Origin of the sequence: Chryseobacterium sp. OV279 (genome assembly GCF_900128945.1) — a bacterium.
Taxonomy (GTDB): Bacteria; Bacteroidota; Bacteroidia; order Flavobacteriales; family Weeksellaceae; genus Chryseobacterium.
The window spans coordinates 230,686-288,356 of record NZ_FQUD01000001.1 but is presented as its reverse complement, the minus strand read 5'-3'; the positions used below and the strand labels follow the sequence as shown (position 1 = coordinate 288,356).

Here is a 57,671-nt window from a genome sequence, read left to right as displayed (position 1 = left end):
TCCAGCTTCCCACTCTTACTCAAGTTCTCTTTTCATCTCAAACTGTGAAACCCAGTTTTTAAGGCCTATCGTATTTCCGAGAAAAGCAGCGGTGTTTTCTGAAGTATCATCTACGTTGTTAACCGATATAGCCTGTCCATCAGTCATTTCTCCTATCGCTCTGAAAAGCTGTGTTCCGATGCCTTGATTTCTGTAATTCTTATCAACAGCTATCTGATAGATTTTTCTCACGGCCGGGTTGTAAATGGCATACCCAACAAGTTGATCGTCTTTAAAGGCTCCGAGAAGCGTGCAATCCTGAAGAATACCGTCCAATACTGGTATCGAGCTCTGCCACGACGGTTCTATATCCCAGAAAGAACGGATTACTTCCCATTGAAAGGGTTCTATTTCCTTTATTAGTATTTCCGGATGCTTTTCTTTATGATTAATAATTCCGTTAAAACAAAGGAGCTTCCGAACGATTTTAAAGCCTAAATTTTCATAAGCTCTGATGGCAGGATCATTTCCCTCGATCACTTCAAGAGTCATTACATCCACTTTTCTATCCTGGAATACCGGAATTATTTGTTCGTACATTTTTCTTACCAGTCCTTGTCCTCTGAATTCCTTAATAACACCAGTTCCGGCGTTGTATACGATGCGTTTTCCGCCTTCCTCTTTTTCAGCATGAAGCATAAACGCTACCGGCTTTCCGGATTCGAAAACTCCTACAGAAAGATGTTTATCTATTTTATCTGCTGTAATTTTTAATTCAAGCTGTTCTAATGACAGGTGAAAAGGAACGATATAATCTGAAAACGAGGTATTAAATACAGATAAAAGTTCTTCTGTCGTAGTATTTTCTAAGCTTCTGATTTCCATACATTAATTTTAAATCATTCAATATTAACCGAATGAGAAATTCGATAGTGGTTTTGTTCAGTAACAAAGATATAAAAACCGTTTAATCCCTTTACCCATCAGCATTGTTAAATGTTACAATAAAAATACCTCCGGATATCAGAGGCATTTATATGAATGTTTTATACTTTAGTGTATTTATTCTTTGATCAGTTTTTCATAAGACAGGCTTCCGTCTTTTAATGTGATCTCAAAGTAATAGATTCCAGGTTTCAGATCTCTGACATCTATCTTTTCACCGTCCGGTTGTACCGTTCTGACCTTTCTACCTGCAGTTTCATAAATATCGATAGATTTTATTTTATCTGCATTTTTAAAGCTCACTGTTTCTCTGGCAGGATTTGGATAAAGCCCCACTTTCTTGCTTTCTGCAACAGCCTCACTTGTACCCAATACGCTTCTCGTAAGGGCAGCATATCCTCTGGTTGCGTTATGGTACCCTAATAACTGGTTCCCCGCTCTTCGGGCATAGAATACATTGATAGTGGAAGTATCATTGGTAAACGCGTGATCTCCTGTTCCTCCGCTAAGACTTCTGGTTGCCACAAGGGTTCTTGTAGTTCCTGAAATATTGTCCGTTGTAACGGTCCAGTCCTGTGAAGGATCTACCTGAGGAGTAGTCATTCCAATAAAATTAAAATCCCTGCTGGCAGAATTTGAATTATAGATAAATCCGTCTGATCCGCTGGCCATTCCGCCAGTATCTACTCCGTTTCCTCCGAACCCTATTCCCAGCATTGAGTTGCTGTCACCGGTTAGCGTAAGAGTCACCTGAGTAGCGGTCGTTACAATCTTTACGGTCATGCCGGCAGCAGGAAGACTGACCGTTCCTGTGGAAAACTGTGCCCATACCAGATTGGCAAGAGCTAAACTGAATGTTAGTAAAACTTTTTTCATTTTAATTTTTTAGTAGGTTGATGATTTCTTTGTTGTTGGTCTGTAATGCATATTCAAAAGGAGTCATTCCCATTGAATCTTTCTTGGATTTATCTGCTTTATGTTTAAGCAGTAACTCGATCAGCTCTTTGTTCCCGAACTTTACGGCCCAGAACAAAGGCGTTGCTCCGGTAGAATCTGCAATGTTGGGATCAGCATTTTTACTTAGCAGGTAAGTGGTCAGCTCTTTATTATATTTTACAGAAAGTCCTGCCAAAGCAGTTCCTTCCTGGCTTTTATAATTGACATCTTTTACATTGTCCATCAAAAATTTAGCCACTTCCGTATTTCCTCTGTAGCATGCGAGGATCAGAGGAGAAAAGCCATTTTCATTGGTTTTGTTGATAATATCCGGATCCTGTTTCATGAGATCTTTTACTTCAGCTAATGTTCCGGTTCTGGCAATATCAAATATAGATTTTGCTTTTTCCTGGGCTGATGCAACAGATAAACTCAGGAAAATACCGATGATAAGGAGTACGTTTTTCATTGTTTTGCCATTACATAATTATACTCCACCTTTACATTTTCTGCTACTTTCTTGGTTACCATTTTCGGAATGGTCACGTTGTGGTCTACAGGTCTTGCCATAAAGCTTCCCTGCATATATATTTTCCCGTCTTTGGCATAAACCGTAGCTGCAGAAGTAACTGCTTTATCTACGCCATGAAAATTCAAGGTTCCCTGAACGGTGTATTTCTGTGGGGAAGCACTCAATTTCGTTTTATCAAAATTCGCGATCTTTCCTTTAAAGGTTGCTTTAGCATATTTTGCGGTTTCCGCATAGCTTTCGTTGAAGTGTTCTTCCATTAATTTGGTTTTAAAATGGAAATTTTTCACAACTGAAACGGAAGCCATTTCACCGTTATCTGCATTCAGGATCACTACATTATTATCATCCTTGGCGTACACATCTTCGAACAGCGGAACGGATGCCTCAAAGGTCACATTCCCTGTTTTGGTGCTGTATTTCTGGGCAGAAGCAAATCCAGTAAAAAACAGCACGGCACTCATTAATACTAATCTTTTCATATCAAATATTTTTTAATTTTCAGCAAGCCCGTCGGCTTTCCATTTTATGAAGACATTGATTTGGGTCTGTGATAGGGATCCGCCCTGTGGCATTTTTCCGGCGTCACCATTGGGTCTTTGTATTCTGTTGAGAATCCCGTCTATATTATTCTTTACATCGCTGTACGTAACCAGAGGTTTAAAACTTCCTCCACCGTGGCAGCTGATGCAGTTGTTGTCCACAATGGTTTTCACCTCAGCATTGTATTTTACGGTTACCGTAATGGGTGTATTATCCGAAATCTCTTCATAGGTCCTGCTGTCACAAGCCATGAACAAAGCGGCTGATGACAATATGTATAGTATCTTTTTCATCTTAAAAAACTCTATAAAGGTTAAACCCAAAGAATATCTGCCCTTTTCCCCACTTGCCTGCTGCATTGGAAAGGTAACCGATATCTGAATTGATCTGGGAATTCGAGAATAAAAGCTGGAACACGTGTCCCCCGGTTTCTATATCCATCCCTAATGAAAGAGGATTTTTATAGTAACTGTGATTGTCGAAATTCACAAAATATTCTGCGTTGAGAGAAATTCTTTTGGAAATTTTATAACGGCCTCCCAATCCGGCAAGAAACTGATTCTTATCCTCAAGGGCTGGATCGTAAAGGTTTTTATGAATGTATGAAGGGGTCAGCTGCAGAGAAAACTTTTCGTTGAATCTTCTTGAAATCAGCGCCTGGGTTAGATAAGCAAGCCGGTCACCGAATTTGAGGTAAGGATAGTTATCTTTATCCAGATCTGTATTTACGGCCATCACGTTGTACCCTACAATATCTACAGGACTTTTTTCAGTCTGCTTTACCAGCTTATACTTTACCGCTCCTTCGAATGTTTTCATATTCGTTTCTCTGGAAAGACTGACTGAAATTCCGTCTGTAACCCCATAGATCACCCCTAATTTGGTGGAGGCATCATCGAGGCCGAAAAAGTTTTTAAATCCTGTACTTATGTCCCCGAAACGGTGAGCTACCACAATATACCATTCTTTTTTGGCGGAAAGTTTGGTGGATTGTCCGGTGACTATCTGTAAGGCTTTAAAGGCAGGCTGGGATACTTCTGCATTGGTTTTGAGTGTGTCAATATCTTTCAGCAAGTCTTCCTGCGCGGAGGCAAGACCTGATATCAATACCGACAAAAATAAGAGAGTTTTTGTCATATACTATTTGAATTAAATTATGATATGGCAAACTTATCGAGTTATAAAGTCAAAAGTATGTGATAAAAGTCACCAGAGAAATTGTTTTTATCAATGATAAAGATAAAATCATTAAAACATCATACATTAGAGTGATCTAACATTTTCATTTACAGGAATTTTGATGCCTTCTTTGGTCTGAATAATTTCACCTTCATTTTCAATCTTTTTTAAAACTCTGCTCACCACTTCTCTGGAAGTTCCCAAATTACTGGCAATTTCACGGTGCGTAATCTTCAGAGGATTGTTTCCGGTGGCTGAAATCTGCTGACGGATGTAGTTCAGGACTCTTTTGTCCAGTCTGTGAAATACGGCATCATTCACCATATTCATGACATCGGAGAAACGCTTGTCATACTCATGATAAAATACCCTGTTGATTTCCGGAAACCGGATGAGCCATTCGTGGACTACCGAAACAGGGATAAGAATTACTTCAGATTCTTCTTCAGCAACGGCATATATTCTGCTGGTGTAATCTGTAAAGATAGATGAGAACGTCATCAGACAGCTGTCGTTTGGTTTTATGTAGTAATAGATGAGTTCTCTGCCGTCGTTAAGAGTAAAAACTTTTATAGACCCTTTGATCAGAAACGGGACATACTTGTTTTTCTGCCCTTCTCTGATAATCTCGGTTTTTGCTTTGATGTCTGTGACTATGGCATTTGCATGCAGTTCGTTTAAAAAATCTCCGCCTAGAAACCCGAATTTATTAAGAATAAATTGATTATTTATCATATCCGCTGTATCATTTTCATAGCAAATATATAAAATTGGACTATTGAAATAGCAGAAAAACAACATTCTTTAATTATCTCTGCCAAAAACTTAACAATCCATTAATTAATAGGTAAATTTTAAATCAAAACTCATAGTTTACTTGAAATACATACTATATGAAATCAATAAGTTCAGTCGTTTCTTATTAATTTATCTAATAAATGAAATATAATATATAACAAAAATGCCCCGGTAAAAACCGGGGCATCCTTATGTATTGTAAGAAAAATCTTATGCTTGTACGTTGTTACCTCCTAATACGAAAGGCTCAACTTCTTTGATTTCTCCGAACTGCTGCTCGTAGTTAGCAATGTTCTGTTGAAGAGCAGATAATACTCTTTTAGCGTGAAGTGGAGCAAGAATGATTCTTGATCTTACTTTAGCCTGTTGAACACCCGGCATTAACTGGATGAAATCTACTACGAACTCAGATGGAGAGTGGTTTACCAATGCTAAGTTAGCATATACTCCAGCAGCTACCATTTCGTTCAATTCGATGTTGATGTTTCCGTCTTGTGGATTTTGATTGTTGTCCATTGTTATAAAATATGTTTTTAAAATTCGAAATTTGAGATTGTGAAAATATAAAAATAAATCCAAACCTCAAATTTCAAATCATTAATTTTAGTTAAGGTCTTCGAATTCTTTCTTAGAACCCACAATTACATTCTGATATTCTTTAAGACCTGTACCTGCAGGGATTCTGTGTCCTACAATTACATTTTCTTTAAGACCACTTAAGAAGTCAACTTTACCAGCTACTGCTGCTTCGTTAAGAACTTTCGTAGTTTCCTGGAATGATGCTGCAGACATGAATGACTTAGTCTGAAGAGCTGCTCTTGTAATACCTTGCAATACAGGCGTTGCTGTAGCAGGTAAAGCTTCTCTTACTTCAACTAAGGCATGGTCTTCACGCTTCAGTTTAGAGTTTTCGTCTCTTAATTCTCTGGCTGTAATCATCTGACCTGGCTTGAATTCTTTAGAATCACCAGCTTCTACTACAACCTTAAGACCGAACACTCTGTTGTTTTCTTCCAAGAAGTCAAACTTATGCTCAAGAGCTCCTTCCAGGAACTGAGTATCACCTCCATCTACGATAGATACTTTCGTCATCATCTGTCTTACGATGATCTCGAAGTGCTTATCGTCGATTTTTACCCCCTGAAGACGGTAAACTTCCTGAATCTCATTTACCAGATATTCCTGAACCGCCGTTGGACCTTTGATTCTTAAGATATCATCCGGTGTAATAGAACCGTCAGAAAGTGGTGCTCCTGCTCTTACGAAGTCATTCTCCTGAACAAGGATCTGGTTAGAAAGTTTTACCAAGTAAATTTTTCTTTCACCAGTTTTAGCCTCTACGATCAATTCTCGGTTACCTCTCTTAATTTTTCCGTAAGAAACTACCCCGTCGATTTCAGTAACAACCGCTGGGTTTGAAGGGTTTCTTGCTTCGAATAGTTCGGTAACTCTCGGAAGACCTCCGGTGATATCCCCTGCTTTTGCAGATTTTCTTGGGATCTTGATCAAGACTTTACCAGCCTTAATTTTTTCACCATCGTTTACCATTAAGTGGGCTCCTACCGGTAAGTTGTATGCTTTCTGCTCAACTCCTTTAGAATCTACCACCTTCAGTGTAGGTACGGCTTTCTTATTTCTAGATTCAGAGATTACTTTCTCTTCGAATCCTGTTTGTTCGTCAATTTCAAGCTGGAATGAGATACCCTGGATAATGTCTTCGTATTCAACCTTACCTGCAGTTTCTGCAATGATTACCGCGTTATACGGATCCCACTTACAGATTACATCTCCTTTCTTCACTTTATCACCAGGCTTCACTGCTAATTCAGAACCGTAAGGTACGTTAGCAATCATCAATGGTGTTCTGGTTTCGTTATCCGCTACCAATCTGAATTCCGTTGAACGTGAAACAACTACCTCAGCAGTTTTACCGTTTTCATCTTCAGAAGTAATTGTTCTTACTTCATCCATTTCAACGATACCGTCTCTTCTTGCAACGATAGATGGGTTTTCTGAAACGTTACCTGCAGTACCCCCTTGGTGGAAGGTTCTCAACGTAAGCTGAGTACCTGGTTCCCCAATTGACTGTGCACCGATAACCCCTACAGCTTCACCCATGTGGATCATCTTACCAGTCGCAAGGTTTCTACCGTAACACTTCGCACAGATTCCTTTTTTGGTTTCACAAGTAAGTGGAGAACGAACTTCAACAGCTTCTAATCCTGCTGCTTCAATTCTCTTCGCCAATACTTCATTAATTACCTGATCTGCTTCAGCGATTAGTTCGTCTGATTCCGGATCATAGATGTTATGAAGAGAAACTCTACCTAAGATTCTTTCAGAGATCTTTTCAACGATCTCGTCATTTTTCTTAAGTGCAGTAACTTCAGTACCTCTAAGCGTTCCACAGTCGTCCTCAGTAACGATAACGTCCTGAGCAACGTCTACCAATCTTCTTGTAAGGTAACCAGCATCGGCAGTCTTAAGTGCGGTATCCGCAAGACCCTTACGGGCACCGTGGGTAGAGATAAAGTACTCTAGAATCGAAAGACCTTCCTTAAAGTTCGCAAGGATCGGGTTTTCAATGATCTCCGCACCGGTAGAACCAGCTTTTTGCGGTTTTGCCATCAATCCTCTCATCCCTGATAACTGACGGATCTGTTCTTTAGAACCCCTCGCCCCGGAATCAAGCATCATATATACAGAGTTGAATCCACCTTGGTCAGATTTCATTCTGCTCATGATCATTTCAGTTAATCCTGCGTTGGTGTTTGTCCAAACGTCGATTACCTGGTTATAACGTTCTGTATCGGTGATAAGACCCATGTTATAGTTGGCTCTAATCTCGTCTACCGTTTCAATAGATGTAGCAATCATCTTTTTCTTCTCAACAGGAACTACAATATCCCCAAGTGAGAATGAAAGACCTCCTTTGAATGCATTAGAATAACCTAAATCTTTCATTGCATCAAGGAACTTCACTGTTGTAGGGAAATCAGTATCAGCTAAAACTCTACCGATAATATTTCTCAGTGATTTTTTCGTCAATAGTTCATTAACGTATCCTGACTGTTTTGGTACAATCTGGTTGAATAGAATTCTACCTAAAGAAGTTTCGATTAATTTTGTTGAAATCTCTCCGTTTTCTTTAACAGGTAGTCTACATCTTACTTTAGCATTTAATGAAACTCTTCCTTCAGCATAAGCGATTTCCGCTTCTTCCGGAGAATAGAATGCAAGACCTTCACCTAAAACTTTCATATCTTCTGTAGAGCTCAATTCTTTAGTCATGAAATAAAGACCAAGAACCATGTCCTGAGAAGGTACCGTAATAGGAGAACCGTTTGCCGGGTTCAAGATGTTCTGAGAACCTAGCATCAATAACTGAGCTTCAAGGATCGCCTCTGGGCCTAACGGTAAGTGTACCGCCATCTGGTCACCATCGAAATCGGCGTTGAATGCTGTTGTTACCAACGGGTGAAGCTGAATCGCTTTACCTTCGATCATCTTCGGCTGGAATGCCTGAATACCCAGTCTGTGAAGGGTAGGTGCTCTGTTCAATAGAACCGGGTGACCTTTCATCACGTTTTCAAGGATATCATATACTACAGGCTCTTTTCTGTCGATGATTCTCTTTGCAGATTTCACAGTTTTTACAATTCCTCTCTCGATCAGTTTTCTGATGATGAACGGTTTGTAAAGTTCTGCTGCCATATCTTTAGGAATACCACATTCGTGAAGCTGTAAGTTTGGACCTACAACAATTACGGAACGCGCAGAGTAGTCAACCCTTTTCCCTAGTAAGTTCTGACGGAAACGACCTTGTTTACCTTTCAATGAATCAGAAAGTGATTTCAATGGTCTGTTTGATTCAGATTTTACAGCAGAAGATTTTCTTGTATTATCGAATAATGAATCTACTGATTCCTGAAGCATACGCTTCTCGTTTCTCAAGATTACTTCAGGAGCTTTGATCTCCAATAGTCTTTTCAGACGGTTGTTTCTGATAATAACTCTTCTGTAAAGGTCATTTAAGTCAGAAGTTGCGAAACGTCCTCCATCCAATGGAACCAATGGTCTTAGTTCTGGTGGTATTACAGGAAGCACACGCATAATCATCCACTCTGGTCTGTTGATCATTCTTGTATTAGCACCTCTTAGTGCTTCTACAACGTTCAATCTTTTAAGAGCTTCAGTTCTTCTTTGCTTAGAACCTTCGTTGTGAGCTTTGTGTCTTAAATCGAAAGACAATGCATCAAGATCGATTCTTTTTAACAGATCTTCCACAGCTTCAGCACCCATTCTGGCGATGAATTTGTTTGGATCAGAATCATCAAGATACTGGTTTTCCACAGGAAGAGTTTCCATGATATCAAGGTACTCTTCTTCTGTGAGGAACTCCATGTTATCGAAGTCAGAACCGTCTAATTTTTTAGCAATACCCTGCTGAATCACTACATATCTTTCGTAGTAGATGATCATGTCTAATTTCTTAGAAGGAATTCCTAAAAGGTAACCGATTTTGTTTGGTAGAGAACGGAAATACCAGATGTGTGCGATAGGCACTACAAGGTTGATGTGTCCGATTCTTTCTCTTCTTACTTTTTTCTCAGTAACTTCTACCCCACAACGGTCACAAACGATCCCTTTGTAACGAATTCTCTTGTATTTACCACAAGCACATTCGTAATCCTTTACCGGACCGAAGATTTTTTCACAGAACAACCCGTCTCTTTCAGGTTTGTGCGTTCTGTAGTTAATAGTTTCCGGTTTTAAAACTTCCCCTCTTGATTCCTGAAGAATCGATTCCGGTGAAGCTAAACCGATGGTTATTTTATTAAATCTACTTGATTTATTTTTATTTGACATTGTTTTGTTTTTAGATTAAAAGATTAAGAGATTTGAGATTTGAGACTTTTTTAAGTCCCGTGTCTCGTGTCTTAAAGTCTCTCGTCAATTATTCTTCAAGTCTTACATCAAGTCCAAGACCTTGTAGCTCGTGAAGTAATACATTGAATGATTCCGGAATACCTGGTTCAGGCATAGATTCACCTTTTGCAATAGCTTCATAAGTTTTCGCTCTACCAATCACGTCATCAGACTTCACGGTCAGGATCTCTCTCAGGATGTTAGAAGCTCCAAATGCCTCAAGAGCCCAAACCTCCATCTCTCCGAATCTCTGACCTCCGAACTGAGCTTTACCTCCTAACGGCTGCTGAGTAATCAGTGAGTAAGGTCCGATAGAACGTGCGTGCATCTTATCATCTACCATGTGTCCCAGTTTCAGCATGTAGATTATCCCTACCGTAGCCGGCTGAGTAAATCTTTCCCCGGTACCACCATCATAAAGGTGAGTGTTACCAAATTTAGGAAGACCTGCTTTTTCTGTGTACTCAGTAATCTGATCAAGCGTTGCTCCATCGAAGATTGGCGTAGCGAACGTCATTCCCAGTTTCTGACCAGCCCATCCAAGAACTGTTTCATAGATCTGTCCGATGTTCATACGAGAAGGTACCCCAAGTGGATTCAATACGATATCTACTGGTGTTCCGTCTTCAAGGAATGGCATATCTTCTTCACGAACGATTCTTGAAACGATACCTTTGTTACCGTGACGTCCTGCCATTTTATCCCCTACGTTCAACTTACGTTTCTTAGCGATATATACTTTAGCCAATTTCATGATACCAGCCGGAAGCTCATCTCCGATAGAAATTGCGAATTTCTCACGGTTTTTAACTCCCTGGATGTCATTGAACTTGATTTTATAATTGTGAATCAACTGTTTGATCAATTCATTCTTATCGTTATCTACCGTCCAGTCTGCACCGCTTACGTTAACGTAATCTTCAACTGAAGTCAATAATTTGTGAGTGAATTTCACACCTTTACCGATGATTTCTTCATCAAGGTCATTGGTAACTCCCTGAGAAGTTTTACCGCTTACCAGTGTGTTTAATTTTTCAATTAAAGTATTTCTCAACTCATCAAACTTAGCCTTGTAAGTGTTTTCAATCTCTTCAAGTTTAAGTTTTTCTTCAGTTCTCTTCTTTTTATCTTTAATGTTTCTAGAGAACAATTTTTTGTTGATAACAACCCCTCTTAGTGATGAATCTGCTTTCAATGAAGCATCTTTCACATCACCGGCTTTGTCACCGAAAATCGCTCTAAGAAGTTTTTCTTCAGGAGTTGGGTCAGATTCACCTTTTGGAGTGATCTTACCGATCATAATATCTCCAGGCTTCACTTCAGCACCAATTCTGATCATACCGTTCTCGTCAAGATCTTTGGTAGCTTCTTCAGAAACGTTTGGAATATCTGCTGTAAGCTCTTCCATACCTAATTTGGTATCACGAACTTCAAGAGAATATTCATCTACGTGGATTGAAGTAAACCAGTCTTCACGTACAACTTTTTCATTGATTACGATTGCATCCTCAAAGTTGTATCCTTTCCAAGGCATGAACGCTACTACTAAGTTTCTACCAAGAGCCAGCTCTCCGTTTTCTGTAGCATAACCGTCGCAAAGTACCTGACCTTTCTGTACCGTCTCACCTACTCTTACGTTTGGTCTTAGGGTAATCGTCGTACTCTGGTTGGTTTTTCTAAACTTAGTAAGGTTGTATGTTTTAGTAGCAGACTCGAATTGTACTAAATCTTCGTCGTCGCTTCTTTCGTATTTAATAGTGATTCTATCAGCATCTACATATTCTACAAGACCTGTACCTTCAGCATTGATCAAGATTCTTGAATCTTTAGCAACCTGCTGTTCCAGACCAGTACCTACGATTGGAGCTTGTGGCTTCAACAATGGAACGGCCTGACGCATCATGTTGGATCCCATCAATGCACGGTTCGCATCATCATGCTCCAGGAATGGAATTAATGAAGCTGAAATACCAGAGATCTGGTTTGGTGCAACGTCGATAAGATTAACCTGAGATGGCTCAACTACCGGGTAGTCACCATCAAGTCTTGCGATAATTCTGTCTGTTAAGAATTCACCGCTGTCAGTCAATTCTACGTTCGCCTGAGCAATTACTTTATCTTCTTCGTCTTCTGCATTCAGATAGATAGGGTCAGCAGTAAGATCGATCTTACTGTTTTCTACTTTTCTGTATGGAGTTTCGATGAAACCAAGGTTATTGATCTTAGCATAAATACCTAGAGATGAAATCAAACCGATGTTTGGTCCTTCCGGAGTTTCAATCGGACAAATTCTTCCGTAGTGGGTATGGTGAACGTCACGAACCTCGAAACCTGCTCTTTCTCTTGATAAACCACCAGGCCCTAGTGCAGAAAGTCTACGCTTGTGCGTGATCTCTGATAGCGGGTTGGTCTGGTCCATGAACTGAGAAAGCTGGTTGGTACCGAAGAACGAGTTAATTACTGATGTTAATGTCTTAGCATTTACAAGGTCAAGTGGAGTAAAGATTTCGTTATCTCTAACGTTCATTCTTTCCTTGATTGTTCTTGCAATTCTTGAAAGACCTACACCGAACTGTCCTGCTAACTGCTCTCCAACGGTCTTGATTCTTCTGTTTGATAAGTGGTCAATATCATCCACATCAGTTTTTGAGTTTACTAACTCAATTAAGTGTCTTACAATCGCAATGATATCTTCTTTTGTAAGAACTTCAGTTGTAGTTGGAATGTTTAGGCTTAACTTTTTGTTTAGTCTGTAACGTCCTACTTCACCTAATGAATATCTCTGCTCAGAGAAGAATAATTTCTCAATGATTCCTCTTGCTGTTTCCTCATCTGGTGGATCTGCATTTCTTAACTGACGGTAGATGTACTCTACTGCCTCTTTTTCAGAGTTCGTAGGGTCTTTCTGTAATGTATTCTGGATGATAGAGAATTCATTGCTGTTTTCTTTGTGAATCAGGATAGATTTCACACCAGCATCAAGAATAAGATCTAAATGTTCTTTTTCAAGAATAGTTTCTCTGTCTAAGATGATCTCGTTTCTTTCGATAGAAACTACTTCACCTGTATCTTCGTCTACGAAATCCTCGAACCAAGTGTTCAATACTCTCGCAGCCAATGTTCTTCCTTCCACTTTTTTAAGGGCAGCTTTAGAAACTTTCACTTCTTCAGCAAGGTCGAAGATCTGAAGGATATCCTTATCAGACTCATAACCGATCGCTCTTAATAGAGTAGTTAATGGTAACTTTTTCTTACGGTCGATATAAGCGTACATTACGCTGTTGATATCTGTCGTAAATTCCATCCAAGATCCTTTAAAAGGGATAATTCTTGAATAGTACAGTTTAGTTCCGTTAGCGTGGTAAGTCTGTCCGAAGAATACACCAGGTGAACGGTGAAGCTGCGTAACGATAACTCTCTCAGCACCGTTGATGATGAAAGATCCACTAGGCGTCATATAAGGAACCGGGCCTAAATACACATCCTGAACCACCGTTTGGAAATCCTCGTGCTCAGGGTCTGTACAATACAATTTAAGTCTTGCTTTAAGAGGAACGGAATACGTCAATCCTCTTTCCACACACTCGTTAATTGAATAACGTGGAGAATCTACCAGATAATCAAGGAATTCCAATACAAACTGATTTCTAGAATCGGTAATTGGGAAGTTTTCCTGGAAGGTTCTGTATAAACCTTCGTCTGTTCTGTCTTCTGGAAGGGTATCAAGCTGGAAAAAATCTCTGAAAGACTCTAACTGGATGTCCAGGAAGTCAGGAGTGATAATTTTTCCTTTTGCTGATGAGAAGTTAATTCTCTGATTCCCCCTTGTTGTTGCTGTTGTTTTACTCATAAAACTTTTAAGAAAGGGTTAAAAAATATTTTGATTCATTCAAAAATATCAGAAGAAGACAAAAAGATAAAAGAGGAAAGAGAAAAGAATAAGTGGGAAAATTTTGGCGCAATTATCGGTCTTTATTCTTTGTTCTTTATTCTAGAAAGTCTTTGATCTAACTTCTAACTGCAACGCTGGTATATCTTTTCACAGCGTAATGCAAAATATTTTTATTACTTTTGAGGCGGAATGAGCCGCAGTATCTATATACGAGAAATCCCTTTCATTATTTTCCATGAAAGAGCTGATTTCCAATATTTTATAGATTTTCGTACAATGATTCGCGCCAAAAGAGGGACAAAGGTACAAAAACTTATCCACATAGACAAATAAAACCTCTTCATTTTGAGAACGTTAAACGTATTTACATAAGAAAGGCCATCCCTGAGGGACGGCCTTTCGTGTATAGATTATGAAAAATTACTTCACAATAATTTTATAAGATTTCACGGTTGACTTGGTTTCTATTTTTACTACATAGATTCCAGCCGGAAGTGAAGCTGTATTGATTTCAGTATTACCTGAGAATTTATCTGATCTAATCAACTGCCCCTGAGCAGAGAATAACGTATAAACACCGTTTTCTTCAGATCTTACATTAAGGTTTTCACCAGATTTTACAGGGTTTGGATATACTTTAATATCATTAGCCTTTTCTGTAATATCAGAGTCGATTCCTTTTCCAGACTTCATCTGAGCGTTTTTCAACAGAGCAGCATACGGTGAAAGTGGAGAATTTGGCGCTCCTCTTTTCACAAGATCTGTATCTACAACTGCCTGGATACCATCTTTGTCAAGATCCACAATTCTGGAAATAAATCCTGCTCCAAAATCATCAAGATCACTCTTACCGATAGCATAAAGGTCAAAAACATCTCCGTTTGAATTCAAGTCAACGAAATCTGGCTTATCATCACCGTCTGTATTTTTCAGAGGGTATTTCAATATTCCGGAATCCGGAGAAGTTTCTAAGATATCTGCAATACCGTTGGTTCCTACCGCCACACCTTTATCAATAATACCGTTGCGGTCTGTATCAATCTGGTTGATCACTGATGTTGGAATACCGGATTCAAATAAATCTAAGATCCCGTCATTATCAGAATCAAGATCCAGATAAGCTGCAATTCCGTCTCCCAATACCTGAACAGGTCCGAATACCCCTTCTGTATCGTCATCTTCAAATTTACCATTCTTGTCAAGATCTTCTAATGCGTCTGGAATTCCATCATTGTCAGAGTCAAGGTCACAAGCATCCATAATACCGTCTCCATCTGTATCCAGTGTAGGCGATTTATCGTTTACAGCCGTACATCCTTCTGCACAGTCAGGAATACCGTTTCCATTTAAGTCAATGCTGTCGTTACCGTTTGGACATTGGTCAAAACAGTTAGGAACACCATCATTATCATCATCTCTGCTTGCAAAAGCATTGTAGATATTATAGTTTTGAGGGATACGTACTCCTGTACCACTGTAGAAAGTCACCTTAATACGATTGAAAGGCTTTGTAGATTTTCCTCCCACATAGAATTTATTAGAATCTGTCGTGAAGAAATTTCCACTGATCAAACTTCCTGTACTCGTGAAGCTATCTGTCTGTGTATTATTATTGTAAAGTGTTACCGTAATATTTTCAAGCACACTTACCCCGATCAGGTTAGCCGCTTTTTCCAATGTAAATCCTGCATACGTATTGGCAGGAAGCAAAGTATTAGTACCTACCGTAGCATAAGCTGAGAATATACTCAGAAATGAAGCTGCAGGAAGCGTTGCTGTTGCATAATTGGAAGTATTGGTATCTACAATAGCTGACGTATTTGTCATTTTCGCTAAGATAAGACCTAGAAATCCAGGCCCTGAAGTCCAGTTAGATCCAGTCACTATATTTCCGGGAATAGCAGAACCGCTGGTCTGAATCTTATCATTACAGTCGCAAGTTGCAGGCTCTTCAAATGCGTAGTATACTTTCAGAGATCCTAAATTAACCCCTAAAGTCTGAGTAATTTTCAAACGAACTTCGTTGAAAGGCTTGGAAGAAGTCAATGTCACTTTCTGTTTTCCTGAACCAAAGCCTAAAACTTTAATATTAATCAGTCCTCCTCCATCAAATAATGTTTTGGAATCCTGAAGCTGACCATATAAATACGTTTCTACTGTAATATTTTTAAGAAATTCTGCACTTAATAATTTCCCTTCATCATCAGGAGAAATTACAAAACCGGTTTTGTTTCCAGCCGGATAGACTTGGTTTTTGTCTAATACCCCTACTGAATAAGACCCAAGAAGACCCACAGGCAATACAACAGATCCATAAGAATTTTTGTCACCGTCTCCAATTCTTTCTTTATTCTGGATAAATGAAAGCGGAGCCAGGAAACTGCTGCTTCCCGATACATTACCGTCTACACCACTTCCCGCAATGATATCATCACAGATACTATTTTGATCAACCGGTACTTTAGCCGGATCGAATGCAAATGCATAATACACATTCATTGAACTGAATACAGACAATGCATTCGTTTGATATAATCTTACTTCATTAAATTCTTTTGTCGTTTTTAAATGAAGAAAAATTCTGTTCTTGCTTCCTCCGAATGCAGGAACAGATAATAAGGTACTGCTGCTGGTTGTTTCCTGAAGCACACCATTTTTATAGGTACTGATTCTTAGAGAGCTTAGCAAGTCTACGGTAATGAAACTTGTTCCAAGGTCTACATTAAATCCGGTAATATATCCCGCCGGATACATTCCGTTTGTATTCTTTACAGAAATACCGTTTCCACTTAAAAGGGAAGCAAAGTTCCCCATGCTTACGCTGTTATCAAGGTTTGCATCCACTACCGGATTCATACTTCCGCTATAACACGCCAGACAGATCCCTGAATTGTTCACAGGTTTTGCCTCTACCCCCATCCCACGGATAGGCTCGTACCCTTTTTGAGCAGATAATGCTGCAGACATCATGAAGACCATGAGTATCGCCGCCAATCTATCGAATAATTTTTTTGCCATTGTTTTGTTTTTATTTTATGTTAAGAGTTTGTGTTTATGATTATAAAGTCTGCCACCCATAAGTGGTATTGTTCGTCTGTTTGCAGCCAACGAAATTACCGGATGTTACACCCAGCACAGTCGTTACCTCATAAATGATAGATCCTGCATTACTGGCATCACAGGTAGGTCTTGTAGCAGTAGACTTGATCTGAACCGCCTTGCTTACTTCCAGATCTGCATAGTTTGTGGAATTGGGATTCATATTGATTCCCACATCAGTAAGGACTGTCCCTACGGCACCCTGTCCGGAAAACACCTGTGTGGTATTGGCATAAGTAGACTGGCTACCTGTAGAAGTTCCTCCAATCCCTATGGCAATAGAACCTGTTCCGGCTACCGTGTTATTACTTCCGAAAGCAAAATTATTCAGAGTAACCGTGTTATTGGCTCCAAAAGCAAAACCTCCCCCTGAAGCATCATTGGAATATCCTACCGCAACTGCAACAGAGTTTCCTGTTCTGTTAAATCCTCCGAAAGCGAAATTATTAGCAGATACCGCTGTATTTCCGGCACCAAAAGCTTTCCCTCCATTGCTCACTACATTTGTAGATCCGATGGCGACTCCAGGGAAATTAGCAGCAGAAGCAGTCGCTGTATTTCCTCTTCCCAAAGCGATGTTATTTGAAGTAGCATTGATCACATTCGTACTTCCCCATGAAAGACTGGAAGCATTTTCACCTCCTCCTGACAAGCCTCCTGCCGCATCAAGGACCGCATGCACTTTATTGGCCGTGATCATCACAAGATCGGCAGTTCCTTTAGTTCCCAAATAATTGGCGGAAGCCGGTGCAGCTCCCAAAACCTCTGCCGATGTAGAAATTTCACCGCTGGCGTTTCCTTTCACCTGCCATTCTGTTCCTGTTTGTTTTTGCCACTGTGTCCCGTCAAAATAATAATATCCCGGAGTGGTAATATTGATAGTCTGTCCAGCCGGAGCAATGTCTGCCAGTGTTACATATACTAATGCCCCTGTCTGAGCCGTCCCATATGTTTTTTTATTCAGCTCGGTCTCGGTCAGTCTGGGAGCAATAATCCCATCCATTTTTGTTGTTACCGAAGGAGACCCAACCACATCCAGGGTTGCCTGGCCTAGATTCGTATTAATTCCTACTTGTGCGTTTATCCCAATATAGAAGGACAAAGCCGCGAGCGTTAATAATCTGTTTTTCATTTGTAGTGATATTTGTCTTTTTTTTTGTGTGTTTCATTTGTTGAGAAGAGGCATACAGGTCCTTTTTACACTCTGGTCAGGAGCGGAAAATGTTTATTTTTCGTTAAAGTGGATGGATGTAGTGTGCCTGCGGTAGGATTAAGATAATTTATCCGGAAATTCAATAATAGAATCAAAACCTCCAAGACTTTTAGAATCTTCGACGGAATACCTGGTGGATTTTCCGTGTTGCCCAATTTTCATATCAATAGACATAAGGCCTAAATACTGATGACTGCCGAACAGTTTATGGGGTGTTATAAAAGAAAGGATTTCCTTTAAAGAATCATGATGAACCAAAGCAGGGCGGATAGATTCTGCACTCCTTGTTTTCATATGATATGCGTGTCTGAAACTCATCTTATTCTTCTGCTGTTCTCTATCAGTATCCATTTCCGGAGAAATGTAGCTGACAGCAGTAAGAGACGGTTCAGTAGCGGAACTTACAACTTTATCTTTCCCTGAGTTATCTGCGGGGTTTTCAAAACAATCTGTTTTATAAGAATAGCACAAGGAGACAGTAGATTTCTGTACTGTTGATGATATGGTGCTTAGACTTCCTATCTGCAGTGCGGCCAGCATACTGATACAATATGCTACAGCAGAGCCATAGAAGATAAAGTAACTTCTTTTCAAATGTGTGTGTTTTTTTTCGGTACAAATATAGTAAATTTTCAATCAAAACAATATTTTAATATTAAATTTTGATATTAAATAAACAATTCTATGAATAATAAATATTTAATTATGTTAAATAAGAGTAAATTCATAATCATATTCATATATACAACAACACACAGCAAACATATTGAAATACCACTGAGAAATATGCACGGTTTCAGGATGTTATAAAAACAAAAAAGCCCGGACATTGCTGTCCGGGCTTCCTATTTTATAGTAAATTGAATTATTTCAATTCTACTTCAGCACCAGCTTCTTCTAATTGCTTCTTAAGAGCTTCAGCTTCGTCTTTAGAGATTCCTTGCTTGATAGCAGCAGGAGCTCCGTCTACGATATCTTTAGCTTCTTTAAGACCAGCACCAGTTAAATCTTTTACCAATTTAACGATAGCCAATTTAGAAGCACCTGCAGACTTAAGAATTACGTCGAATTCAGTCTTTTCTTCAGCAGCTTCACCTGCACCACCTGCAGCAACTACTACAGCAGCAGCAGCTGGCTCAATTCCGTACTCATCCTTAAGGATAGTAGCTAATTCGTTTACGTCTTTTACTGTTAGGTTTACTAGCGTTTCAGCTAAATTTTTTAAATCTGACATTGTTGTAATGTTTTTGTTGATTATTTATTTAATTTTTTGAGAGTATTATTCAGCAGCTGGCGTTTCGTCAGTGCTTTCTGCAGCAGGAGCTTCTGTAGCCTCAGCAGCAGGAGTTTCTTCTACAGCAGGTGCAGCAGCTTCTTCAGCTGTAGCTTCTACTGTTTCAGATTTGTTTTGAAGAGCAGAAACAACTCTTTGAATTGGAGACTGAAGTAATCCGATGATTTCACCGATCATTTCTTCTCTAGACTTAATGCTTACTAGAGCATCAAGGTTGTTGTCACCAACATAGAAAGTTTCCTGAACAAAAGCAGATTTTAAAGCCGGCTTCTCTTCTTTTTTTCTGAAGTCTTTGATTAATTTTGCAGGAGCATTAGCTGTATCAGCAATCATCAAAGCAGAGTTACCTTTGAAAGTTTCAAACATTTCAGAGAAATCTACTCCGTCAATTTGCTCCATTGCTTTTTGTAAAAGTGTATTTTTTACTACTTTCACTTTGATATTTTGCTTGAAAGCCTGTCTTCTGAAATCAGAAGATTTAGCAGCGTTCAAACCGTCTAGATCTGCTACGTAAACTACTTTCGCATCCTGAAGCAAATCTTTGATCTCTTGTATTGCTACAACTTTTTGGTCTTTTGTCATTGTCTTAAGGATTATTATTAGTTAACAGATTTACTATCAATTGCAATACCTGGGCTCATTGTAGAAGAAAGATAAACACTCTTCACATAAGTACCTTTAGCAGCAGTTGGTTTCATTTTGATCAATGTCGAAATTAATTCCTGAGCATTTTCTTTGATCTTAGCAGCATCGAAAGATACTTTACCAATACCAGCATGGATGATACCATACTTGTCTACTTTGAAATCAATTTTACCTGCTTTTACTTCAGCTACTGCTTTACCAATTTCCATGGTTACAGTTCCTGATTTAGGGTTAGGCATTAGACCTCTTGGACCTAGTACTCTACCTAATGGACCTAATTTACCCATAACAGCTGGCATCGTAACGATAACGTCAACGTCCGTCCAACCTTCTTTTATTTTCTGTAAATATTCGTCAAGACCTACATAATCAGCTCCAGCTTCTTTAGCTTCAGCTTCTTTATCTGGTGTAACAAGAGCTAAAACTTTAACATCTTTACCAGTTCCGTGAGGAAGAGATACTACACCTCTTACCATTTGGTTTGCTTTTCTTGGATCTACACCCAATCTAACAGCGATATCTACAGAAGCATCAAACTTCGTAGTGTTTACTTCTTTTACAAGAGCAGAACCTTCTTCAAGGCTATAGATTCTTCCTTTTTCTACTTTGCTTAAAGCTTCCTTTTGCTTTTTAGTCAATTTTGCCATTTCTATTAGTTTTAAGCGTTAAAAGTTGGTTTAGTTCCTGTTACTCTTAATCCCATAGATCTAGCAGTACCTGCAACCATAGAAACTGCAGAATCGATTGTAAAGCAGTTAAGGTCAGTCATTTTATCCTCAGCGATTTTCTTCACCTGATCCCAAGACACAGAACCTACTTTGTTTCTGTTTGGTTCACCGGAACCTCCCTTGATCTTAGCTGCATCCATTAATTGGATCGCTGCAGGTGGAGTTTTAATAACGAATTCAAAAGATTTGTCTTCGTATACTGTAATTACTACAGGTAAAACTTGCCCTGGCTTATCTTGGGTTCTCCCGTTAAATTGCTTACAAAACTCCATGATGTTCACACCTGCAGAACCCAATGCTGGACCTACTGGTGGAGAAGGGTTAGCTGCGCCACCTTTCACCTGAAGCTTTACCATTTTAAAGACTTTCTTAGCCATTTTTAATTTTTTTAGTTTGAATAATTAATGAGTTTGGAAGCATTTATTATTCAGCAGATTACCGACTCACATACAGTAAATCTACTTTTCGGACTGCAAAATTATGAAATATTTTTGAATTAGCAAATAATAATTCTCTAAATACATGAATAAAAGTCAAATATGCAGAAAAAAAAATTACTGCTCATTTCTGAACAGTAATTAACTTGTTATGAATAATTAATTTTACTTGATTATTATTTTTTGATAAACTTTTCGGTGACCACTTTATTTTTGGTTTTGATTTCCAATAAATACATTCCTGACGGAATAGACTGTACATCTATTTTTTTAGCTTTTCCTTCAAGGTTTATGATTCTCTGCCCGGAAGCGTTATAGATTGAAACCGACACCACTTCATCACCCGTCTGGATATTGATAAAATCACCTGTAGGATTAGGATAAATTTTAAATGAATCCGAAGCAGCTTGTTTTATTTCTCCTTTCATCTTCGCTTCCGTTTTCATCACCTGCTTTTCCACTATATTTTTACTGGTAGCTAAAACTGAATTATCGGTATAGGCATAAAAATATCCGTTGTCTACTTTTGTATCCGGTAAAATTAAACAGTAGCCATCTCCTTCTATTTTTATTCCATTCCAGGAAGAATCATTGGCCGATCTCACATCCGCGCCTTCAATGATAAAATTACTTCCGTTCTTAACAATTACTCTGCTTTGAGGAGCCATTATTAATTTACAGGTGGTCTTTAAACTTGAATTATTATCGATTTTAACATTTGAATAATTCCTGAAGTTGATATCCCACAGCTCATTAGAATTTACATTTAAAGAGGTATTTTTAAATGAGTTTTCTGTAAAATACTGTCTTACATTGGTTATGGATGCCGTCTGAAACATCAATGAAACATCTTCAATACTCAGATAATCGTGATTCCCCGCAGAATAGCTCATAAGATTTGAACCGCAGTCATGATGATACAACCCAAGATTGTGTCCTAATTCATGAACCATTGCTCTCGCTCCCAAATCAGAATAATACCACTGCTTGACAGTTTCCCAGGTAGGGCTACCGAAAACAGGGTTACCTACAGCATTATGTTTCCTGTGGAGAAAACCGTTGTAAATATCCGGCCAGGACTGTCTCAATTTTGTATCAAACTGATAATAAGATGGAAACTCTGAAGCAGCCCAGCCTAAAGGCACCTGAGTATAGTTCCCGTTTTGGAATTCAGAATAGATCTGCCCGTTATTGGCAAATGTAATGTTGATTCCGGGAGGAATGCTCGGATCGTTATCATAATACGAATAGTAATAGGTAGATCCCGGTATTAAAATACTGTTATGATCATAAGGATCATTGTTGGCCGGGTTAAAACCTGTTATGAGATAATCCCATGCCGGGTCTACTTTCCAGATTTTATTGACGATGACTCTCATTTTGGTATCGGAGATCTGCTGGGTAGAATTTTCACATCCGTTTACCGGATTTCCCAGATTGGCAAGCCGATAGTTGATCATATCTACAAGACTGTTGAGAAATGCAGTATGTTCAGGATTATTCTGTTCAAAATTACCTGTCCCGTCCGGTTTGGTAGGAAAAATAAAATTTAATTTCACATAGATCACATCATCACTTAGCTGTGGGGTGTATTTAGGATTATTGTGACCATTCTGATTGTAGTACAATGACGTATTCCCGCAATTCGGACTGTTTTTTTGTAATTCGCCGGTAGAATTCTTCTTGCTGGTATCTATTATACAAGCTCTTGACTGAGTGTCGGTCTGTGATTTGAAAGTAACGAATACATTGCATACAATTAAGAAAAAGAGAACTTTTTTCATAATTTATTTTTTTCTAATTGTTGTATTTTTTCGTTTTGCTTTTCTACCTTTTCATTTAAATCAATCAAATGTAATGTCAGCTCTTCTATTTTTTTCAACAAAAGAACATTCATTTCTTTTAATTCAACGCCGTTTTTTACCACTTCTTCTGCTGAAGGTACTTCAGGAAGGTGCTTATTTAAAGTTATAAATTTCTTCACTTCATTTAGAGGCAGCAATTTATAGCTGTCACTAAATACATAATCTGCCCAGCCATGAACATTAGCAAATTCAACTTTAATTTTTTCAGTTTTAATTCCATCTTTCACAAACAGTCTGTAGCTGTTACAGTCTGAGCAAGAGGCCAGAGAAGAATTGTAAGCATTAACTCCCATCAAAATTTTCCCGTTTTCTCTTGCTGAAAATATGGGATATTGCCAGTTTGCAGTAGATATGGATAAAAGCCCAACATCATTAGCCTGCGGATGAACACTTTTAATCCACACCACGTCTGTTCCACTGTTCCTGTTTTGGGTTTCATCAATGATGTCGATCCCATCTCCATCTACCGTATTGGTCTTGAAAAACATTCTGCCATCACCGATTCTAAGCCGTTCAGCATTATTAGTCTTAAAGACTAAATCTTTATTATCCGTTGTACCGATAAAGTTTGTGGCAGGATCTGTAGCTGAATTACCCGTTAATGACCAACTTTGAGCTTTGTTAAAAGCCATGCATGACAAGAATGTCAAAAGAAAAATTTTCTTCATGTTATTAATTTTAGTTTTTGGTTTAGTTTACTTCATTAAAAATAATTAATATTTTTTAATTATAAATATCCCGGAGGCTGTTTTAAGAAAATTTAATCCTTCATTCAAAGCTCATGGAAAATTTCTGTTTCCTTATTGAGTATATACCGAAAATGATGAATTTGAGCACTAGTATCTGTAGCTTAGATCATTATCATTTTTTTTCTACATTTACAAAAAACGAAATCTATGAAACTGAAATATTTACTTCTGAGTATTTTTCTACTGTTTTGTTTTAGTATCAAAGCACAAAATGATTTTATCACCGTATGGAAGCCCAGTAATACCGGCTTTATTCCTACACAAAGTACCTCTACTCAGATTTACTTTCCCGGAGTAGGAACAGATTATAAAATTTACTGGGAAGAAGTTGGATATCCTGCCCACAATGCAACATTAACGAATGTAACAACCGTTCTGGGAATGCCTCTCCTCATCGACTTCGGAGCTCCTCTCAACCCTGTAGCCAATAATGCTACCTATACTTTAAAGGTAAGCTCAGACAATGGGAATTTTCACCGCATCTGCTTTTTCATACCCACCGTGACTGTACGCGGAGACATTCACAAAATTACCGAAGTTGTACAGTGGGGAAACATTAAATGGTCCAGTATGGAAGGCGCGTTTAATTACTGCACAGAAATGGATGTCACCGCTACTGATATTCCTTTTTTAGACCTTGTCACTAATATGGCAGGGATGTTTGCCGGATGTTATAAGCTGCTTGGCAATTCTTCTTTCAGTGATTGGGATGTCTCCCATGTGACCAATTTGAGCTCCTGTTTTTACAATGCCACATTATTCAACCAGCCTGTAAGCAGCTGGAACATCTCCAATGTTACGGATATTTCTTTACTGTTTTATGGCGCTACCCAATTTAATCAGCCTGTAGGAATCTGGAATACCTCGAATGTAACCAATATGCAGGGAACCTTTGGATTTACCTATCAGTTTAATCAGCCTCTTGCCAACTGGGATACTTCAAAAGTTACCAATATGAACATTATGTTTTCTGATGCCATGATCTTCAATCAGCCTATTGAAAACTGGGACATTTCAAAGGTGACCGATATTTCATATATGTTCAATTCCACGCAGATGTTCAACCAGCCTTTAGCCAACTGGAATACATCCAGTGTTACTAATATGAAATCGCTGTTTACGAATGCATATAAATTTAATCAACCTATCGGAAACTGGGACACATCCATGGTTACCGACATGTCCGGGGTCTTCAGGGAAACCAGAGCCTTTGATCAGCCTGTTGCCGGCTGGGACACCTCAAATGTCACCAATATGCTTGATATGTTTGCAGAAGCAGAAAAATTCAATCAGCCTATTGGAAACTGGAATACGTCAATGGTTACCAACATGAGCAACATGTTTACCCGAGCCCTGCTTTTTAATCAGCCTATAGGAAACTGGAACACCTCAAATGTAACCAATATGTATGCTATGTTCAGCGACAATCCGATTTTCAACCAACCTATTGGCACCTGGGATACTTCAGCCGTAAAGGATATGCGTACGATGTTTAAAAACGCCACTGCATTCAATCAGGATTTGGGAACCTGGAATTTATACGCTGTTACGCAAATGAATGCTATGCTGGATTCCTCCGGTTTATCATGTAATCATTATAATTCGACATTACAGGGCTGGGCTAACAGTATTTCCAGTCCTAACAACATGTCCTTAGGCGCATCCGGCCTGGTGTACTCTACCCCTCAGGCATTAACAGCAAGAAACAATCTGACTAATTTTAAAAACTGGACCATTACGAATGACACCTACAATCCGGAATGTAATGTACTTGCCACTTCTGAGGTGAAAAAAAGTAATTTAAGTATCTATCCAAATCCGGTAAAAAACACTCTATTTTTCACAGAAGAAGTATCTGATATAGAGATTTACACTTTGGACGGAAAACTGTTAAAGAATAATCTGAACGGAAAATATGCAGATGTTTCAGCGCTGCCTAAAGGAGTTTATCTGCTGAAAGCAACAGATAAAGCTCAAAATATAATACAGAAAAAATTTATAAAGGATTAATTCAGACGCAGCATACCTATTTTGAATATTCCCCACAGTAGATCAGTCTCCTTACTTTTTGTCTCATTATTACAACAGATTTATAGCACTAAAAAAGCCACATCCTCAGATATGGCTTACTATATTGTTCAAATATTAATCTTCCGATTAAAATCCTGAAGGCTTATTCACTGTACGTGCAGAACCGTTTGTTCCTCCAAGATCGGTCGTGATATCGGTGATGTTCTGTTTTGTGATCAGCCTTTTGTATGCCATCAGATAAAGATCTATGGTAAAATTATTGTAAGTTCTTGCCGGATTGGCAGAGGTAAGAGCAATAAGCTTGCTGTCTGTAAACCTTGCTCTGATGTGCCATGTTCCTTTGCTTTTGAATGCCGTCACATCAGGAGATCCCTGCCTGTTATCATTGGTCCCGTTGTCCCCATAGTCAAGAGCTACGTTGGTGGTTCCATCATTCATTTTAAATGAGTAATTGTGAACTACGACAAGGAACTTATCTGCATCAATTTTGGTATCATAGTCCGAAATTCCAGCTCCAGAAATTCCTGTAAGAGAAAGTTTAAGATAATTAAACAGTCCGCTGCTTTCCAAAGTAGGATCATACAACTGAAGTGAATTTTCGGAAGTCGCCAGAAAACTCCCTCCGGTCATTGTAGGTTCTCCCGGACTTCTAAGATACAGAGTGTTTGTATAAGTTTGACCGTTCACATCCAGTGTTTCTTTCGGATCCGTGGTTTTAATCCCTACTCTTCCGGACTGGGCATTCATAAAAATTCCCAGAAACAGTATCACTATAATATAAATTCTTTTTTCCATGATCATCATTATTGAAGCCCTAAAGGCGTGTTAGTTGAAACTCCTGAATAAATCGGTGAAGCCGAAGCAGAAACAGATCCGGTGAATGTTCCCCATTCTTTTACCAGAGACTTTTCAAAGACGTTCAATGTAAGCGTCCATGTTCCGTTTGTAGAAGATACTGTACCTGCACCTTTAAAGCTTAAATTGATCGCATGATAGGTTTTTCCTCCACTTGTCACCTGCGTTACTTCCGTAGAATAAGCCCCGAAAGACTTAGGACTTGTAGAAGTATTCACAGCCGAAACGGCATTGGAAAATACAGCGCCAGTGATGGCCACTACATATTTGCCGGTTTCCAAACCTGTGTTCAGATTAATAACTTCATCCTGGCTTACATTTTTCAGAATAACATTGTAGGTATTTACCGGTGCTACATTACGAAGCGAAATATCCAGCATCTTAATTTTCCCTACCGGAGAAGTATCTTTTGAACGGGTCAAAAGAAAATAATTTCCCCTTGCCGGTGAGTTGACAGTGTCTACAAGATAAGATTCCACCAGAGTTTCTCCGGCTACATCCAAAGTTCCCTGAGGATTAGCAGTATTAATACCCACTTGTGCATGAAGTCCTAAAAAAGAACCTGCTAAAAGGAATAATGTGGTGATTTTTTTCATTATGTTGTGTTTTTATTGAATTAATGGAGCTGCAGCAGCACCAGTAGTAGAAGTTCCTAAATCCTGTGTCGTATTCAGTTCTTTTGCATAGGCTTTGTCAAAAACCAGCAAATTCAGCGTCCATTCTCCGGTAGGAAAAGAATTATCAGGGGCAAATCCCTGGTAATCTGCTTTCAGTTTCCATGTTCCGCCGGAAGGATAGGCGAAAATCTGCGGTACCGGGGTCAACCAATCTGCAGAATAGGTTCTCACCGGCTGTGTAAATCCGAAAGAAGAAATCACAACAAGAAATTTGTTTGAATTGATCTTGGTATCAAACTGATTCACCCAGTCTTTATCTGAAGCATCACAAGTGATTTTAAACTGAATAAGATTAATGGGTGCCGGAGAGTTCGGTACAAAAGTATCATTGTAAGCCGTAATTTTGTTTTCCGGAGCCGGAGACTTGATCACGAAGGTATAATTTTCATCAGCTCCTAATTTTTCTAAAGGACTTTTGAAGATCATTCCTGAAGTCTTCATCGTTCCGTTTACTGTCAGATCTTTTTCAGGTTTTGAAGTGTTTATACCAACCTGAGCGCTCACGAATACAGTGCATGCAAAAAGCACCATCGAAATAATTTTAGTCATTGAACTTGTATTGTGTTTGTTTTGTTAATCTTCCATCATTTCATTTTCCTTTCCCATTTCAAAAAAGCATACAGCTTTCCTATACTCTGCTATGCACAGTATACCATTTAAAAGGATAAAACTTTATGGATTAATTGGGTACTACTTTACAAGAAGCATGCCACATGAAAATAAATCAAAAAATAAATCTTTATCTCGATAAAAATCTATTACTTTATCACAAATCAGTGAAAACTAAATAAAAACAAACACTCTTTTATACGAACTTTACAATGAACACCTATTAAGATATAGCATTTTAATAAATTAGTTCCAAAAGTTTAAGCACAAAAAAAGACCGCTCAAAAAAGCGGTCTTACTATATTTTAAAAGTATGTGTTATACTTTTTCTACCTGCATATAGCTCAACTCCATTGGAGTTTTTCTACCGAAGATCAATACAGAAACTTCGATTTTCTTTTTGTCTTCAAGAATCTTCTCAACAGTTCCGTTGAATCCATTGAAAGGTCCGTCAATTACTTTAACGTTTTCACCTACAATGAATGGGATCTCAACATCGCTTGCAAATTCTGAAAGCTCATCCATTCTTCCCAACATTCTGTTTACTTCAGACTTTCTCATGGGAACAGGATCACCTCCTTTCGTCAAGCTAAGGAAAGATATTACTCCCGGAATGTTCTTAATCGCGTGAGGAATTTCACCCATCAGATCAGCTTCGATCATCAGGTATCCAGGATAGTAAGGCTTCTCTTTAGGAACTTTTTTTCCGTTTCTAATCTGTATAACCTTTTCCATAGGAATAACCACTTGAGTAACGTACTGCTCAAACCCTAAACGTTTGATTTCTGTCTCAATATAGTTTTTCACTTTATTTTCCTGTCCGCTGATCGCTTTCAGCACATACCATTTCAATTCGCTCATTATGGGAAAATACTTTTTTAGTTGAACACGTTAATTAGCATTCCAATTATGTTGCTGATTGCTTTTGAAAACAATTCATCAACTCCAAAGGTAAACAATGCCAAAATCACTGTAGCTATAGTTACTACAATAGTCGAAGACTGAAGATCAGCCCACTTTGGCCATTCAACTTTATGTCTGAATTCGTTATAAGAACCTTTTAAAAAATCAACAAATGAACTCATAATTAATATTTGCACGGGCACAAGGATTCGAACCCTGATCAACGGTTTTGGAGACCGGTATCCTACCATTGGACGATGCCCGTAGATAAAAAGCTTCCGGAGAGTTTCCTTCCGGAAGCTTTATTTATTTTAAGATGATTAGTCTAAGATTTCAGTTACCTGACCTGAACCAACTGTTCTACCTCCTTCTCTGATCGCAAATCTAAGACCTACGTTAAGAGCGATTGGCTGTAACAATTCTACAGTGATCTCTAAGTTATCACCAGGCATTACCATTTCTACACCTTCTGGTAAGAAGATCTCACCTGTAACGTCAGTAGTTCTTACGTAGAACTGAGGACGGTACTTGTTGTGGAATGGAGTGTGACGTCCACCTTCTTCCTTAGAAAGGATATAAACAGATGCTTTGAATTTTTTGTGTGGCTTAACAGAATCTTTCTTAGCGATAACCATACCTCTCTTGATGTCAGTTTTTTCAATACCTCTCAACAATAGACCTACGTTATCTCCAGCTTCACCTCTGTCAAGGATTTTTCTGAACATCTCAACTCCTGTAATAGTAGAAGTTAATTTTTCTTCACCCATACCGATGATATCAACAGGATCACCTGTGTTGATAATACCAGCCTCGATTCTACCAGTTGCAACAGTACCTCTACCTGTAATAGAGAATACGTCTTCGATTGGCATCAAGAAAGGCTTATCAGTATCTCTTGGTGGTTGCTCGATCCAAGTATCAACAGCATCCATTAATTGCTCAACGCTTTTGAACCATTGATCATCAGTCTTAGCACCTCCTTCTGCAGTAGCAGCTGTAAGAGCACCAAGTGCAGAACCTTGAATTACTGGAGAGTTATCACCGTCGAAATCGTAAGTAGACAATAAGTCTCTAAGTTCCATTTCAACAAGCTCTAATAACTCAGCATCATCTACCATGTCAACTTTGTTCATGAAAACAACGATTCTAGGTACGTTTACCTGACGACAAAGTAGGATATGTTCTCTAGTCTGAGGCATAGGACCGTCAGTTGCAGCACATACTACGATAGCTCCGTCCATTTGAGCAGCACCAGTTACCATGTTCTTTACATAATCCGCGTGACCTGGACAGTCAACGTGAGCATAGTGTCTTTTTTCAGTTTCGTATTCGATGTGAGCAGTATTGATAGTAATACCTCTTTCTTTTTCTTCTGGAGCAGAGTCAATTGCAGAGAAGTCTTTTTTCTCAGCAAGACCTTTGCTAGCTAATACAGCAGAAATTGCAGCTGTAAGAGTAGTTTTACCATGGTCAACGTGACCAATAGTACCAATGTTCAAGTGTGGTTTGTTACGATTAAACGTTTCCTTTGCCATGATTTAAAATTATTTATTTTATTATTTTTCAATTTTTCGGTGTGCAAATATAATGATTTTTTTACATACAAAACCTTTTTCATTAAAAAAGTTTTAATATTCAAATCAAAGAAGCACAAACCTTATATTTCAATGTATTGAGACTGCAAATTTACACAAATTTCCGGATTGAAAAAAATCATCCCTACCCTTTTTAGTTCAAATTATAAACTATCTGATTCGTTCTGAATAGTATAGAAGCCTAAAATATTTTTTTATCCATAAAATTCACTACAAAAAAACCGCTTTAATCGTTTTCTCGTACATACTATAAACCATTAAAAATAATATTATGAGAACATTATTACACTTCTTTCTGGTCATGATGACCGTGACGACATTTTTTTCGTGCGACAATTCCGATGATCAGATGATGATGCCGGACAGCAATGTAACCGGACCTGATCTTATGGCTTACGGACTTACCGGAATGAATGAACTTGTTTCTTTCAATGCCAATAATCCTAAAACATTTGCCGCTAAAACAGCCATTACAGGAATTACAGCCGGCGAAAAACTCATGAGTATAGATTTCAGACCGGCTACCGGAGAATTATACGCACTGTCGAATGCCAGCAAATTATACATCATCAATACAGCCAGTGCTTCTGCAAGAATGGTAAGCGCTACAGCTTTCACACCTGCAGTTTCCGGAACGATCGCTTCTATTGATTTTAATCCAACGGTAGACAGAATCCGATTGGTGAGTAATACCGGACAAAATTTAAGACTTCACCCTGAAACGGGAGCCGTGGCAGCAACCGATACCAATATCTCCGGTGCAGGAACGCCAAGCATTAACGGGGTAGCCTATACCAACAGCAAAGCAGGTGCTTCCTCCACTGTTTTATACGATATTGATCCCGTTTCCGGAAAGTTATTTAAGCAGGATCCTCCTAATAACGGAACTTTAGTGGAAGTAGGAAGTCTTGGAGCTACTTTCTCAGGACAGGCTGCTTTTGATATTAAATTTGATAACAGCACCTCTTTACTGGCCTTAAACGAAAAATTACATGTGCTGGATCTGAACAGCGGTAAAGCCACTTTTATAGGATCTTTTCCACAGGCTATTATAGATCTTGCGATTCCTACTGAAGCGGTAGCTTATGCCATCGATAATTCAAATAATCTTCAAATCTTCAATCCAAACAGCCCGATGCCGGTTTCAAAAACAGTGGCAGGACTTCAGACCGGAGAAAATATTTTAGGAATAGATTTCCGTCCTTTGAACGGGCAATTGTATGCTTTGGGAAGTTCAAGCAGAATTTATACAATTAATTTAGGAACCGGGGCTGCTACGGCTGTGGGAAGTTCACCTTTCGCTACTTTACTGGCAGGAACGGATTTCGGATTTGATTTCAATCCAATGGTTGATAAAATACGCGTCGTAAGCAATACCGGACAAAATCTTCGTTTAGATCCTGTTACCGGAGGTATCACAGCAGTAGACACGACTATCAGTCCGGTTACAGCGATGATTGGTGCTGCAGCTTATACCAATAATTTTGCAGGTGCTACATCTACTACTCTATTTGTGATCGATCATAATACAGATAAATTATACCAGCAAACGCCTCCGAATAACGGAACTCTGGTAGAAACCGGTTCTTTAGGCATCAATATTACGAATGCGAACGGTTTTGATATCGGAAGTGCAAGCCAGAAAGCGTATCTGATGGCTACTGTAGGAACCTCAACGAAATTATACACCGTCAATACAACATCGGGAGCTGCAACAGCCGTTTCTGATTACCCTAATACCGTAAAAGCTTTTGCTGTAGGATTAGGATTTTAAAAAGACTCATAATAATTATTTCGATACCAAGAAGCGCGGAAAACTATGTTTTCCGCGCTTCACTTAATATAGATAGAAGAAATTTTAAATCTGTTGGGACTTCTTTGTTCTGTTGAAGATCCAGAAGATAATCGGGAAGATCAAGAGTGTTAATACCGTCGCTGTAATCAATCCTCCGATAATGACGATGGCTAAAGGTTTCTGAGACTCCGAACCGATCCCTGTGGACAATGCAGCCGGCATCAATCCTATCGAAGCCATCAGGGCAGTCATGATAACAGGGCGGGTTCTGGATTTTACCCCATTTAATATGGCATTATCCAAAGTCAATCCGTCCTTGACATTCTGATGAAACTCTGTGATTAGGATGACTCCGTTCTGGATACAGATTCCGAGCAGGGCAATCATTCCTACTCCTGCGGAAATTCCGAAATTCATTCTGGTCAGGTGAAGGGCAATAATTCCCCCGATCAGTGCGAAAGGTACATTCGCTAGTACCAATAACGAATCTTTCATATTTCCAAACAGGATAAACAGTAAGAAGAAAATTCCAAGAATACTGATCGGAACTACCTGCGCAAGCCTATGTGAAGCTCTCTGCTGATTTTCAAACTGACCTGTCCATCCGATGGAATAGCCATCCGGAAGATCAATATTCGCTACTTTTTTCTGCGCATCGGCAATGGTGCTTCCCAAGTCACGGTCACGGATCGAGAATTTAACCCCGATGTATCGTTTAATATCATCTCTGTAAATAAATGCGGCTCCGTTATCTTTTACAATGGTACTGATCTCTTTCAGTGGAATTTTTGCGCCACCCTGTGTAGGGACCATTAATGAAGCGATATCATTCTCATCCTTTCTGTATTCCTGGGAATAACGGAGACGGATCGGAAATTTTCTTTCCCCGTCAAACATTTCCGAAGCAGTTTTCCCTCCGAACGCCATTTCCAACACTGATTGTGCATCATCCGGCATTACACCATAAGCCGCCATTTTATCTCTGTCCAGCACCACGCTTACTTCCGGCTGTCCGATATTTTTAATGATTCCCGGATCTTTTACCCCTTCTACATTTTTGATCTGTTTTAATACCTGATCAGCCAGTTTATCTAAAGTTTCGAGATTGTCTCCGTAGATCTTGATTCCATTTTCTGCTTTGAAACCGGCTACGGCTTCTGCCACATTATCTGAGATCGGCTGGGAATAATTAAAGGTAATTCCCTGGTAACTTCTGAGTTTTTTATCAATCTCTTCAATCAGTTCTTCATAGCTGATCTTCCGTTTCCATTCATCTTTAGGCTTAAGGTTGACAGCAAACTGTACAAATCCGAATCCGTTCGGGTCTGTTCCGTCATTACTACGTCCTGTCTGAGCCAGCACATCGGTCACTTCAGAGAAGCTCATAATATCTTTCTTTAAAAGATCTGCTGTTTTCAATGATTCCTTTAATGATGAACTCATCGGCATTTCCGCGGTGATCCAGAGTGAACCTTCATTCAGCTGCGGCAGGAATTCCGTTCCTAAGAATTTTCCGGAGAATAAGGTGACCACCATGAAAGATATGGCAACAATTAAACTCATCTTTTTATGTCTAAAGGTATAGTTGAATCCTTTTAGTACAATTCTGTCCCAGAAATTGACAAACGGATTGTTTTTTTCTCTTACATTCTTGTTTAATAGGATGTGGGAAAGAACCGGAACCAGCGTCAGTGTAAATATCAATGCTCCTATTAGTGCAAATCCTAATGTAAATGCCAGCGGCGAGAACATCTTTCCTTCCACTTTCTGGAATGAGAAAATAGGAATCAGGGAGGTGATGATAATTAATTTTGAAAAGAAGATCGCTTTTCCTAAGCCTGTTCCTGTCTGCTTGATCCAGCCTCCTTTTGAGAGTTTATTAAATTTTTCTGTTCCGTATTTGAGGGCTTTGTGGTCGAGCATCACAAAGAGCCCTTCCACCATGACGACGGCTCCGTCAATAATGATCCCGAAGTCTACCGCTCCCAATGAAAGCAGGTTCGCACTCATTCCGGCGAGTTTTAAGCATAAAAATGCAAATAACAGGGACAGCGGAATAATAATGGAAACGATAAATGTCGTTCTCCAGTCCGCCATAAAAATCAGGACGATCACCGTAACCAGAATGATTCCCTCGATCAGGTTGTGCATCACGGTGTGCGTCGTAAAGTCCATCAGGTTATCACGGTCGTAGAACGTTACCATTTTGACATCTTTCGGAAGGACTTTTTCATTAAGTTCTTTGATCTTCGCTTTTACTCCAACCAGAACTTCTCTCGGGTTCTCCCCTTTTCTCATCACCACAATTCCTTCTACCGTGTCTTCATGTTTATTTAGACCGGCCTGCCCTACTCTCGGCATAGAACTTTCGTGGACATCTGCTACATATCTTACCAGTACTGGGTTTCCGCTGTCATTCTGGATCGTAATATTTCCAATGTCTGCCACAGATTTTACAAGACCTATTCCTCTTACCACATAGGCCTGTCCGTTTTTCTCGATCACATCACCTCCTACATTTAAATTGCTTTTGGTAACGGCATCATACACCTGAAGCGGCGTCAGATTGTATTTATCCAAAGCTCTCGGATCAATACTCAATTCGAAAACTTTATCCTGACCTCCGAAAACATTGATGTCTGCAACGCCCGGAACCCCTCTCAGTGCACGGTCGATCACCCAGTTCTGCAGGGTAAGCAGCTCTCTAGAATCCTTTGTTTTACTTTCCAGGGTATATCTGAAAATTTCCCCGGTAGGCCCGTAGGGTGGCTGAACTTCCGGATCCACCTCATCAGGAAGGCTTACGGTTCTTAATTGGTTATTCACCTGATTTCTGGCGAAAGTATCATCCACCCCATCGTCGAAAAGAATTTTAACGATAGAGAGCCCAAACATCGTGGTACTTCTCACACTCGTTTTCTTCTGGACCGGGCTCATGGCCAATTCGATGGGCGTAGTGACAAAACGTTCCACTTCTTCTGCGCTACGTCCATTCCATTGGGTTATAATGACAATCTGGGTATTGGTAACATCGGGGAAAGCTTCAATGGGCATATTCTTGAAACTTATAAAACCCGCAATCGCCAAAATAGCTACCCAGATAAAGGTAAATGCTTTGTTTTTTAACGAGAAAGCAATTATATTTTTAATGAATTTATTCATGATAGATTAAGTTGGTGACCTAAAAAAGCCGTTGAAAGAAATATTATTTTAAGTCCGTTACTATTTTAATTGCACCATTAAGAAAAGTTCAGGTTTTAAGCTTGATTAAGGAAATATCTGAAGATATTTTTCAGCTTCCTTCTTATCTCTTCTTGTACCTTTTTACAGCTTAAAATACTCTTAATGGTTTAAAACGTATTAACTATTTAAAGAGCGATAAATCAATAACTGATTGTTGGTAATCACTTCTTCTCCTTCAGACAGGCCTCCGGATACATAGGTGATATCTCCCACCTGCTTTAATATCTTTATTTCTTTCACTTTAATATCGGTTCTGGATTTGAAAACAACGACAAAACTTCTGTTGTCATCGAAAATAACGGCTTTTGAAGGAACTGTAAGCGCTGTACTGTTCTCAGAACTTGATACTTTAATGGTTGCCTTACTTTCCGGGATCAGCAGACCATTAGCGTTATCCAGTACGACTCTTGCCTGCATGGAGTTGGTTTCGGGATCGATAATTTTGAATATCTTATCAATTCTTCCGTCAAAAACTTTATCCGGATAGGAAAGTGTGGAAACCTGCGCTTTCATTCCCAGGCTTATTTTATCAATATCAGCTTCATTTACATTCATGATGGCCCATACATTCGTCGTATTGGCTACGTCAAAAATATTTTCGCTTCTGTCGCTTCTCAGCTGCATATCTTTATTGATGTTTTTCTGAACGACATATCCGCTGATAGGGGCAAGAACGCTGTAGATATTTCCCTTTTTCACATTATAAACTGTACTTACGGCTGTAGCTCTCTGCATTTGGTCCTGGGCTTTCTGTACGACACTTCTGGCTTCAAGAACTTCTCTTTCCGTATTCAGCTTACCTTCGTACATTTCTTTGGCAACACGCAGATTATTCTGAGCCACCACAAGGTCTGTCTTCGCATCACTTACATCTTTCTGAACTTCGGCCAGCTCGGTACTTCTGATCGTAGCCAGCACTTGCCCTTTTCTCACGTAATCTCCAAGTTCGGCATTTACACTCAAAACATTTCCGCCTACTAAAGGATATACATCGATATAACTGTTTTTATCGGCAGAAATCTTTCCGTAAAAGCTGTATTGGTCTTCTATATTTTTCGTTTCCACTTTGGCGAGAGCGATAGAATTAAGCATGGTGTTGCTCAGTTCAAAACCTTTCTTTGCCTGTGGTGCTTTTTCTTCCTCTTTTTTGGTACATGATAATAATGAAAGGGCTATCAGTACAGGGATTATATATTTTTTCATAGCTTAATAGAAGATTTTCGTTTGTATTAGTTGATTAAGTTGTTCTGCCGACTGCATGATTTCATTCTTCATATCATAGATCTGGAGCGCCGTTTGTCTGTAGCTGTCCATGAAATCTGTAAATTCTATAAGGTTGACGTTTCCTTTTCTGAAATTTTTCAGCATTCCGTCATACACCAGTTCCATATTGCTAAGGTCTGTAGATTTGATCTCGGCAAGCTGGTCGTACTGGCTTTTCCAGGTTTTATAGGCAGACTGTACTTTGGTTTCAAGATTCAGTTTCTGATAATCAGCATTTTTCTGATTCTGCTGAATGGCGAAATTGGCTTTTACCACATTTCCCTGATTGGATTTCCATAAGGGTAACGGAATTCCCACCATCAGATTCACCTCGTTTTTAAAGGTTCCACCGTTCTGATCCCATCCGGCTCCTACATTAAGATCCGGAACATTCAGAGATTTCTGCCATTGTGCGTATAGTTTGCTGTTGTCTATTAATTTTAAAAAATATTGGTAATCGGAATTATTTTCCAGGGCTTTTTTCTTCAATTCATCTTCGTCTCCGAAAGGCTGAGCCGCAAGAATTTCTTTGGCATCCACCTCAGAAAGCTGGGGTTCTATATCATCTGAGATTCCTGTAAGGACTTTTAAATTCTGCTCAAATTCAAGGATGTTTTTATTGATGCCCAGTTTATCGTTATTAAGCTGGATCACGAGACTCTGCAGTCTTACTTCGTCTTTGAGGGAAACGTTACCTTTGGCAGATTGTGCACGGTAAGCACTTAAAAGGTCATTCATGTATCCTAACTGCTTATTGGTATTATCCAGTTTCAGTTTTTCGTAATACAGATTGAAATACCCTGCGTGAAGTTGAGTTCTGAGATCCACCAGAAGCTGCGAAAACTGAAGCTGGGCCAGTTCTTTGTTTGATTTTGCAAAAGCAATTTCGTTTTTCTTTTTTCCGCCCATATAGATCAGCTGGGTGATCTCTGCCCCTTTGGCGTGCCCTATATCAAAGGCTTTCTTACCTTCAGGATTGTAGGCGTTGATCTGTCCGCTTAGCTGTGGAAGTTCCCATATCTTAGCCTGCAGGATATCTGCATCGGCCATGTTGATGTTGTACTGTTCTGCGAGAAGCTGAAGATTGTTTTTCTGAAAAGCCTCTTCACAGTCCAAAAGTGACATCTGTTGCTGCCCTGCCATGAATGAGGAAATGGCAATAAACAGCCCTGCAATTTTGTTCATTCTATCTTTATTTATGGTACAAAATTGCCGCTATACGATTAAAACGACCTTAAAGGAGCCTTAAAAAAAAATTAAATTTGGCTTATGAACATCGATAAATGCTGTATTTGTCGGAAGAATTACAAGATGAAAGACAGGAAGCTCACTTATTACAGAAGTACAAAGTGAGGACTTAATTATAGATGCTTGCTAAAGATTACGCTAAACGTATTGGTCTGTTCAGAAGGAGAAGAATATATGATCTCTGCGCCATGGTATTCAAGAATTCTTTTCACAATGCGGAGGCCGAGGCCGGAACCGGAAATGTTTTGGGAATTATTTCCGCGCATAAAGGCTTCAAATAATTTAGCCTGTTCTTCTTCAGGAATCGTATTGCCACGGGAAATGACATCTACGGTAAGCTGATCATTGGTTTCCGTGATCAAAACATCTACTTCTTCATCATCAGAATAGACCGCTGCGTTTTTAAAGAGATTGATAAAGACAATCACCAGCAGAGATTGGATCCCGCTTATGGTCAGAAGACCGTTTTCGGAAGTATCTTCAGAGATCAGGAAATCCATTTTCAGAGATGGGTAGCTTTTTTCTACCGCTTCGAAGGCTTCGAAAATAACTTCGTCAATTCTTACTTCTTCATAAATACTCTGAATATTTTCCTTATCAAATTTGGTAAGGAGTAAAAGAGAATTGGTAAGATCCGATAGCTGGTACACATCTTTCTGGATCTGTTTTAAGGAAGTTAAAGTCTCTGGTGAATGTTCTTCAAACTTGATCAGGTTTTCAAGCTGAAATGCCATCCTGGTAATAGGAGTCCTGATTTCATGGGAAGCACTTGCTGTAAAATCTTTCTGTGACTGAAAAACATCGTCCAGCCTTGCAATCATGGTATTAAATGATTTAGCCAGCACATTAATTTCATCATTCGACTCCTGAACGGGAATTTGTTTTGTGAGCTTATGAGCCGTCACTTCCGAGATTTCGGTATTCAGATCTTCCAGAGGACGGAGGAACTGTCCCATAAAGTAATAACTGAAAAACCCGATCAGAAGGGTACTCATTACATACGCTGTGATCAAAAGGTATTTAAGGTATTCCAGTTTCGATTTTCCGTTGGTATCTAGTGCGCTGGTGAGGATGTAATAATTTTCACCATTGATATTCCGGAGCGCTGCATAGATTTCGGGAACTGTTTTTTCCGTGTATATGATTTTCTTTTCATCCAGCTCTTTGAGAAGGGCACTGTCCCAGGTGACATTTCTGTCTTTGATGGTGCTGTAGATCAGTTCTTTCTCGCTGTTGAAAATTAATATGGTTTCATTAAGAAGGATGTTATCTGAGTTTTCATTAAAAAAAATCGGAGCCTCTTCTTCGAAATCTTTAGACTTTGAAATGAAGTGGGAGGTAAATTCAAGACGCTGCCTGAATCTTTCTTTAAACTCATCTCTTCTGAAATCATTAAAAGACAGATAGATAACCGCCATCACCATTGCAAAAAGCAGGGAAAAAGCGATACTGATCGTTAATGCTATCTTTCTTTTTAAAGACATCTACAATGGGCTTAGGTAATATCCGAATCCGGAACGGGTGTGTATCAGTTTCAGTTTAAAATCTTTATCAATCTTCTTTCTCAGAAAATTGATGTAGACTTCTACAGTATTGGTATTCGTATTGAAGTTATGCTCCCATACATGTTCAGTGATCTGCTGTTTGGAAACAGTCCTTCCCTGCGCTTCGGCAAGATACACCAGCAACTGAAATTCTTTTAGTGTAAGAGCTATTTCATTGCCTGCTCTGTACACTTTCTGCTCTGTTTTATTGATGATAAGGTCGTCTACTCTGATGATATCCTGATCTGCCGTGTCAGATGGTGCTTTTCTCCTCAACAGGGAGTTCATTCTTAGTAACAATTCTTCAAACTGAAAAGGTTTTACCAGATAATCGTCGGCCAGTCTTGTGAAGGCATCCTTTTTATCGGAAATATCTCCGTAAGCAGAAATAATGATGATGGGTGTATTTTTATCGAAAGAACGGATAGTCTGGCAGACATCCAGCCCGTTTATTTTAGGAACATTAATATCCAGCAGATACAGGTCATAGGTATTGTTTTTAATCTGGCGGAGAAAGGTTTCACCGTCATAGATTTTGTCACAGGTAAAGCTGTTCGATTCCAAAAACCTGCAGAGTTCTGCCGAGAGAATAAGGTCATCTTCCAATAAAAGAATATTCATCAAAAATTTATTTGATACGAATTTAACGAAAATTTTATGATTTCTGCTTACCTGCTATCACGATAAAATAATTCAGACAGCATTTTGAAAACCGTTTTTCATTTAAATTTATAATTAAAGTCTGTTATCAGCTCAGATCATTCAGAACGAAAAACTCTCAGTTACTATTTTTTAAAAGCAACCTGGTGTACAATTTGGTGAGAAAATAGTATTTTTTTGACCATGCAAAGTTTGATTTTAATATCACCTCCTATAAGGTTGCAAAGAAGGAATCAATTGCATGGATCCTGATTAAGGGAATCAATTTATAATAATTTGAAAATTTCACGCAGATTATAGAGATTGAGCAGATTTTACTTTTTAATAATCTGCTTTATCTTTATCATCTGCGAGAGCAAATTAATTTTTGTTTATTCCACTACTTTTGGACCTGATCTTTGATCCTTTATTTTGAACTGTGGAAAATTTTGGGCAAAAAAAAATCCCGAAGGAAATTCGGGAAATCTGGAGAGCCAACTACGGGACTTGAACCCGTGACCTCTTCCTTACCAAGGAAGCACTCTACCGCTGAGCTAAGTCGGCACTAACTAAAAAAAAATCACACTAATCAGCGTGATTTTCTTTGAGCGGAAGACGAGGGTCGAACTCGCGACATTCAGCTTGGAAGGCTGACGCTCTACCAACTGAGCTACTTCCGCAATTTTGTTTCCAAAACTATTGGTAAACGCTTTGCAAATCTAGGAAAATCCTTTTAAATCTGCAAGATTTTTTTTAATATAAACTGTGGGAAGAGCAGGATTCGAACCTGCGAAGCCGAAGCAACTGAGTTACAGTCAGTCCCATTTAGCCACTCTGGAATCTTCCCGAATGTTTATATTAAAATTGAGCCTCCAGAGGGACTCGAACCCACGACCTGCTGATTACAAATCAGCTGCTCTAGCCAACTGAGCTATGGAGGCAATTTTAATGTTGTGACTGAAAGCTTTTGAGAAAATTCTACTCTAAGCTTTTCAGTAGTTAAAAAAATCATTCTTTTCAGTCTGACTTTTTGAGCGAAAGACGAGGGTCGAACTCGCGACATTCAGCTTGGAAGGCTGACGCTCTACCAACTGAGCTACTTTCGCAATTTTGTTTCCAAAACTATTGGTTTAACGGTTTGCAAATCTAAGAAATTTTCTTGAAACCTGCAAAACTTTTTTTTAAAATATAAACTGTGGGAAGAGCAGGATTCGAACCTGCGAAGCCGAAGCAACTGAGTTACAGTCAGTCCCATTTAGCCACTCTGGAATCTTCCCGAATGTTTATATTAAAAGAGCCTCCAGAGGGACTCGAACCCACGACCTGCTGATTACAAATCAGCTGCTCTAGCCAACTGAGCTATGGAGGCATAAACAAAAAGAATTCAAAAGAACGCTGTTCCCTTTTTGCGAGTGCAAATATAGAACGGTTTTTTTGAATTCTCAAACTTTTTTATGACTTTTTTTATCTTTTTTTTCTACGCCATCTCTTTTTTCTTGATTAGTAGCTTTTTAGCTGTATCAACGCAAAGGTCCAAACTTTCTTCAAAAGTTTCAGATGTCTTTTTTACGACGATATCGTCACCCGGAACGGCTAAGATAAGTTCGGTAGTTTTATTGTTTCTATCCGAAGCGTTTTCAACTTTTAGGAACACCTTGCACTCATGAATTTTATCATAGAAGGTTTCCAACTTGCTTACTTTTTTGTCAATGTGTGATTCTAATGGTTCGTGTGGAGTTAAACCAATTGATTGAACTGTGATCTTCATAATTCTTCTTTTTTAGATGCTCTGGGATGAGCCTGATTAAACACTTTTTTCAATTGTTCAATATTGGCATTCGTATAGACCTGAGTACTTGCAAGACTGGAATGCCCTAATATTTTTTTTACTTTGGAGATCTCCGCCCCATTATCCAAAACATGCGTAGCAAAGCTATGCCGAAGGATGTGAGGACTTCTTTTTTCTTTCGTAGTTACAAGACTAAGGTACTTATTAACTACCACATAAACAAATTTTTCGGAGAGTTTTTTCCCCTTTTTATTTACGAAAAAATATGATTTATATGGGTCTTCGGGTTTCCTTATTTCGAGGTAACTTTCCAGCAGATGAGACAGATTTTCGGAGATGGGAATAAAGCGTTCTTTATTTCCCTTTCCTATTACCCTTAGCTCCTTTCCGCTTATGTTTACATACTCAAACATCAGGCCACAAAGCTCGGCTTTACGCATTCCCGTCTGATATAATACTTCAATAATACACTGATCGAGGAGATCATGATGCTCCGGGAGGACGCGATCGCTAAGGGTCTGCATTTCTTCCTGTGATATAGGAATCTGTTTTTCAGCGTAAAACTTAAGGGAAGAGATACTTTCTGCGGGAGAAACTTTGATTTCCCCGATTTTTAAAAGAAAAAGATAAAAACTTCTTAAAGTGGATAATTTTCTATTGATACTTCTTTTTGAAATATTATTTTCACTTAATTCAACGATAAAATTTCTGATGACTTTTTTGTCGGCTTTGGAAATATCTTCGGAACCTTCTGTTTTGAGGTAGAAATGGGAAAAATCGTCAAGGTCTTTTTTGTAGCTTGTAACGGTATGAGGAGAATACCTCTTTTCGAACTGTACATATTCTATATATTTATCCAACATCACTTAAGGTATAAAAACAAAAATTCACCTCTCAAATATACGAATATTTAAGAAGTGAATTATATGTGGTTAAGAAAAATCTTAAGCCTGTTCTTCCTTACTAAGGCCTCTTTGTTTGTAAGCGGCTTTTAGTCTAGATTGTCTTAAAGTTACAGAAGGCTTAATAAACGCTTGTCTAGATCTTAATTGACGAACTGTACCCGTTTTATCAAATTTTCTTTTATATTTTTTTAAAGCTCTGTCGATGGATTCCCCATCTTTTACTGGAATTATTAACATATTTTACATCTCATTTTGGATTGCAAAGTTAGCATTTTTTCATTAATTCACAAATAATATCATTTAAAAATAATTTCACCGATATTATTTTCATTCAATCGATTATTTAAACGATATTATTTAATAGTTTTTAGTCTAAAATGTTTACAATTTTAACTTAATTATCGAATTAATTTAAAATATAACCGAAATCTATTAAAATAAATTTATTTCAATAGATTTGTAATTATTAAAACTCTAAAAACCAGACTGCTATGAAAACTCAGGAAAAGAACACTTCTTCCCCTACTACTCCTTTTTAGTTGTGATTCACAACACCTCTCCTATTCAAATCATTCATTTATAAGACAATACCCATTTGCTAAAAACTTTATTTCACAAACCCCTTCTTCCGATATGATAAGAAAACTACTCCTCCTGTTTTTATTCATTTTCTGCACATCCCTTTCTGCACAGGAAGACTGCAGCTCAGCTATTACAGTATGCGGAAACTCCAATATCAACTACACCCCTTCCGGAATTGGAAATATCAACGAGGACGTTGGAGGATGCTTATCCGGTGAGCATCATTCTGTCTGGTACAAATTCACTATTGCAACAAGCGGTACACTAACTTTTAATCTTGTTCCTACAGGACCTGTAGATTATGACTGGGCGATTTATGGGCCTAACGCGAGCTGCAACAATCTGGGATCTCCCATCCGGTGTAATGCCTCAGGTGCCCTTACCAGCACAGGAATGAATATGACCAACAATAACACGATGTCAGCGGGCGGAAATACAGATCCTTACTGCCGGTATATGGATGTTTTGGCGGGACAGACTTATTATTTATATCTGGATAACTGGTCTGCTACTGTTTACACTTTTAATCTGACCTGGGGAGGAACCGCAACTTTTGTTTCCCCTTTCAATAATTCTGCGGCAGCTCCGAATCCGTTCATTCCACCGGGAACACCGGGCGCAAACGCCAATTCACCGCGGGAAATAGGGATTTGCGGAACGACTGCTCTTTTCGACTTCAGCACTTTATCCACAGGTATACTGAATGGAAATCCTAATTTTACCGTCACTTATTTTAATAACGCCAATAATGCAGCAGCAGGAACCAATCCTATTACAGCACCGGCTAATGTCAATACTACGACTACCTATTATTATAACATTAATTATCATGATCCGAACAGTTCGGGCAGCACCATTAATGCCTGTAAACAAACCAACGCGATTGTTTTTAAAAATAAGAGTCTCACAGCTGCCATAACACCTTCAGCTACTGTTCTATGCTCCGGGGGAAGTATTACGCTAACCTCGAATAACACCACGGGAAATACCTGGTCTACAGGAGACACCACACCTACTATCACCGTAACAACTCCAGGAACCTATACTTTAACGAGTACGAATGGAGTCTGTACAAGCAGTCCGGCTTCTGTCACCATTACTCAGGACACCGACCCTTCTGTAGATATAACAGGAAATCTTGTACTCTGCGAATCTACAGCTTCTCAACTTACCGCTTCTTCAAACGGAACTGGAAATACTTATACATGGTCTACGGGTGCAACGGGGAATACTATTTCAGTTACAACGCCGGGAACTTATACGGTCACGGTAAAGACACCTGCCAACTGTCAGTATACAAAATCCGTAACAGTGACTCAAGGGGTCGTTCCGGTTGTTCAGAATTCAAGTTTAAGTCAATGCTCCATTTCAGCGACTGCTGTTTTTGATCTTACCTCAGCACAGCCGAACATCAGTACCACCGCTAATGTGAGCTTTGATTATTATGTGAATCAAGCGGATGCGCTCGCGGGAAACCTCAATACTATTGCCACTCCGGCAGCTTACAGTTCGGGAAATGCTACAGTATATGTGCGTGTAAAATCAGGAACGTGTTTTAAAATAGCTCAATTACAATTAAATATCACTCAATCAATAACTCCTACGATTACCGCATCATCACCGACGATCTGCTATGGAGGAAACGTTGTTTTAACATCAAGTATGACAACAGGAAATACGTGGTCTACCGGTGCAACAACACCATCCATCACGATTACAACTCCCGGAACTTACACTTTAACCAATACAAGTGGAACCTGCACGAGCACTCCCGCTTCCACAACTATCACCCAGGAAAACAATCCTAATGTAGAAATTACCGGAAATTTATTGCTTTGCGAACCGACAAGTACACAGCTCACCGCCTCTTCAATCGGAACAGGAAATACGTATACCTGGTCTACGGGTGCAACAGGAAATATTGTTTCAGTTACGGCGCCGGGAACTTATACGGTAACCGTAAAAACGCCGGCCAATTGTGAATACACAAAGTCTGTGACGGTAACACAAGGTGTTGTTCCTACTATTCAGAATTCAAGCTTAAGCCAATGTTCCAATGCAGCGACTGCTGTTTTTGATCTTACCTCAGCTCAACCGAATATCAGCACGACCGCCAATATCAGTTTTGATTACTATGTCAATCAGGCGGATGCACTTGCAGGAAACCTGAATATTATTCCGAATCCTACAACTTATACTTCAGGAAATGCTACGGTCTATGTCCGTGTGAAATCATCAACATGTTTTAAAGTGTCCCAATTGCAGCTTTCCGTTACTCAATTTCCTGTACCAACCATTACAGCATCATCTGCCACGATCTGCTATGGAGGAAGTGTGACTTTAACATCAAGCAATGCAACAGGAAACACATGGTCAACAGGCGCCACAACACCATCTATTACTATTACCACTCCCGGAACTTATACTTTAACAGGCTCAAACGGGCTATGTTCCAGCACTCCGGCATCTGTAACCATTGTATCAGAAACCAATCCTAACATCAATATATCTGGAAATCTAACTTTCTGTCAGGGATCTTCAACGACACTCAATGCATCTGCGCAGGGAACCGGAAATACTTTTGTCTGGTCAAATGGTGTGAACGGAGCTGTTAATACCGTTACTGTCCCAGGAATTTATACAGTTACAATAACAACCCCTTCCGGCTGTCAATATCAAAAATCCGTGACAGTAGTTATGGATGCTGCCATCATTGTGAATATTGCTCCTCCTGCACAGATTACTTGTACAAACTCACAAATTACTTTAAATGCAACGGCTTCAATTTACCAACCGGGCTCAACATTTTCATGGGCTGCCAGCAACGGAGGAGTGATTGTTTCCGGAGCAAACACTTTAACTCCAACAGTCAATAATGGCGGGACCTATACACTTACCATCACAAGCGCAACACCTTTCGGATGTAGCAGTCAGACTTCTGTAACAGTCATAAAAAACACAACACCACCGACAATAAGTGTTTCCGCACCTAAACTTACAATCTGCCTGGGAGAATCAGTGCTATTAACGGCAACAGGAGCTGCGACTTATGCCTGGACAGGACTTACTGGCACCGGAAATACACAAAATGTATCACCGACTATCACTACAACTTATACGGTAACGGGAACCGGAGCCAATGGATGCTCTGCACAAACACCAGCTACGATAACCATCAAGGTTGTTCCTGAAATAGTTTCAACATTACACGATATCGAAATCTGCAAAGGTGATAAATCCATACTGGATGCCGGAGCAGGACCTAGCTACACCTATCTCTGGAGTACCGGTGCAACAACACGTACCATCAATGTAGAACTGGCAGGAACTTATTCTGTAACGATAAGCAACGGAATTTGTTCAAAAACATTTACAGCTACGGTAAACTACATCGTGACTCCTGAAATTTTAAGTATTGTTTATAAAGACCCTACGCTCACCATTAATATAAAGAACAGCGGAAATCTTCCCGCAGAATATTCCATCGACGGAGGAATCACGTGGCAGTCTTCGAATGTATTTACGAATGTGATGAGAAATACTCAATATCCTATTAAAGTAAGAAACACAGGTGCCTTATGTGAAACGAACTCTACTTATTATACTTTCTTTATGTCGAATGTAATCACACCCAACAGCGATGGTAAAAATGATGTTATCAATTTCAGTGAGATCAGTAAATATGGAAACTTCCAGGGAAGTATATTTGATAAGTATGGAAAAGAAATTTTCAAAATCAGCACGAAAACTCCAATCTGGAATGGAAGGTACCTTGACAATCCCCTTCCTTCCGACACCTATTGGTATAGATTATTCTGGGAAGACAGGATCAGTAAAAAACCGGTAGAAATATCGGGATGGGTTCTGTTAAAAAACAGGGATTAATCAATCTTCACCTGCCGGCTATGTAATTGTCGGCAGGTTTTATGTACAATTCCCTGCTATATTTAAAAAGCAATGTGCGATATTAACTGTATTTAAACAAAAATCTCTATCTTTGCATTCACTTTATTCATGGGGTTGACTGGTTTCGACAGCAAGATCAATGGGTAAGTAAGCATGCAGAGAACCGTAGCGCGATCTCTTAAATCCCTTGCTACACAACTTTAACTGGCAACGAAGAGTTCGCTCTTGCAGCTTAATCCGAATAAAGTAAGATTCAAGCGCTTTCCTGAAGATAGTAAGGAAGCAAGATATCTCACAAATGCTCCGTTCTACGGCGTTTGATCCTGAGATATAGGAATGTAGAAATAAGGTTTCTGACGCTTCGGCTGAAACTCGAAAACTTTAGAAGATAAGCTGGATGTTGGGTGTCTATCCTCTGCCTTCAGTCGAAAATCAATGGTAGAATAAGCATGTAGAAATCTTATGTATTGCTTGTTTGGACGAGGGTTCGAATCCCTCCAACTCCACAAAACAAAACCCTAAATATTTAAAAGTCAAATATTTAGGGTTTTCTGTTTTTAAAATTTGTACGATTATTGTACTGCCTCAAAATTAATTATGTTTCTATTGGTAATTCTACTTCATTTTCAATTCTAATTGATTCGTATATTGGAATATCAGCTCCCAAAATCTCTATAGAAACAGTAATCGCATAAGGAGTGGGTTCTTTATATAAATCCCATCCTTTATGAGCGACAATAGCGAAATGAAGCTCCTCAGGTAAATCATACGAATTTAAAATAACCCAATCCTTTTGTAAGGAACTCTTATTTCTACTTATTTCTTCAACTTCTCCCCAGCTACTCCTTTCCCTTATCTTCCATTGAATTGCCCCACCATTGCTTCTTTCATAAGTTTCAATTTTTTCCCCTTCAAGTTCTGATAGAGTTCTATCTTTAAACTCCTCATATGTGTCAAATAAATTGGAACTTTTCCATTCAAGCCAAGTAGAAAAATAAGATTTAGTTTTTTGCCTTGTCCTTCTATTTTTAGCAGTATATGCAAGTGTTACTTCTATAAGAATTTTATATTCATCACCTTGTTCTCTTAATTCTTGTGGAATTTTTAAAGAATAAATTAGTCCCTCTTCTGCCTTTATGAAATTAGTGTTATAAAAAGTTATTCTATGTTCCGTATTCTCCGTAACCCTTCTTAAAGAAGGAACTCCATAACCAAAATGCTGAATACTTAATTTTGTAGGATGATAAAAGAATTCATTTGGTAGTCTTGCTCCTTGAACTAATAATGCCCTGATTAAATTGATGTCTTCATCTTTATAAAGTTTTAGAAGCTCTGCTACAATATGCGTAACCTTTGGAGTAGCAAAAGAAGTTCCAACACTTTCTTTATTAAATGCCCTACCCCCAGAACGTAACAATTCAATTGATGTATCTTTATTACTTATTGTATTTATTCCGTTTTTTGAAATTTGCATACCTCCACCATACTCTACGACATCAGGCTTAATATGTCCCCAAATACCACTTCCAATTCTAGAATACGGTGCTACTTCATTTTCATCCCCTATTGATTTCCAATCTTCAGTATCTAAAGACAAATGATTTATAGAACCAACCACAATCGAAAAACTACTTTGTGCTGGATTTGCTAACCTACAATATGGAAGAGATAAATAATGAGGATATTCTACATCATTTGTTATATAATGATTAATAACTTTTCGTGTAATGTTTCCAGAGGCTGCAATAAATAAAACTTTTTTTTCATGTATTAATTTATCTAACATTGCAGCCCATAAACTCATATGTTTTTTTCTATAAGGAATTTTAGAGCAAATTGAAAGATTAAAAATTTTACAATCTAGATTTTCATTTACAATTTTCTGCATTAATTCAGCCGGAAATTGATGTTCTAATTCATTCTCACTATTTAAAACTCTCAAATTTCTAACAAAACAAGGCAGTTGATACGTTCCTGCCAAATGAGAAATCCCATTTGGATATAACACCGCTCCTGCAACTTTTGTCCCATGTCCTCCTTTTTCAACCTTATCATCAACAGATGAGTCACCATTTACATAAGACCTTGATTTTTCTTTTTTGATAGCAGAAACTAAAAATTTATGACCTTCCATAATTCCACTATCAATTATTCCAACTTCTGGAGCATCACTTGCTGGAGGCAAAACCTCTAAATCAAAATCAAATGTGCCTGTATCTGTGCCTGTAATCCCCGATACCTGTTCAACTTCACTAACTTCAAAAACGTAAGGATAGTTGACAACCAAATCCTTTAAACCTTTTCCAGTGATTGAAATTTGGCATCCAAAACTATCTTCAAGTTCAATTATATCGCTTATTAATTTGCCATTATAGAATTTAATAAAATCTTCAAAATCATCTTGTCTTTCGAACATTTTATTCATTCGCTCTTTTACTAAATCTTCATATTTAGCAACTTGAGAATCGTATCTTGAACTTTCAGGATTTAGTGTAACCTTTATAGGTTTATCAAAGGCAATAGATACCTCAACCTCATAAACTATACTATCATCAATTATGCTCCATTTTCTAAATAAGCTTGGAGATAAAATATGTTGAGGCTTCCAATCTTCTCTATTACCGTCAATAATTTGCCATAAATCGGCAATCTTTCCACCACCATGCTTATTTTCTGCGAAGAGACTAATTTTTTCTGTCAAACTTCGAAGGTCATCCATCGAAGCCCCAATAATAAAACCATTTTCTTCCTCTGAAATGATTTCAATTCCAAGACTTTGCAAATCAAAATTAACATCTGCAAATAAGTCAGGATTAATCTGTAAAAAAATAGGTTTTATTTCCTCATTTAAGGGGGCGAGATGCAAGGAATCTCGTTCAGAAATATGACTTGTCCAATCAGTATTTAATTTAGTTGTAATACCTAACAAATCTTCACTATGTCCTTGCCTATTTCTTTTATTATCTTCAGTAGTTTGATGTATTCCACCACGATTACTATTAAATCTTGCACGTCCAACTAATTTTTCGGAAAACTTTAAATGAGGAAATTTATCCATATTTATCTATTAAGAGCTAGGTTTTCCTCCAAAGCTTTAAATAAGTCATCTGGTGAGACTACCTGATTAGAATTTATAATTGTTTTTTTAGCAGCATCATTAGCTATCTTAACTACAATAGCATACGACAGCCCTCCCATCTCTTTCGCATAATATTCAAAATCAATTTCTTTACTTACCTGTAATGCAGAAAAAGACATTTTTAATAAATCAACAATCTCTTTTTCTGAAGGTTTAGGCAGTTCTATAAAATCATCAAATCTTCTAAAAAGAGCTTTGTCTAAGCTACCTTCAAGATTTGTAGTAGCTATAAGTATTCCCGAGCCATCATATTCTTCTAACAAGCCTAATAGAATATTAACTATCCTATGGATCTCCCCAACATCATTTGAAGAAAAATCCCTCTGTTTACCAATTATATCGAATTCATCCAACAAAAGAACGCAAGGATAATCTTCAATACTTTCAAATAAATTCTGGAGATTTGATGCTGACTCTCCTAAATAAGAAGATATTATAGAATCAAAACGTACTTTATAAAATGGTAACCCTAATTCCCAAGCAATTCTTTCCGCAGCCATACTTTTACCACAACCAGAAGAACCATATAAGAGAATCTTTTTACGTGGTTTTAATCCATGATGAGCAAGTCTTTCTCTAGCTAAATATTCTTTTTCAATTCGCAGAATTTTATTTTCCACATCAGTTGAAAGTATCATTTCATGCCTTAACTTATCATGCTCAATGTGCGTAGCCAATGGTAATTTATACCTCCTATCTACTGGTACTTTGTAAGTAATTAACTCTTTCGCTATTTTTAGCGTTGGTCTTACCTCATTAGATTTTGATATATTACTATGTAAAATAGTATTTAATCTATCTGCTAACTTAGTATGTCCCTTTCTTTTTTCTTCTTCAATTATACTAAAAGCGACCTTCATCAAAGGAGTTTCTTGATTTCCTTCGATTGTTTTAAATAGTCTAGTTAGCAATGCTTGATTCATTCTTAATTATTATTTGGCAAAGTTACAAAAACATCATAAGTGTTTGATGGATAAATAAATTGAAATATTCTAACAATTATATTCTTAAATTTATAAAAACAACTATAATGTTTTAAATTAACTAATTTAAACCGTATAAGCGACAAAAGATGACGCTTTTAAAATTATTTTAACAATACTAATATTTTAATATATAAGTTACAAATAATTATTAATTATTTTCACGAACATAATTAATGTATTTTGCCATCCAACCTTCTTCAGCTTCACTAGGTAAGTATCTTAAATGCATACAAATTAGAGCAATTATTGCAATTACTTTAAACTCATTTTTAACATCAGTGCTTTTTTCTAAATTTCTTCTCCATAATTCTAAAAAATAAAAGTCTTGCGGCTTTTCTAAAACACGAGAAGTCCAAAATTTTAAAATAAACGGATATAAAACAAATAAGTGAATTGAGGAAGATAAACCTCGAATTAATCCTTCTAAATATTTCATACTTGCCAAATGCATACTAAGAGCCTGTCTAGTTGGTGCATTTATAGAACAACACAAATATAAAATAACTTGAATTGATTCCTTACTTTCAACATTTTCTAAATCACTAAACCAATTCAGTAAATTCTTACATTCTGTTTGGTTATTAGGAAAATTATCAAGTATAAAATTTACATGTTCTAAACTCTCTTTATTTCTGAATAAATTACTATTTCTAAGCAAATGTTCTTTAATCCTTGAAGTACAATCTAGAATACTAATTTTACAACTTAATAATTCTGTTAGCTCTTTTATAATTATGGGAATAATATTAGAAATGTAATAATAATCATCATTTATATCAAGTCGCTTACCTTTTTTTATTTTTTCTAGAAATGCTTCTTTTAAAAGATTACTTTCAATTTCATGAACCATCCCTTCATTTAAACTATTTTCAAACAGCTCAATTTCGCTGTCTAGTTCGATCGCTTCTTGATATAAGCCTTGAATTATTTTATATCCAAGCATGGTACGCAAAGTATGCTTCTGTGTATAAAATATAATTTTCTTATTTAATTCAAAAGCGTAATTTGACCATTTAATAGCCATCGATTTATCTTCATAATATTCAAACATTTCAACAAGTATGTACATATTCAAATATTTCTTTTCATCATTATACCATTCTTTTAAATTTGTAGGGTCATAAGAATTGCTTAACACTCCTCTTTGTGGCTTGGGTAAGGGAGAACCATCATAGTTCTGAGGCATTCGTTCAAAATGCACGGTTTGCCATATGTAATTTATAACAGCTCCTATTCTTAATGTTGTAATATTAAAATCATTAATATTGTCAAACCTATCTATTTCCTCATATCCACTAATAAGAAGTTCATATGCATCAGAAAGATTATATAAAGAAGCTTTATAATCACCTAAGAACCAAAAAGAAATAGCATATTCAGTCCTTAATTTCGATAAAGTAAGCTTTGTTACTTGTAGTTTATTTTCTGCATAATCATAAGCCTTTTTTGTATATATATGAGCTAAATTTTTATCTTTTTCACCAAAAATTTTAGCAATTGTAATATAAGTATCAACTTTAGTTTGAGATATAATATTGGTGTTTTCTATTTCTAATAAGGTTGTCAGCGCATTTTCTTTATCTCCGGAATAAAACTGTTGTCTCCCAAATTCATCTTGTATAACGAATATAGCTTCAGGATTGGAAAAATCGTTTTTAACATTCTTGTAAAATGATGTTGCTCTACTTATATCCTTAAACTTTTCTCCAAAAATGAAGAACATTGTTTTACAAGAGTAGGCATTTAATAACTCCAGCTTTCTCAAATTAGATTCCTGAATAATATATTCTAGTAATTTAATTACTGTATCCCAGTCACCCTCATATTTTTCAACTATATTATCAACCAATCGTCTTGAAAACAAATGAATTAATCCTTTATCATAATAGTCTTCTGTTTTTCCAATTAAATCAAAAGCCTCAAACCAAATTCTGATTTCTTTTAAATCACTAATTTTATCTAGTACTGTCCAAAAATTAGCTTTTACAGATTCATCAAAGCCGTCTAAACTTCTTAAAGCCGTTGTGTATAATTTACATATATAGAATAATGCCTTCTCTACATTATCTTCTTGTAAATAACATCTAAAAAGCATTAAATAAGAGATACTAAGTATTTCTTTAGGTATTAATTCCAAATCGCCTTGCAATATCAATTCCAAATCACACTTAACAAAATCTTTGTCATCTTCATTGTAAATATTATTATTTTTGATTTGTGAATCAATATATATGTGCAATTGCAATGACCTTATTGATGATTTAAGTATTAAGCTCATTTTATTCGGTAATTCTGACTTCACCCATAATGACTTAAATACAGAATCCAAGAACAATTTAGGATTTGTAAAGTAAGTTTGTAATCCCATTGTCATAATTATACCAGCATCATCAAAAGATTCTCCTGCCAAAAAATATGTCATTGCTCTTTGCCCTTCATACTGAGAGATAGTATTTTTTGCTAATATAGATTTTGCCAAAGAATTATTAATTTCTTTTCTAGTTTCAAAAAGTACATTATTACTGCCTAATCTTTTTATTAAAGGTGAGATAAAATATGTATCATCATTATTTTTTTGCAGCCATGTTCCATTTAAATTTTTTATTTTTTCAAAAGGCTTCTCTACGATTGGATTAATCTTACTTACAAGTTCTACAATTTCGTTATTTATTGCTCCTAAAACAATATTAAGTCTATATAAAAGTTCACGTGAATTTTCATCTTGAGTAGAACTAAATAATTTTTGATATGTTTCGTCATCTAATTCGTCAAAAGATTTTCCAGAAATAAATTCAGCCAAATTTTCATCAGTAAGATTCCACTCTTTTGAATCTAAATACCTACATATAATTTGAACATATATTGGGTAGCCAGTCGAAATAGCCAGTATTATAGTTGAAAAACTTCTAAGTCTTTCCTCAGTTTTATAAGTGAAAATTACTTCCTCAATTTCTTCTTTTGTTAATAAAGGTATTTGTAACTCATAAAAATTACTGATAATAGTCTTTGTAATTTTTGAATGAATCTTGTAATTCGATGTAGAAAGTACTTTAATATTATTTTCCTCACAGAAAGTTATAAATTGAGTAAAAAGAGTATTAACATTTTCATCCAATCCAAATTCAGGCAAATCATCTAAAATTATTAATTTTAAATTTATATTTTGTGAAGAATCGTTGATATTCCCTGACAAAAATTGAGCAAAAAGTAAACTAATTATATTTTGAAATTCTGCTTTGGAAAGTTCCTTAAAGTTATAATTTATTACATTTTCAAAGGCAAGATGCTTTTCTAGCAATAATGAAAGTTGAGTTTTACCAGTATCAAAACCACCATAAAGATTTAACCATGTTTTATCTCCCCAATTGCTCATAATATTCTTTATAGTATTTTTTCTATAACTGATATTATTAATTAAGATTGATGAAGAACTTTTTCTTAGTGAACTTCCTATAATAACATTTTGATATGGACTATTAATAAAATTTGAAATATCAAATTTCTCTATTTGCACAATATTAATATTTGATTCTTTAATATTCTTAATATCAATATTCCGTTGAGCATCTTTATTTCCGAAAATTTTCCCAAAAAAATCAATCACTATTTCTTTCTAATATTAATTTCAGAATTATCTTTAATATTGGATATGCTATATTCAGCATCATCCTCTTTATGAGTGTCAATTTTGACTTTAGAGTTTGAAATATTTTTCAATCTAAATTTATTATAAATTTTGTCACCAAAAAGAAGAATCACAAGTGCCAAAACTTGTCCTAAACAAATAGTTATTGGTTCATAATCAAAATTTGTTTTTTTAAGCCAAATAATTGAGACACCTAAAATCAAAAGATTTATAATAATGGATATATTTTTTATTAATTTACTCATTTAACAAATTTATCAATAAAAGTATTTCACAAACAATTCTTTATAAAAAAGAGAGCAAATTTTTGCTCTCTAATATTTTAAACCTCATCATTAATTACCAGTCGTTCTTTTTTGCCGCTTCGTTTTGAGAATAAATATAATCATAAAGGCTTCGGTTCAATACATTGAAATAGTTTGCTATTTTAGGCATTGTTTCTGCGTACATTTTTCGCACTTCCCCGTTGCCTTTAAAATACATCCAACTTTTTTTAAACTTAGCATCACCCCAATTGACAATTCCATATTTATCTTTATCTCCTTTCTGTAAATCTAAAACGTCAAACTTATATTTTCCATCTTTGACAGAAACTTCAATTTCATATTTTATATCACTACACATTGTGACCAAATTATGATAACAATATTCATTTTTACTGACACCTTGAAATCTTATATAATCATTTTCAACTTGTGCTTTTATAACCTCACTTGGTTTATTAAATGTTTTATTTATCCACTCTATTGATTTTTTATACAATTCTTCTTTAGTTTTACCTTCACAGGAAACTACTAAAAAATCTGTCAATTCTTGCTCTTTATCTACTGTAAATTTTTCTATTGATTCCTTTGGTGGGGGCGTTTGAATTGAGGCTACGTCCTGCGAAAACACGTTATTAGAAATTGCAACAAATAGTAATACTATATAGTATTTTTTTGAATTCATATTAATTATAATTATTGTTAAAAATAGTTTTGTACTTATTGGGCAAATAAAAATATTTGACAATGAATACCCTTATGGGAAACCGTATAAGAGATAAAGAAATCTTAGCAAAATACTTTTCATAAATTTTGAAAATTATTCTACTCGTCTCAAAGTAGTATATTATCACAACATAAAAGGCGTGAGACAAAAGCCAATCTGTTACAGAGGCACTCGGATGCCCAACAACCAGAAAGACTTCGCCCACGCCCATATAAGGACACGGGCGTAAGTCTATCAAATGTTGGTTGTTTAGAAGATTCCGAGTTTTCTGTAACCGCAATGATAGCTTACGCTTGTGTTATCGTAAAATTAATGTTTCAAATTTAATGATTTTTCTGATTGCACTAATACGTTATTGCATTTTGCTACTAAATCCTAGTCAAAAATTAATATTTGATTTCGGCTTCCTTACTATAGTGTTTCTTTTCGGGCTACAAAAATTTAAAACACAGTATAAATCCTTTATAAATGGACATTAGCATAACTTTTTATCACCCGAAATGATTTCTCAATAAAAAATTCTTATTAAAATTTAAGCAATCTTGTAAAGACACCCTTACTATAGTAATATTTTTAATGCAGAAAGTATTTGGCGATTTAAATAAACAGCCTATTAACAGACGTTACAGTGTCTTTTAAATTGCCTTTACAAGTATTTATTTTTTAGTTGCAAAACCAAACAGCTTTTTTTTGATTCGACTTAACGTTTTATAATAATCAATTCTGCATTCGTTAGTACAATACATTACATTTTTTCTTATACTAGTTAATTCATTTTGACAACTTATATTCTTACACTTTCTTACTATTTTATTCTTTTCTTTATCTGAATTTAGGGTAGAAATAAACCTATTATCTAAATGGTTAAAAACTCTCTTATCATCTTTTTCGATAAACTTTTCAAAACAGGTTAATTTCTCGCCACTTTTAATTAGTTCTACACATTTTTCTTTAAGAAGTTTGGATATAATATCTTTTCCTGATTCTCTAATCAAATATTTTGTATTTAAAACTTCTAACCTTTGTTTTGCCTTATAAAAATTTTTATCATTTAGCAGCGTTAGATTACTCCAATAATTACTATTCAGAAAACACTGCAATTTTGTTCTTTCATGAGGACGCATTTTCTCGGTTGTATAATTATCTTTTTCAACAAAAACAATTTCATTCCATAATTTTAAAAGCAATTCTGAAAGCTTTTCCCAAACTAATTCTTTAGTTAGATCCGAAAGATTCTTAATCCCAAAACCATCAACAAAAATCATTTTTTTGATTGCAACTTCAATTTTTAAACGATTGTTCCATTCTTTCTTCTCCTGAAAATCTTTAAAATAAATTTTAAAATGATAGCGTTGATGTTTGAAGATAAATCCGAATTCCTTTCCTTTCTCAGTTAGTAGGGAGTAATTTTTACGTTTGTGAGTTAAAATTGAATTTTTAAGATAATCAATGTTAAATGGGCATTTTATAATAGCACAATATTCAAAACTCCGTATTTCCGTCATTTCTGGATCTACATATAATTCTTTTTTTAATTTTTCTATTGTCTGTAATAAATCCAATCGT

The 57,671-nt window shown here is 37.3% G+C and carries 42 protein-coding genes, 8 tRNA genes and 1 other RNA gene (1 of these 51 running past the window's edge); 4 read left to right on the top strand and 47 right to left on the bottom strand.

The annotated features are described in order from the left end of the window. Positions 1 to 15 precede the first annotated feature (15 nt). From BUA72_RS01160 to BUA72_RS01070, 19 genes are all read right to left on the bottom strand, one after another. A complete protein-coding gene (locus tag BUA72_RS01160) occupies positions 16 to 864 on the bottom strand; it encodes a GNAT family N-acetyltransferase (protein ID WP_072921428.1) in 849 nt (282 codons plus the stop codon). 177 nt (positions 865 to 1,041) lie between these two features. Next, positions 1,042 to 1,800, bottom strand: a complete 759-nt coding sequence (locus BUA72_RS01155) for a T9SS type A sorting domain-containing protein (RefSeq protein WP_072921427.1) — start codon at positions 1,798 to 1,800, stop codon at positions 1,042 to 1,044. Position 1,801: 1 nt separating this feature from the next. Further along, positions 1,802 to 2,329 (bottom strand): ankyrin repeat domain-containing protein, encoded by a 528-nt coding sequence (locus BUA72_RS01150; RefSeq protein ID WP_072921425.1) that lies wholly within the window; start codon positions 2,327 to 2,329, stop codon positions 1,802 to 1,804. Further along, a complete protein-coding gene (locus BUA72_RS01145; protein ID WP_072921423.1) occupies positions 2,326 to 2,871 on the bottom strand; it encodes a YceI family protein in 546 nt (181 codons plus the stop codon). Before BUA72_RS01145 ends, BUA72_RS01150 begins: the two co-directional genes overlap by 4 nt. Before the next feature lie 12 nt (positions 2,872 to 2,883). Continuing rightward, positions 2,884 to 3,225: a c-type cytochrome gene (locus BUA72_RS01140; RefSeq protein WP_072921421.1), complete on the bottom strand. Its 342-nt coding sequence runs from the start codon at positions 3,223 to 3,225 to the stop codon at positions 2,884 to 2,886. Position 3,226: 1 nt separating this feature from the next. After that, positions 3,227 to 4,069, bottom strand: a complete 843-nt coding sequence (locus tag BUA72_RS01135; RefSeq protein ID WP_072921419.1) for a DUF5777 family beta-barrel protein — start codon at positions 4,067 to 4,069, stop codon at positions 3,227 to 3,229. Positions 4,070 to 4,195: 126 nt separating this feature from the next. Then, entirely contained in the window at positions 4,196 to 4,846 is a 651-nt protein-coding gene (locus tag BUA72_RS01130) for a Crp/Fnr family transcriptional regulator (protein WP_047452846.1), read from the bottom strand. Positions 4,847 to 5,119: 273 nt separating this feature from the next. Beyond that, the gene (locus tag BUA72_RS01125) at positions 5,120 to 5,425 is read right to left on the bottom strand and encodes a DUF3467 domain-containing protein (RefSeq protein WP_034723398.1); all 306 of its coding nucleotides are present in this window, start codon (positions 5,423 to 5,425) and stop codon (positions 5,120 to 5,122) included. 87 nt (positions 5,426 to 5,512) lie between these two features. Beyond that, positions 5,513 to 9,778, bottom strand: coding sequence for a DNA-directed RNA polymerase subunit beta' (rpoC, locus tag BUA72_RS01120; protein ID WP_047452847.1), 4,266 nt, complete (start codon positions 9,776 to 9,778; stop codon positions 5,513 to 5,515). A gap of 88 nt (positions 9,779 to 9,866) precedes the next feature. Then, positions 9,867 to 13,688 (bottom strand): DNA-directed RNA polymerase subunit beta, encoded by a 3,822-nt coding sequence (gene rpoB, locus BUA72_RS01115; protein ID WP_047452848.1) that lies wholly within the window; start codon positions 13,686 to 13,688, stop codon positions 9,867 to 9,869. 462 nt (positions 13,689 to 14,150) lie between these two features. After that, positions 14,151 to 16,748, bottom strand: coding sequence for a T9SS type A sorting domain-containing protein (locus tag BUA72_RS01110; protein ID WP_083544095.1), 2,598 nt, complete (start codon positions 16,746 to 16,748; stop codon positions 14,151 to 14,153). 40 nt (positions 16,749 to 16,788) lie between these two features. Continuing rightward, positions 16,789 to 17,961 carry a hypothetical protein gene (locus BUA72_RS01105; protein ID WP_047452850.1) on the bottom strand — a complete coding sequence of 391 codons (1,173 nt, stop codon included), beginning with the start codon at positions 17,959 to 17,961 and terminating at the stop codon, positions 16,789 to 16,791. A gap of 138 nt (positions 17,962 to 18,099) precedes the next feature. Next, positions 18,100 to 18,636, bottom strand: coding sequence for a hypothetical protein (locus BUA72_RS01100; protein ID WP_139259465.1), 537 nt, complete (start codon positions 18,634 to 18,636; stop codon positions 18,100 to 18,102). Between the two features lie 271 nt (positions 18,637 to 18,907). Beyond that, positions 18,908 to 19,276, bottom strand: a complete 369-nt coding sequence (gene rplL, locus BUA72_RS01095; protein WP_034723387.1) for a 50S ribosomal protein L7/L12 — start codon at positions 19,274 to 19,276, stop codon at positions 18,908 to 18,910. A 45-nt stretch (positions 19,277 to 19,321) separates the two neighbouring features. Next, on the bottom strand, positions 19,322 to 19,918 hold the full coding sequence (gene rplJ, locus BUA72_RS01090; RefSeq protein WP_047452852.1) for a 50S ribosomal protein L10: 597 nt from the start codon (positions 19,916 to 19,918) through the stop codon (positions 19,322 to 19,324). Between the two features lie 17 nt (positions 19,919 to 19,935). Beyond that, positions 19,936 to 20,628, bottom strand: coding sequence for a 50S ribosomal protein L1 (rplA, locus tag BUA72_RS01085; RefSeq protein WP_034723382.1), 693 nt, complete (start codon positions 20,626 to 20,628; stop codon positions 19,936 to 19,938). Positions 20,629 to 20,639: 11 nt separating this feature from the next. Next, positions 20,640 to 21,086, bottom strand: coding sequence for a 50S ribosomal protein L11 (rplK, locus tag BUA72_RS01080; RefSeq protein WP_034723381.1), 447 nt, complete (start codon positions 21,084 to 21,086; stop codon positions 20,640 to 20,642). A 236-nt stretch (positions 21,087 to 21,322) separates the two neighbouring features. Beyond that, complete coding sequence (locus BUA72_RS01075; protein WP_072921414.1) at positions 21,323 to 22,930, bottom strand: T9SS type A sorting domain-containing protein; 1,608 nt, start codon at positions 22,928 to 22,930, stop codon at positions 21,323 to 21,325. Then, positions 22,927 to 23,679, bottom strand: coding sequence for a hypothetical protein (locus BUA72_RS01070; RefSeq protein ID WP_139259463.1), 753 nt, complete (start codon positions 23,677 to 23,679; stop codon positions 22,927 to 22,929). Before BUA72_RS01070 ends, BUA72_RS01075 begins: the two co-directional genes overlap by 4 nt. Before the next feature lie 228 nt (positions 23,680 to 23,907). Between BUA72_RS01070 and BUA72_RS01065 the strand changes: the two genes are divergently transcribed. Continuing rightward, positions 23,908 to 25,770, top strand: a complete 1,863-nt coding sequence (locus tag BUA72_RS01065) for a BspA family leucine-rich repeat surface protein (protein ID WP_072921411.1) — start codon at positions 23,908 to 23,910, stop codon at positions 25,768 to 25,770. A gap of 147 nt (positions 25,771 to 25,917) precedes the next feature. Here the strand turns inward: BUA72_RS01065 and BUA72_RS01060 are convergent, their stop codons facing one another. The 7 genes from BUA72_RS01060 to tuf form a co-directional block, all read right to left on the bottom strand. Continuing rightward, on the bottom strand, positions 25,918 to 26,586 hold the full coding sequence (locus BUA72_RS01060; protein WP_047453107.1) for a hypothetical protein: 669 nt from the start codon (positions 26,584 to 26,586) through the stop codon (positions 25,918 to 25,920). Between the two features lie 8 nt (positions 26,587 to 26,594). Beyond that, positions 26,595 to 27,242: a hypothetical protein gene (locus BUA72_RS01055; RefSeq protein WP_072921409.1), complete on the bottom strand. Its 648-nt coding sequence runs from the start codon at positions 27,240 to 27,242 to the stop codon at positions 26,595 to 26,597. 12 nt (positions 27,243 to 27,254) lie between these two features. Then, positions 27,255 to 27,872, bottom strand: a complete 618-nt coding sequence (locus BUA72_RS01050) for a hypothetical protein (RefSeq protein ID WP_047452856.1) — start codon at positions 27,870 to 27,872, stop codon at positions 27,255 to 27,257. Between the two features lie 378 nt (positions 27,873 to 28,250). Further along, positions 28,251 to 28,793, bottom strand: a complete 543-nt coding sequence (gene nusG, locus BUA72_RS01045; protein ID WP_034702030.1) for a transcription termination/antitermination protein NusG — start codon at positions 28,791 to 28,793, stop codon at positions 28,251 to 28,253. A gap of 17 nt (positions 28,794 to 28,810) precedes the next feature. Beyond that, positions 28,811 to 29,017 carry a preprotein translocase subunit SecE gene (secE, locus tag BUA72_RS01040; protein ID WP_034702507.1) on the bottom strand — a complete coding sequence of 69 codons (207 nt, stop codon included), beginning with the start codon at positions 29,015 to 29,017 and terminating at the stop codon, positions 28,811 to 28,813. Between the two features lie 12 nt (positions 29,018 to 29,029). After that, positions 29,030 to 29,100 (bottom strand) — tRNA-Trp (locus BUA72_RS01035). 55 nt (positions 29,101 to 29,155) lie between these two features. Beyond that, positions 29,156 to 30,370: an elongation factor Tu gene (gene tuf / locus BUA72_RS01030; protein WP_047452857.1), complete on the bottom strand. Its 1,215-nt coding sequence runs from the start codon at positions 30,368 to 30,370 to the stop codon at positions 29,156 to 29,158. Positions 30,371 to 30,701: 331 nt separating this feature from the next. Here tuf and BUA72_RS01025 point away from each other — a divergent pair, with 331 nt between their 5' ends. Beyond that, a complete protein-coding gene (locus tag BUA72_RS01025) occupies positions 30,702 to 32,204 on the top strand; it encodes a DUF4394 domain-containing protein (RefSeq protein ID WP_072921407.1) in 1,503 nt (500 codons plus the stop codon). Positions 32,205 to 32,288: 84 nt separating this feature from the next. Here the strand turns inward: BUA72_RS01025 and BUA72_RS01020 are convergent, their stop codons facing one another. From BUA72_RS01020 to rpsU, 15 genes are all read right to left on the bottom strand, one after another. Next, positions 32,289 to 35,387, bottom strand: a complete 3,099-nt coding sequence (locus tag BUA72_RS01020) for an efflux RND transporter permease subunit (protein WP_072921405.1) — start codon at positions 35,385 to 35,387, stop codon at positions 32,289 to 32,291. A gap of 198 nt (positions 35,388 to 35,585) precedes the next feature. Next, entirely contained in the window at positions 35,586 to 36,671 is a 1,086-nt protein-coding gene (locus BUA72_RS01015) for an efflux RND transporter periplasmic adaptor subunit (RefSeq protein ID WP_047452860.1), read from the bottom strand. A 3-nt stretch (positions 36,672 to 36,674) separates the two neighbouring features. Then, a complete protein-coding gene (locus BUA72_RS01010; protein ID WP_083544094.1) occupies positions 36,675 to 37,916 on the bottom strand; it encodes a TolC family protein in 1,242 nt (413 codons plus the stop codon). Positions 37,917 to 38,092: 176 nt separating this feature from the next. Beyond that, positions 38,093 to 39,463, bottom strand: coding sequence for an ATP-binding protein (locus tag BUA72_RS01005; protein ID WP_072921404.1), 1,371 nt, complete (start codon positions 39,461 to 39,463; stop codon positions 38,093 to 38,095). Next, entirely contained in the window at positions 39,464 to 40,144 is a 681-nt protein-coding gene (locus BUA72_RS01000) for a response regulator transcription factor (protein ID WP_040997427.1), read from the bottom strand. 510 nt (positions 40,145 to 40,654) lie between these two features. After that, positions 40,655 to 40,726 (bottom strand) — tRNA-Thr (locus tag BUA72_RS00995). A 43-nt stretch (positions 40,727 to 40,769) separates the two neighbouring features. After that, positions 40,770 to 40,842, bottom strand: a tRNA-Gly gene (locus BUA72_RS00990). Positions 40,843 to 40,928: 86 nt separating this feature from the next. Continuing rightward, a tRNA-Tyr gene (locus BUA72_RS00985) sits at positions 40,929 to 41,009 on the bottom strand. A 20-nt stretch (positions 41,010 to 41,029) separates the two neighbouring features. Continuing rightward, positions 41,030 to 41,103: transfer RNA gene (locus tag BUA72_RS00980), tRNA-Thr, on the bottom strand. A gap of 92 nt (positions 41,104 to 41,195) precedes the next feature. Next, positions 41,196 to 41,268, bottom strand: a tRNA-Gly gene (locus tag BUA72_RS00975). A 90-nt stretch (positions 41,269 to 41,358) separates the two neighbouring features. Further along, a tRNA-Tyr gene (locus BUA72_RS00970) sits at positions 41,359 to 41,439 on the bottom strand. A gap of 18 nt (positions 41,440 to 41,457) precedes the next feature. After that, positions 41,458 to 41,531 (bottom strand) — tRNA-Thr (locus BUA72_RS00965). 108 nt (positions 41,532 to 41,639) lie between these two features. After that, a complete protein-coding gene (locus BUA72_RS00960) occupies positions 41,640 to 41,930 on the bottom strand; it encodes an HPF/RaiA family ribosome-associated protein (protein WP_034723368.1) in 291 nt (96 codons plus the stop codon). After that, positions 41,927 to 42,814: a tyrosine-type recombinase/integrase gene (locus BUA72_RS00955; RefSeq protein WP_047452862.1), complete on the bottom strand. Its 888-nt coding sequence runs from the start codon at positions 42,812 to 42,814 to the stop codon at positions 41,927 to 41,929. Before BUA72_RS00955 ends, BUA72_RS00960 begins: the two co-directional genes overlap by 4 nt. Positions 42,815 to 42,895: 81 nt before the next feature. Beyond that, positions 42,896 to 43,093: a 30S ribosomal protein S21 gene (rpsU, locus tag BUA72_RS00950; protein WP_034723363.1), complete on the bottom strand. Its 198-nt coding sequence runs from the start codon at positions 43,091 to 43,093 to the stop codon at positions 42,896 to 42,898. Positions 43,094 to 43,489: 396 nt separating this feature from the next. Between rpsU and BUA72_RS00945 the strand changes: the two genes are divergently transcribed. Beyond that, positions 43,490 to 47,323, top strand: a complete 3,834-nt coding sequence (locus BUA72_RS00945; RefSeq protein WP_072921402.1) for a T9SS type B sorting domain-containing protein — start codon at positions 43,490 to 43,492, stop codon at positions 47,321 to 47,323. A gap of 131 nt (positions 47,324 to 47,454) precedes the next feature. Then, positions 47,455 to 47,853, top strand: a transfer-messenger RNA (tmRNA) gene (ssrA, locus tag BUA72_RS00940). 86 nt (positions 47,854 to 47,939) lie between these two features. Here ssrA and BUA72_RS00935 read toward each other — a convergent pair. The 6 genes from BUA72_RS00935 to BUA72_RS00905 all read right to left on the bottom strand — a co-directional run. Beyond that, the gene (locus BUA72_RS00935; protein WP_083544093.1) at positions 47,940 to 50,402 is read right to left on the bottom strand and encodes a S8 family peptidase; all 2,463 of its coding nucleotides are present in this window, start codon (positions 50,400 to 50,402) and stop codon (positions 47,940 to 47,942) included. A 2-nt stretch (positions 50,403 to 50,404) separates the two neighbouring features. Further along, positions 50,405 to 51,406: an AAA family ATPase gene (locus BUA72_RS00930; protein WP_072921400.1), complete on the bottom strand. Its 1,002-nt coding sequence runs from the start codon at positions 51,404 to 51,406 to the stop codon at positions 50,405 to 50,407. 211 nt (positions 51,407 to 51,617) lie between these two features. After that, positions 51,618 to 55,073 carry a hypothetical protein gene (locus tag BUA72_RS00925; RefSeq protein ID WP_072921398.1) on the bottom strand — a complete coding sequence of 1,152 codons (3,456 nt, stop codon included), beginning with the start codon at positions 55,071 to 55,073 and terminating at the stop codon, positions 51,618 to 51,620. Beyond that, a complete protein-coding gene (locus BUA72_RS00920) occupies positions 55,073 to 55,360 on the bottom strand; it encodes a hypothetical protein (RefSeq protein WP_072921397.1) in 288 nt (95 codons plus the stop codon). Before BUA72_RS00920 ends, BUA72_RS00925 begins: the two co-directional genes overlap by 1 nt. Positions 55,361 to 55,454: 94 nt before the next feature. Next, the gene (locus BUA72_RS00915; RefSeq protein ID WP_072921395.1) at positions 55,455 to 56,063 is read right to left on the bottom strand and encodes a DUF4468 domain-containing protein; all 609 of its coding nucleotides are present in this window, start codon (positions 56,061 to 56,063) and stop codon (positions 55,455 to 55,457) included. Between the two features lie 698 nt (positions 56,064 to 56,761). Continuing rightward, positions 56,762 to 57,671, bottom strand: the 3' portion of a protein-coding gene (locus BUA72_RS00905; RefSeq protein WP_072921392.1) for a hypothetical protein. Its footprint extends 239 nt past the window's final position; 910 of the gene's 1,149 nt are visible here — the last part of the coding sequence; the start codon falls outside the window, past its right edge; it ends in the stop codon at positions 56,762 to 56,764.

What these genes read in the sequence shown, in the direction of transcription:
- rplA (WP_034723382.1), bottom strand. Translation starts at nt 20,628, where the DNA reads ATGGCAAAATTGACTAAAAAGCAAAAGGAAGCTTTAAGCAAAGTAGAA.
- BUA72_RS00935 (WP_083544093.1), bottom strand. Translation starts at nt 50,402, where the DNA reads ATGGATAAATTTCCTCATTTAAAGTTTTCCGAAAAATTAGTTGGACGT.
- BUA72_RS01140 (WP_072921421.1), bottom strand. Translation starts at nt 3,225, where the DNA reads ATGAAAAAGATACTATACATATTGTCATCAGCCGCTTTGTTCATGGCT.
- BUA72_RS01125 (WP_034723398.1), bottom strand. Translation starts at nt 5,425, where the DNA reads ATGGACAACAATCAAAATCCACAAGACGGAAACATCAACATCGAATTG.
- BUA72_RS01070 (WP_139259463.1), bottom strand. Translation starts at nt 23,679, where the DNA reads ATGAAGAAAATTTTTCTTTTGACATTCTTGTCATGCATGGCTTTTAAC.
- BUA72_RS00930 (WP_072921400.1), bottom strand. Translation starts at nt 51,406, where the DNA reads ATGAATCAAGCATTGCTAACTAGACTATTTAAAACAATCGAAGGAAAT.
- BUA72_RS01025 (WP_072921407.1), top strand. Translation starts at nt 30,702, where the DNA reads ATGAGAACATTATTACACTTCTTTCTGGTCATGATGACCGTGACGACA.
- rpoC (WP_047452847.1), bottom strand. Translation starts at nt 9,778, where the DNA reads ATGTCAAATAAAAATAAATCAAGTAGATTTAATAAAATAACCATCGGT.
- BUA72_RS01155 (WP_072921427.1), bottom strand. Translation starts at nt 1,800, where the DNA reads ATGAAAAAAGTTTTACTAACATTCAGTTTAGCTCTTGCCAATCTGGTA.
- BUA72_RS00955 (WP_047452862.1), bottom strand. Translation starts at nt 42,814, where the DNA reads ATGTTGGATAAATATATAGAATATGTACAGTTCGAAAAGAGGTATTCT.
- BUA72_RS01015 (WP_047452860.1), bottom strand. Translation starts at nt 36,671, where the DNA reads ATGAAAAAATATATAATCCCTGTACTGATAGCCCTTTCATTATTATCA.
- BUA72_RS01150 (WP_072921425.1), bottom strand. Translation starts at nt 2,329, where the DNA reads ATGAAAAACGTACTCCTTATCATCGGTATTTTCCTGAGTTTATCTGTT.
- BUA72_RS00920 (WP_072921397.1), bottom strand. Translation starts at nt 55,360, where the DNA reads ATGAGTAAATTAATAAAAAATATATCCATTATTATAAATCTTTTGATT.
- BUA72_RS00945 (WP_072921402.1), top strand. Translation starts at nt 43,490, where the DNA reads ATGATAAGAAAACTACTCCTCCTGTTTTTATTCATTTTCTGCACATCC.
- BUA72_RS01105 (WP_047452850.1), bottom strand. Translation starts at nt 17,961, where the DNA reads ATGAAAAACAGATTATTAACGCTCGCGGCTTTGTCCTTCTATATTGGG.
- BUA72_RS01110 (WP_083544095.1), bottom strand. Translation starts at nt 16,748, where the DNA reads ATGGCAAAAAAATTATTCGATAGATTGGCGGCGATACTCATGGTCTTC.
- rpsU (WP_034723363.1), bottom strand. Translation starts at nt 43,093, where the DNA reads ATGTTAATAATTCCAGTAAAAGATGGGGAATCCATCGACAGAGCTTTA.
- rplJ (WP_047452852.1), bottom strand. Translation starts at nt 19,918, where the DNA reads ATGACAAAAGACCAAAAAGTTGTAGCAATACAAGAGATCAAAGATTTG.
- rpoB (WP_047452848.1), bottom strand. Translation starts at nt 13,688, where the DNA reads ATGAGTAAAACAACAGCAACAACAAGGGGGAATCAGAGAATTAACTTC.
- rplL (WP_034723387.1), bottom strand. Translation starts at nt 19,276, where the DNA reads ATGTCAGATTTAAAAAATTTAGCTGAAACGCTAGTAAACCTAACAGTA.
- BUA72_RS01000 (WP_040997427.1), bottom strand. Translation starts at nt 40,144, where the DNA reads ATGAATATTCTTTTATTGGAAGATGACCTTATTCTCTCGGCAGAACTC.
- BUA72_RS01060 (WP_047453107.1), bottom strand. Translation starts at nt 26,586, where the DNA reads ATGGAAAAAAGAATTTATATTATAGTGATACTGTTTCTGGGAATTTTT.
- BUA72_RS01005 (WP_072921404.1), bottom strand. Translation starts at nt 39,463, where the DNA reads ATGTCTTTAAAAAGAAAGATAGCATTAACGATCAGTATCGCTTTTTCC.
- BUA72_RS01050 (WP_047452856.1), bottom strand. Translation starts at nt 27,872, where the DNA reads ATGACTAAAATTATTTCGATGGTGCTTTTTGCATGCACTGTATTCGTG.
- nusG (WP_034702030.1), bottom strand. Translation starts at nt 28,793, where the DNA reads ATGAGCGAATTGAAATGGTATGTGCTGAAAGCGATCAGCGGACAGGAA.
- BUA72_RS00915 (WP_072921395.1), bottom strand. Translation starts at nt 56,063, where the DNA reads ATGAATTCAAAAAAATACTATATAGTATTACTATTTGTTGCAATTTCT.
- BUA72_RS01065 (WP_072921411.1), top strand. Translation starts at nt 23,908, where the DNA reads ATGAAACTGAAATATTTACTTCTGAGTATTTTTCTACTGTTTTGTTTT.
- BUA72_RS01135 (WP_072921419.1), bottom strand. Translation starts at nt 4,069, where the DNA reads ATGACAAAAACTCTCTTATTTTTGTCGGTATTGATATCAGGTCTTGCC.
- BUA72_RS01160 (WP_072921428.1), bottom strand. Translation starts at nt 864, where the DNA reads ATGGAAATCAGAAGCTTAGAAAATACTACGACAGAAGAACTTTTATCT.
- secE (WP_034702507.1), bottom strand. Translation starts at nt 29,017, where the DNA reads ATGAGTTCATTTGTTGATTTTTTAAAAGGTTCTTATAACGAATTCAGA.
- BUA72_RS00960 (WP_034723368.1), bottom strand. Translation starts at nt 41,930, where the DNA reads ATGAAGATCACAGTTCAATCAATTGGTTTAACTCCACACGAACCATTA.
- tuf (WP_047452857.1), bottom strand. Translation starts at nt 30,370, where the DNA reads ATGGCAAAGGAAACGTTTAATCGTAACAAACCACACTTGAACATTGGT.
- BUA72_RS01075 (WP_072921414.1), bottom strand. Translation starts at nt 22,930, where the DNA reads ATGAAAAAAGTTCTCTTTTTCTTAATTGTATGCAATGTATTCGTTACT.
- BUA72_RS01145 (WP_072921423.1), bottom strand. Translation starts at nt 2,871, where the DNA reads ATGAAAAGATTAGTATTAATGAGTGCCGTGCTGTTTTTTACTGGATTT.
- BUA72_RS01130 (WP_047452846.1), bottom strand. Translation starts at nt 4,846, where the DNA reads ATGATAAATAATCAATTTATTCTTAATAAATTCGGGTTTCTAGGCGGA.
- BUA72_RS01020 (WP_072921405.1), bottom strand. Translation starts at nt 35,387, where the DNA reads ATGAATAAATTCATTAAAAATATAATTGCTTTCTCGTTAAAAAACAAA.
- BUA72_RS01010 (WP_083544094.1), bottom strand. Translation starts at nt 37,916, where the DNA reads ATGAACAAAATTGCAGGGCTGTTTATTGCCATTTCCTCATTCATGGCA.
- rplK (WP_034723381.1), bottom strand. Translation starts at nt 21,086, where the DNA reads ATGGCTAAGAAAGTCTTTAAAATGGTAAAGCTTCAGGTGAAAGGTGGC.
- BUA72_RS01055 (WP_072921409.1), bottom strand. Translation starts at nt 27,242, where the DNA reads ATGAAAAAAATCACCACATTATTCCTTTTAGCAGGTTCTTTTTTAGGA.